The organism is Halobacillus sp. Nhm2S1 (genome assembly GCF_019599545.1).
GTDB lineage: Bacteria > Bacillota > Bacilli > Bacillales > Halobacillaceae > Halobacillus.
Genome location: NZ_JAIEZV010000005.1, coordinates 57,672 through 115,342, shown reverse-complemented (window position 1 = coordinate 115,342; position 57,671 = coordinate 57,672). Strand labels below are relative to the sequence as shown.

Sequence of the window (57,671 nt, the reverse complement as noted above, 5' to 3'; positions counted from 1 at the left end):
AGTGCTTCGAAACAGACTTTGCCTGTTCCTGCGTATAAATAAATGTTCCGTGCCAGTTCAGAAATGGCCGTGGCAATCCTTGCTTGATCGACAGTCCCGAAGCCGATCTTTCTGGATATATCTCGTCCAAGTTGCCTGGCTCCGACGATGTCCCACTCCTTCTTAATATTGACACAGGATTGGAAGTCCATATTCACTCCTCCAATTCCTGGCGAAGTTTGATCAATCCTTGTTCTAGATCTAACGCGGTCGGGACATCTTGCATGTGTATACCTAGGTCAATAAGAGTCATTGCAACTGCCGGCTGGATTCCCGTCAAAACAACTTTGGCCCCCATCAAATCCGACATCGTCACAACGTCTCCCAACACTTTGGCAATGAAAGAATCGATGATATCAACGGATGTTAAATCTATGACGACACCTGTCGCTCCACTTTCATGAATCTTGCTCAAAAGGTCTTCCTGGAACTGGATGGCCGTCTGATCATCCAAATCGATTTGTATGGAAATGAGTAAATAGTTATGAAGCTTTAAAATAGGTATCCTCATGTTTTCACTCCCTATCTAGTGAATCAATTAATTTTTCGATGTCTTCATCGTTGTTCTGGGTTTCTTCAATTCGACGATTGGTTAATTCTAATGCTGTTTGGAACCCTTTACGTAATGAACTCTTCGTAGGGAACTTCCCTAAATCGATTCCAAGGTTCACGATCGTCTGGGCAATTTCAGGGCGAATCCCCACCAAAATGCATCGTGATCCGATCAGTCGCACAGCTTCTGCCGCTTGGATGATGTGATGAGCAACCATCGTATCCACAACCGGAACACCTGTAATATCGATCAAAACAACTTCAGCATTATGCTTGATCACTCCGTCCAACAGGTTCTCCATGATTAACTTGGCCCGCTCCGTGTCGATGGTTCCGATCAGAGGCATGATCGTGATGTTTTCCATTACGGGGATTAAGGGTGCGGAAAGCTCTTGTAAAGCCACCCTTTGCAAGGATACGATGTGCTCCCAGCTTCCTGAATACTCGTTGACGAGACGGTTGATGATCGGGTCAACCCAGCCATCTACTTTCCGAAGGACCTCAGAAAAGTAATCTGAATCGATTTTATCCGATTGTTTGAGAATGAAATCCGTTACTACACGCCGGAACACTTGCATCCCGTCCGTTAAATAACTCAACGGCCAGCCAAGATTGATCAGGCGTTCAGAGAAATCATCCAAGTCCGAAGATAATCCCTGCTTCTCAATGCTTGAGAAAATCACGTTGACAAATTCACGGTTCGTGCTTTCGAACATTTCATCAGAAATCGTCGATGTATACTCATTCTTCTTATGGGTGTTAACTTCCTCCAACCACATTTTGACAATGTCATCACTATGCTCTACCACTACATTTTTCAGTCTTTCGTCCATTATCTAAACCTCCGCCTCATAACCCTCTATGGTTCGTCCTTATACTATTTGAATATAATTTTATCAGAAAAAGAAATTCTTTTACACCATTTGCCCTTGCCCTCATTAATGGAGCCTGCTCCGTCTCACTTACACATGAGTATCTTTCCCATACCCTTTGTAATATTACAATTCTACCTTGCAAAAAAATCGCTGAATAAAAAACACGCCATCATCAATACCCTCTCTAAGCTCATTATAAACTACAAAAGCAAAAAAAAATAAAGTTACCTTGAAAAGGTAACTTTATTTTTCATACACGACGTACATTCCGATTAAAAGTCGATCAAACCGAGGCTGATCTGCAAGGCTTTGTTGACCTGCTGCATCATCGGTTCGTCGAGTTGAGTAATCTTATCGGTCAAACGCTGTTTGTCAATCGTTCTGATTTGTTCCAGTAGGATCACAGAGTTTCGCTCGAACCCGTATTTTTCTGCATTAATTTCGACATGTGTTGGAAGTTTGGCTTTTTGTATTTGCGCTGTAATCGCGGCTACGATCACGGTAGGGCTAAAACGATTACCAATATCATTTTGAAGGACGAGTACAGGACGGACCCCGCCTTGTTCAGATCCCACAACCGGGGACAAATCAGCGAAATAAACGTCACCTCGTTTGACTATCACTGGCTTCACACCCCGCTCACTAGTTGCTCCAGGGTGTGTTCGGCCTCCTCTTCAGCTTGAAACGCTTCTGAAGCGATATTTAAATTGATTTTCGCCATTTCCATGTAGCCTCTACGCATGGATTCTCTAATATGTCGCTGTTTCTTCTCACGCAAATACATTTTCGTTGCTTGACACATGAAATCGCTCCGATCACTGTTATCGAGTTGAATGAAGCCATCCACTTCATTGAGTAGGTTATCCGGAATCCGGATGACAATCTCCTGCATGCTATCGGACAAAACCATACACCTCCACCATCTTCTCTCAAAAGAAACCAGTCAATTAGTCCACTCTAATCTTATCAAACGGGAGTGTCCATTGCAAAGGAGTGTTGGAATTTTTTCGTGAATTATGAAAGCTTTTATCCTAACATCGGGAGAATTGTCCGAAAACGGGAAGCTTACTCACAACAAGGAGTTTCTCACTTCTACCGTTCTCCCATCTTCTTGAAAAACTCTCGGCACCCTTTGGCTGATCATGCAGGGTATCTCATAATTAATTGTTTCGAGATGCTCTGCTATTTCATCGGCTGAAATTTCTTGATCCCCTTGTTTACCAATTAAGGTAACCTTTGTCCCTATAGGATATTCCTGATCCAGCCTAATCATGAATTGATCCATGCAAATTCTTCCGACAATCGGCTGACGTTTCCCGTCGACGAGGACCTCTGCACCCTGAAGTTTACGAATCCAACCATCCGCGTAACCAAGCGGAATGGTGCCGATCCACTCTTCTTTTTCTGTGGTGTAGGTAGCCCCGTAACTGATCGATTCTCCGGCCTTTACTTTTTTGACATGGACCAGACGGCTCGACAAGGAAAAAGCAGGCTTCAAATCGATTGGTGGTTCCTTTTTGACATAAGGAGAAGGATAAAGGCCATACATGCTGATCCCAAATCGGACAAAATGATCCATCCGCTCAGGAACCCTCATACTTGTCGCACTGTTGCTTGTATGAATTTCGACATCTTCTGCCCAAATCCTCTTAAAATAAGAAAACATTTCGTCAAAGCGCTCTTGTTGTTCATTGAAATATTGTGAATCTTCTTCATCGGCTGTAGCAAAATGCGTGAACAAAGCTTTCAAATGAAACTTCGGGGTTTCAGCAAGAACTGCAAGGACCTCCTCTAACTCTGAGACCGTCCGCACCCCAATCCGCCCCATTCCTGTATCTATTTTCAAATGAAGTTTCAGAGGATTAGAACTCAAGAGACCCCCTGCATCCTTAAGCCACTCTTTTTGAAACACCGTTAAAGCGATATCGTTCTCAGCAGCGACTGCAGCATCCTGAGGGCGTGTCCATCCCATGACGAGAATCGGGGCCTCTATCCCTGCCCTTCTCAGTTTCAATGCCTCATCCAGGATGGCTACGGCAAGGCTCTTCGCTCCAGCTTTTAAGGCAGCCCTCGCTACTTGCACATCCCCATGTCCATAGGCATCCGCTTTGACTACCGCGCAAATCTCTGTCTCTTTCTCCAAACGTTGTTTCAATTGCTGTATATTATACTCAATCGCTGTCAGTTCAACCTCTGCAATTGAGTCTCTATAATACGTATCCCATGCCACAATGACCGCTCCTCTCTCTATATCTTTTTATTATTGAATGAGAAGAAGCCGGTGTCAAATTTCATAGAAAAAGCAGGAATATTGGATAGCGTCGGTGACTGACTTTTTAAGAAAGCAAAGACTTTCAGGATCCTGGAGGGTGAAGCATGAGGGCATCTTCTTAAGGGTAGTCCAAAGACAAAAATAAAGCAGACCGTTAAGCCTGCTCCTTCCAATTTTATTTCACCATCGCAGCCGTGTTGATGGAGCTTGCGACAGCGACCATTTCATCTTGCGTCAATTCATTGCTCGCCAGCTGGTATGTCGTGCCGTTATGGTTCCATTCCAGACGGTTGTGTTCAAAGGCTGCAAAAACTCCATCCCAAAGCTGGACAGGCTCACCATTCACCTGAACAGAGTATTGAGCGCTTGCCGCTTGAACTTCTGCTTTTTCCTGGACCAATGTGAAATCTTTGTCCCCTGCATAGGTCATAATGAATCGTTTACCATCTTCTGTCTTCACTTCACGCTCGTCTGCAAGTTCAGCACCGAACGTCTCTTGTGGATACAGCACTTCTTCAAGCTCTTCCCCTTCCATGTTTGCAACAGGGGCTTCTGTAGGCGCCATAGCCATGTTCTTATCGACATCAAAATCTTCCTTCTTCATCGAATCGTCTTTCGAGAAGTTCGCGAATTGAACTTCTACGAGAGAATTCATGTCCTGATCAAACACCTTCACCATTACAGGGTGGTACGTCTTCTTATCAAAATAAATTTCTTGGAACGGCAGGGTCTTGTTATTCTGATAGTTTGTCTTCGTCTTGAACACAAAGTAGTTTTCGGAAGCATTGAACTCTGCATCCGGATCCGCTTTGATATCATTCAGAAGTGAAGCATAAAGATAAGGCTGGCTTGTATTTTGAGGCCACTCGCTCTGGAATTTGAAGCTCTTATTCAAAGCAGGCGTCAAGACATACACGCCACTGTCATTTTTCAAAATGATCTGGCTCCCTTTTTCATCTTGATCATTTTGAAGCTTCACGCGGTAAAAATCATCCTTTTTATGCCATACTTGAATGTTGTATTTCTGTTCTTCTTTCCCTGTACGCATCTTCATATTCGCTTCGGTCTTATATCCAGCCATTTCTTCCGACTGTTTTTCGAGCTTTTTGACGACATCTTCTTTCGACTGTGAGCCACAAGCTGTCAAAGCACCTAAGACGAACAGGCTGAACAACAGGATCAGAAAACGTCTTTGCATAAGACTCAACTCCTTTGTCTCTACTTAAGGACAAAGGGAACGTATGATATGGATCAAGAAGAAAATGTACGGAACGTCCGGGATAAACCTTCAATGACGTCAGAGGCGAGTAGGTCAACCTTCGCATGTCCATCCTGCACAAGTAAATCAGCTGTCGATCCATGAAGGAAACAACCATTACTTAAGGCATTCATTACATCTTTTCCCTGCATCATCATGCTGAGCAGAATACCAGAAAGAACATCACCACTTCCACCTTTAGCGAGGCCTGCATTGCCTGAGATGTCCACCCGCTGTTCCCCATCAGGACCTGTGATAATCGTAGAAGGTCCTTTCAGAACGAGGTACACCCCGTGCTTTTCAGCAAACTCTTTGGAATGGGAAAAAGGAGAATTCAAAATCTCTTTAATGGAAAGGCCCGACAAGTGGGCGAATTCACCTGGATGAGGCGTTAAAACGGTCGGAGCTTCCCTCTTTTCCAACTCTTGAAGGAGACCTTTTATAAGGTACAACCCGTCGGCATCCACCAGTAATGGGGTTTCTTTTTCATGGACCAATTGCTCCAACACCGTTTCCATCACAGAAGTGCGGCCTAACCCCATACCAACAGCAATCCCATCGTACCCCTCCAGAACCGGGACTTGTCCTCCATCTTCCCCTTCTACAAAAGTCGCCTCCTGCACATAGGGAGAAATCGCCGGAATAGCTTCAGGATCCGTGGATACCGCAATCAACCCCGCACCGCTCCGCAAAGCGGCTCTCGCTGTCATAGCGACTGAACCGGGCATTAAGCGGGAACCTCCGATGATTAATCCTTTTCCGTGCGACCCCTTATGGGAATGTGCATCTCGTTCAGGCAAGGTCCTTTTGACATCTGCTTCACCCCAAAGCCGCCTTCGGTGATCCGAAAGTTGCTGGGGTGGAAGTCCGATTTCCACGACCGACCATTCGCCATAGTATGGCTGAGTGCTTTGCAAAAAGACACTCTGCTTCGGAGCATCGATGATTGATGTGTAATGCGCTTGAAATGCCTCAAAATCTTGTTCTCCCTCATCTGCCGGAACACCCGAAGGCAAATCAACCGAAAGCCTTAAGAATGATTTCTCGTTACAGAGACGGACAATCTCTGCGTAGGGCTCTTTCAGCCGCCCTTTCACTCCGATCCCTAGCATCGCATCGATGCATACATCTGCACAACCTAGAGAAGTATTCAAGTCTTCCGAACTCTTCAATAGTCTGTACGGGTGACCAGAAGCTTGGAATATCCTCTTGTGTGCTTCTGCATCTCCAGTGATCTTTGTGTCCGGAACGACTTGCCAAGCCTCCACATCGTACCCAAGGTTCAACAACGTTCTGGCAATGACGAACCCATCGCCGCCATTATTTCCGGAACCTATGAGGACGACAATCGCATGCTCTTTTTGAATGTGGCGGAGCAAGTCATACGTAACTGATCTTCCAGCATTCTCCATGAGCAACATCCCATCTAGTCCAGCAGCTTCCATGGCCACTCGATCCCGTTCGTACATTTCTTGTGCGGTAACAATATCCAATTCGTTCCCTCCTACCCGCATTACAATGTTATGAGACAACCTATGTAATTATGTCTGCTCTCCTATTCCTCCCTAGCACTCTTCCAAAACCACCTGGGCAATCGCATGCTCTGAACTATGACTGATGGACACCCACACGTGATAGCGTTCATAACCTTTCGCTTTCATCACAGGAGCCCCTGTCGTTTCATTTGATAAAATCTCCACGTCATGGAAACCCAGCTTGCCGATTCCCGTCCCCGTTGCTTTAGCAAAAGCTTCTTTGGCTGCAAATCTGCCCGCCAGGTATTCTACTTTTCTTTTTTCATTTAATGTTTCGTAACGGAGATGTTCTCCTTCAGTCAGTATTCGTTGAACAAAGCGTTCTCTTCGCTTTATACTTTGTTTAATACGATCCAATTCAATAATATCCACACCGATGCCTTTAATCACCATTCATCTTCCTTTTCATCAACAATCTATGATCAGTATACCCGATTCTTTTCGAGGTAAAAAAGAATACGAGGGATCGTCACGGATTACATTAGAATAGGAGTTCCATGAACCATATGTACGTTCCCTTAACCAGAAGAGCACATGAGAGTATGTAGTAGAGATGAATGGAGTTCAGGGAGCGACTCACATCCACCTTAATCTTGCACGTAAAAAAGGAGATTAGTCATGTTTGTACGAACGGAGAGTTTCAAAGAATTTATACGGTTTTATCCGATTGTTTCATTTCTCGTCGGTCTTCATTTCGCCTTATGGCTATTGATGGATTTTCTTCAGCTGGGTTTTGCCGTTGACTTAAAGGAATGGGGCATTGGGATGAATGCTCTGATTTTGAACGGCGAATATTGGCGCCTTGTCACTCCGATTTTCTTACACGGAGATTTCACTCACGCCCTGTTCAACTCATTTTCCCTCGTGCTCTTCGGACCGGCCCTTGAGCAGATGTTAGGTAAAGGAAAGTTTGTTGTCATGTATTTATTTGCCGGAATTGCCGGAAACCTCGGCACGTTTATTGTTAATCCGGATGCCTATTATTGGCACCTTGGGGCCTCGGGAGCCATCTTCGGTATTTTTGGTGTCTATCTATTTATGGTCATGAACCGGAAGCATTTAATCGATACAGCCAACTCACAAATCATCCTTGCGATTTTCGCGATCGGCTTATTTATGACGTTCGCACGGCCGAACATCAATATATTCGGTCATTTATTCGGACTGATCGGGGGGTTCGCCATCGCACCCGTCATCCTGAAAAATGCCCGCCGCTTTTCTTTATGGCAAGTCCGCACGCGTCATTCTCGTTCCGACAGTGATGACATTTCTTTCGACCCGAATCGATGGCAGAAAAGAAAATATGGAAGAAAGAACACAGGGAAGTACATTCTCTGGGGAATCATCATTTTCCTAGCTTTGTTCGCCCTCGTAAACCGCATGTAACGACTTCACCCTCAGGGGTGGAGTCTTTTTTCTGCTAGTAAAAACACCACACTCACCGATAAATTCGCTAAACCCACTGATAAAAGTTTGAAAGTCACTGATAAATACTTAATGCCCATCGATAAAAGCGTAAAACCCTCTGATAAATGACCGAGCCGCCGTACACGTCTCTGACCATCCACATGATCAAAAAAAGATCAGCCCTCATACGAGGACTGATCTTTTTCAATAATCTTTTATTAGCTGCGACCTTTGCTTTGGTAATTGCCGCGCTTGCTGCCGCCTTTTCCGCTAAAGTTGCGGTTGCGGGATTTATTCTTGTTATTAAAGTTGCGCTTACCGCCTCCACCTTTGCGGTAGCCACCTTTTTTATTATTCTTGTCACGCTGAGCATTTTTCACGCTGATTGGCTGAACATGAGACAAACGGACAGGCACTTCACTGCGCTCTTTTGTCATCATTTTCAGTGCTGCCGCAACAAGATCTGTAGACTCATACTGTTCAAGCAGTTCATTTGCTGCCTGCTTGTAGTTCTTAAGGTCATTGTTCGTGAGTGTTTCAGCAAGCTTCTCAACTGCTACTTTTTGCTGACCACGTGCTGCCTCTTCAGAAGAAGGAACTTTCAAGCGTTCTACTTTCTTCTTCGTGATTTTCTCGATCAAATGAAGCTGATCTTTTTCACGTGGAGTCACGAAGGAAATGGACTTCCCTTTACGGCCGGCACGTCCTGTACGACCGATTCGGTGTACGTAGCTCTCCGGATCCTGAGGAATATCAAAGTTGTACACGTGAGAAACATCAGAGATATCCAATCCACGTGCCGCAACGTCTGTTGCAACTAGAATTTCAATACGGCCGCGCTTGAATTTGTTCAACGTGGACATACGCTTTCCTTGTGTCAAGTCACCGTGAATTCCTTCTGCACTGAAACCGCGTGCTTGAAGCCCGTCAGCTACTTCATCAACACGACGCTTCGTACGACCGAAAACGATCGCTAGGGCAGGGTCGTGGATATCAAGAAGACGTGTCAGTGTATCGAATTTGTGCTTCTCAGGAATTTCAACGAAGAACTGTTCGATGTTTTCCACCGTCATTTCTTTCGCCTTTACTTTTACTTCTTCCGGGTTGTTCATCAATGTCGTTGCAATGTCGCGGATTTCTTTCGGCATTGTTGCAGAGAAAAGCAACGTTTGGCGCTCTTCCGGCAATGCTTTCAAGATATCACGGATATCATCGATGAAGCCCATGTTCAGCATTTCATCCGCTTCATCAAGGACTGCTGTGTGAACTTCTTCCAACTTGATCGTTTTACGACGGATGTGGTCAAGAAGACGTCCTGGTGTTGCTACGACGATGTGGTTGTTTTTCAGGGCACGGATTTGGCGCTCCATGTTTGATCCACCGTAAATTGGCAGGACACGAATGCCTTTTCCTTTACCTAGACGGTTCAGCTCCTCTGCTACTTGAATAGCCAATTCCCTTGTCGGGGCGATGACAAGTCCTTGAACGGCTTTCACTTGCTTGTTGATTTTTTCGAGCATCGGAATACCGAATGCAGCCGTTTTTCCCGTACCTGTCTGAGCTTGACCAATGACATCTTTCCCTTCTAGTCCTAGAGGGATCGTTTGTTCTTGTATTGGTGTTGTTTCTTCAAAACCCATAACGTCTAATGATTTTAGGATAGGTTTTGATAATCCTAGTGATTGAAATGTTGTCACAGTAATTTCATACTCCTTTATTGTTTAAATCTTCTACCTATATACATGTAAAAAAAGCCTTCTGCCACAGGAAACGGGAGAGGCTTCTCTGGTATCTGCCTGATAGATTCATTCATCATAACACATATAACATAGTTTATTCTACACATTTCGGCTATGCTTTTCAAACGTAATAATGATAAAATGAGGAAAAACTGACGTATACCAGAGGAGGGCTCGCTTGGAAAAGCCTCCAGTTCAACCATATATAATTTTGTTCATTGGCGTCCTTTCCATTTCCACTTCCGCGATTTTCGTCAAGCTCGCAGGAGATATGCCAGCTGCGATGATTGCGTTTTACCGCCTGGCTATTGCAGTTGGAATTATGGCTCCTTATGTATTATGGAAACATTTCGATGAAATAAAACAAACAAATAAGAAAGATTGGGTGCTTGCGATTTTATCGGGTGTCTTCCTTGCCTTACATTTTATTTTGTGGTTTGAGTCATTGGGTTATACGACTGTCGCAAGTTCTGTCGTCCTTGTTGCCCTCCAACCGGTTTTCGCTTTTATAGGGACCTACCTCTTCTTCAAAGAGCGATTCACCATCGGAGCCATTCTAAGCCTTGTCATTACATTGACAGGAAGCGTAATCATCGGGTGGGGGGATTTTCAAATCAGCGGCACAGCTTTATTTGGGGATCTCCTGGCCCTGCTTGGTGCTATGACCGTTACCGGTTATTTTCTGCTTGGTCAGAACTTGCGTAAACGTCAGTCCATCCTGACCTATACATTTATTGCTTATGGATTCGCAGCAGCCACACTTCTTCTCTATAACCTGGCGCTGGGATATCCTTTTACCGGTTACGACAGTGATCAGTGGCTCATATTTCTAGGCCTTGCGATCATCCCGACCTTCTTCGGTCATACGCTGTTCAACTGGACATTGAAGTGGCTCAGCACATCGACCATATCCATGGCTGTACTTGTCGAACCGATCGGGGCTTCTATTTTAGCCTACTGGATTTTGGATGAAGGAATCACTTGGACGCAATGGCTAGGCGGATCCATTGTGATTTTCGGTCTCATGATGTTCATTTTGAGTACGATGAAAAAAGTAAAACCTAAATTCACTCATGAAACAAACCGTCGATAGACCGCTAAGTTTGATATAATACGGAATAAGCAGGGGGAGACCCCATTAGAACGATGAATATAAGAGAGCAGGTGAAGGAATGACGATACAACTGATCATAGATGGAGGCGGAGATCTGCCTCTTGGAATGATGGAAAAACACAGCATCCACTATGTCCCGTTAAATTTACACTTTGGAGACGAACACTATAAGACAGGTGAAACAATTGACTTGCCGACGTTTTATGAAAAATTAAAACAGTCTGAGGAACTCCCTCGTTCTTCTTCTCCAAGCCCGAATGATTTCTATGAAAAATATAAACAGATCGACGCAGACGACGAAATTCTTGTGCTCGCCCTCACTCAAGGGCTGAGCAGCACATACGAGAGTGCTGTCATGGGCAAGGACATGCTCCTTGAGGAGGAACCAAATCGTAAAATCGCTGTCCTCAATACAAAAACAGCTTCCTGTGGCATCGCCTTGCTGGTGCATGAAGCAACGGCACGTATGGAAGAAGGGTACAACTTCGAGCAGCTCGTCTCCCATATGGAAGAGCGAATTGAGAAAACTACGACGCTCTTCATTTTGAAAACGTTAGAAAATGTCATCAAGGGCGGACGACTCGACAAAGTCAAAGGGGCCATCGCCAAGACCTTGAATATCAAACTTCTCATGAAAGCGAGCGATGAGGAAGGCTCCGTAGAAGTAACAGAAAAAGTACGAGGCAACAAGAAATCCCTGCGCCGCTTCGTTGAGCAGATCGGTGAGTATGCATCCAACTTGGAAGACCGCGTCATTGCGATGTCTCACTGCAACGATGAGGAACGGGGAAAGAAAGTACTGCATTCAATTAAAGAACGGTATAACTTTAAAGACTCTCTCTTTATGGAGACAGGACCACTCATTTCCACTTATGCAGGAGAAGGCGGACTCGTCATCGCATTCTTTAAAGACTAAAAAAACGTCAGAGGTTTTTCACCTCTGACGTTTTTCTTATCCGTGATAATCCTCATATTTGGGTTGGGGTGACAATAATGCAAGAATACCTGCGGTTACCGGGAAGAGAATCGTCAGGAGAATGACTTCCTGATACCCCCCCAGCCAGTCAAAAAACAAACCGAACGGCAGCGGGCCAAGAGCTGAACCAACGACCATAACCGTTTGCGCGAGACCTTTGATACTACCAAGATGCTCCCGCCCAAAATAATTGGGCCAGACAATATTCAAAACGATCCGCTCAAAGCCATTAACAAAGCCCCAGAATATACCGAAGGCAACCGCCATCCACCATGAATTGGTGAACAAAAGGATGACAAGGGTAAATATGTGACCAAAAAACGTAATAGCTAAAATATAGTGCACCTTGAAACGGTCAACCAGATAACCACTGACGAAAGTAACCGGAAACCCGACGACGGCCATCAAGGTGAGTACCATCGCTGCTACCCCTGTATCAAGTCCCCTCAGATCCATAATCGACACCATATGGAAGGTAATGGCTGTATTTACGAGGGCCGGGACAATGACACAAAACAAAATAAACCAAAAAGCTCTCGTCGCCATAGCTTCTTTCAATGTCCAACTTTTTTCATTGACCTCAACGTTCGGATTTTTCAGTTCTTCTCCATTGACCGGTTTCGGTGTCCCGTCCGGCGCTTCCCCGATGTGCTCAGGTTTGTTACGGACGAAGAAGAAGGCCGATGGAACAAAAAGAATCAACAGCGCGGCTCCCCACAGCCCCCATGTCATCCTCCAGCCGAACGATTCAATCAACCATGTGTTCAGTGGCGGCAACAGGGCTGAGCTGGCAAACCCACCGATCGCCATAATGCTTAGTGCCCGCCCCCTTTTCCTTATGAACCATTGCGGCACAAGTGTGTTCGGGATCAACGTCATTGACCCCTGCCCAAATAAACGAATCATAAAGAAGCCGAAAAACATCATAATCGGCCCGAGAAGAAACGCATTCCAAAACAAAGCTAAAGCCAAACATGATCCTATAGCAACCATCATCGCCCGTTGTCCGAAACGATCGATGAGGCGTCCCATCATAAACAACGTAATTCCCGCTAACAATGTAGCCGCTGAATAAATACCAGAAACCAACGAACGTGAATACTCAAAATCTTCTATGTAATAATCAATAAAAATTGATATGGAATAGGTTTGACCAGGCCCTGAAAAGAACACGCTCAAACCGGCAATCATCACAACAACCCATCCATAGTAGAAAGGTGTCCGGATGGGTTGTCCACGGTTATTATTCATTGTTTCTCTTCCCCCTATGGTTGACTCACAAAATCCATCACTTTATCAAACAGTTCGTCGCTGTCCTCCCCATGACAGATCAAGTGCTTCGACTTTTTCAAGAAAATAACCTCTTTTTCTTCTGACGGAATTTCTTCTTCCAAATATAATGCCGCTTTTTTTGGCACCATGCCATCCAACTCGCCTTGGATGATCAGTACAGGACAGCGGACCTGATGCAAATAAGGCCTTGTAAATTGCACACACTTCATAAATTCGAATGTAGAAAAAAGATACGTATCCTTCAATTTTTTCTGATACCTGAGGAAAAGCTCATTATCGGCAAGCACACCATTCCATGCATCCGCAACCATTCCAAGAATATCTTTATACATCTGTGGGAGACTGACATACTTCCCAGCTGCCGATAGAAGGACCAAACGACTTAGATGATACTTTGCAGTCAAGTAGGCAGCAATCATCCCCCCCATGGAAAAACCGATGATGTATATGGTATCGTGTCTTTTCATAAGGTCCAGCAAAGCGAGCTCTGCTGTAGCAATCCATTCTTGATAATAGTGCCCTTCAAGATCCAAGGCCTCCCCGTGTCCAGGAAGCGTAGGATTGGCAATTTCCCAATCCGTTCGTGCTTCCAGAAAGTCGACGAGGGGCTGGACTTCATCCGGGCTTCCTGTGTACCCGTGAATACATAAACACCCGATACTCATGTTCCTACGCCTCCACCCGATCATTTATTTCGTTATGCGAAACATTATAACACAATCAATTTCCACTTTTATCCCAGTAAAATTTATCATCTAGACCTAGTATTCTTTTTACACCTATACAGAGAACGCCTCAAAAAAAGAAGATGTTCAAGAATCAAAACAGTATTTCCCATGTCCCCTTTGGTACGCATTCACTCAGGAATAGGAAATCATAGTCTAAAGAAAATGCGCGCTAAATGAATAGCGCGCGGTTTACTTGATTCCTTTAACGAATGTACCAATCCCTTTAACAATTGGACTGACATCCTTTACGGTCTTTACGACTTGACCCGTGGTCGACATCATTTTATCGAAGTCGATCTGGCCGTCTTCTTTTTGGAAATAACTCATGACACCTTTGGACATGTTCCCGACATTGAATGAAGAATTCTGATTCCCGGTCTCAGTATAACCTGTATAGTCGTAACTATTCATATAGGGATTCTGAAAACCATACACCGCTTGATTGTACGGGGAATAACCCCAAACGTTCCCCTGATTATTGGGCATTTGCTGATAATTCATCTGATCGTAAGGAAGACTGGTTGGATAACGGTACCAGCCATTGTTGTAATAATAGTAAGGATTATATGGGTACATGAATGTTCCACCTTTAACATATGATACTTCAGCCTATGAAAAAGCACATGAAAAAGTGAAACGAAAGCGAGGGTTCCCTCACTTATTGATGCTTTTGGACAAAAAAAACAAGTGATGATCATCACTTGTCGAAACCATTTAGGAAAAGTTCATGGAGTCAGTCCTAATATACTGAGGGTTTTCTTTTATTCTCAGCTTTTGTTTCATTTTACGTTCTTGATAACCGAGAATCTTTTCTCCATCTATAAATACAGCGGGTGTACCGTAAATGTTGTTTCTTTGTAGTTCTCTGAAATGGTCACGGTTCTCAGATACATTCCGCTCTTCATAATCAACTTCCCAATCTTCTAATGTTCCTAGTACTTTTTCACAATAGTGACAGTTCCGACTGGTGTACACGATCACTTCCGGGTTACCCAAAGCTCCCCCTCCTTGTGTCTTTTGCAATTCTGCCTAGAAATTTTATACCCGTTTTCATAACAGCTAAACCTATTTTCTCATTAAAATCCGCTCATTTTTCGTCACCGTTCTGTCATTTTCATCACATCCCTTTTACATAAACGCTCCCGCTTTAATAACCGACCAAAAAAGAAGGAGCCCGAGGCTCCTTCTTTTTATAGTTCTTCAATTGGTGTTTCGCCACTGATCAGATCGTAGCTTTGGTGAATGGAATCTTCCACGGAAAGAAGATGAACAAGTGTGGCGGCCACATCTTCTCTCGGAATTTCTCCCTGTTCTGTACGTTCCTGCAGTGTCACCTTGCCTGTGCCTGCATCGTTAGTCAGACTGCCGGGACGGACGATGGTGTAATCCAATCCGGTACTTTTCAAGTATTCATCAGCTCTGCGCTTGGCATAAAGATAAAATTTGAAATCGTCAGGCGCTTCTTCTGCGCGGTCTGCTCCGATGGAACTCAACATCATGTACCGCTGCACCCCATTGGCTTCGGCATGTTCCGCCGCTTTAATCGCCCCTTCCTGGTCGATGACGATCGTCATATCCGCGCCTGTATCAGGGCCGGATCCTGCTGCGAAGATGACGGCATCCATTCCTTTGAAAGCATGTTCAAAGTCTCTCATCAGGTCTGCATGTATGGCTTCTACGCCTTTCTCTTCGAATTGTGGAATTTGATCCTTCTTACGGACCATCGCATAGGGAGTGTGTTCGGTATCTACGAGTTTATCGACAATATGTTTTCCTACTTTTCCATTGGCTCCAATAACAAGAACTTTCATTTAATAACCTCCCAAAATATCTGTGTGACTATTCTTTACTTTCCCCTCCTTTCTTACATTAAACAAGTCGATAGGCAAAAGAAGGAAGTCTAACGAGCAATCACGAAAAGATAAACAAACAGATGACGGAGGCGAATTAGTTATGTCCAACACGTATTTGTTTACTGGTTTTCCAGGTTATTTAGCTACAGCCTTGATCGAAGATCTTTTTAGAAACTGGAACTCCATAGAGAAAATCTATCTCCTTCACCTTCCCTCTATGGAAAAGCAAGCAGCAAAACAGATAGAAACATGGAAAAAAGACCATAAGGTGAATACAGGAAAAATCGAACTTGTCCAAGGGGACATTACTCAGGAAGAATTGGGACTCTCATCCGCGGCATCCCTGCAATTAGCACAAGAGGTAACCCACGTCTTCCACCTTGCTGCTCTTTATGATTTGGCCGTCCCTCTTATGCCTGCATGGAAAGTCAACGTCCAAGGAACAAGAGAAGTGAATCGATGGCTTTCCCAATGCCTTCATTTGGAACGTTATATTTATTTCAGCACCGCCTACGTTTCAGGAAAACGGGAAGGAACCGTTTACGAAACGGACCTCGCCCATGAGAAAGGTTTCAAGAATCATTATGAATACACCAAACATGAGGCAGAAAATCTCGTTCATCGAATGTGTAAAGAGATTCCGACAACCATTATCCGTCCGGGCATCGTGGTCGGTCATACTAAATCGGGGGCAACCGCAAAATTCGACGGTCCTTATTTTATCTTGAATTTAGTGGAGGCCTTAAGAAGGCTTCCGGTTCTTCCTTATTTCGGAAAAGGAATAGCCCGAGTCAACCTGGTGCCTCAGGATTATGTGATCCAAGCGACAAACTACCTTGCCCATCATCCTGCAAGCAGTGGAAAGACGTATCATCTCACAGACCCCAATCCTTACACAGCCAAAGAAATCTATGAGCAGCTCAGTTATGTGTATGCAGACAAACACCCTCGTTTATCCTTACCGCTGGGTCTCGCCAACCAATCCTTGAAGGTTCGTCCATTACGAAAAGTTTTAGGCATTCAAAGGGAAGCTCTTGATTATTTCCTCTGTAGCGCAGACTATGACAACCGTCAGGCAGAAATGGATTTGTCTGCCTCAAACATCTTTTGTCCTGATTTCTTCTCCTACACCGACGCCCTTGTCGACTATTACCGGGAGAAAAGAGACGATCCATCTAAACACGTTTCCATTTTTTGAATGGGTCCATGATCATTCATGCTGATGACAAACAACAAAAAGGGTAGGAAACTTTTATGTTTCCTACCCTTTTCTTAGAGTGTACCGATGATCATTGCGCTTCCATCCAATTTTCATAAAGAGATTCTAAGTTATTTTCCAATTCATCTTTATGATGTTGGAGTTTCATTAACTCTTCTACATCATCACCGTCCTGCATTTTTTGATCGATGGTCGCGATCTCTTGTTCGAGACGAGCGATTTCCCTCTCCCAATCAATGGCCGGTTCTTCTTTCACCGGAGTTTCTGGCATGGCTGTTTTTTCACGTTTTACCACCTGCTCTTCTGCCTGCGTTTCTAAAAGGGCGTGCCAATGTTTTTTCGTTTCTTCATACGTACCGATATACCGGTGAAGTTTTCCATCCACAAGAAAAGCCGTGTGGGTGAAACACTGGTCCAGAAAATGCCGATCGTGGGAAACCCCGATCATCGTTCCTTTAAATTGATTGAGGGCCTCTTCAAGAACTTCCTGCGACTCCACATCGAGATGGTTGGTCGGTTCATCCAGGATCAGGACCTGAATATCCTGATGCATAAAGATGGCCAGCTTCAAACGCATCTGTTCCCCTCCGCTCAAGTGGCGGATTTTCCGGAAGACGTCGTATCCATAAAACATGAAGCCCGCAAGCCTGTGCCGGGCTTCTCCTTCGGTCACCCGGATGTGATCCCGAAAGTGGTCGATCATCCGCTGGTCGCGGTCCGCTCCCTGCAAAGGGTTTTGTGGAAGGTATCCCACTTTAATGGAAGGCGCCCTTTTTATTGTTCCAGCGCTCGGTGTTTCTTTTTCCAATAACATTCTTAAAAGTGTGGATTTCCCACTACCGTTGGCCCCGACAATTGCGATTCGGTCCTGATAACGGACGTGAAGGTCAACACCGTCCAAAACCATTTCACTGCCGTACTGTTTCTCCAGCGATTCAATCGTGTACACATCTTTCCCTGTCCGCCCATCTGCTTCAAGCGATAGATTCATTTTTTTCGGGTCCATTATTGGCTTGTCGATCTTTTCCATCCGTTCTAACGCTTTCTCCATGCTTTTCGCTTTTTTGAAGAGTTTAGGGTTCGGTGGAGTGGCTTCATTCGCCCATTGCCTCAACCGTCTTATGGCCTCTTTCATTTTTTTAATTTTCTTCTGCTGTTCTTCATACTGATGAAATTCAGCGAGCAGTTTCTCTTCTTTTTGTTTTTCAAAAGCGGTGTAGTTGCCTTTGTACATCTCAATTTCTCCGGATTCCAGATCCATAATGTCTGTAACGACGTGATCAAGGAATGCACGGTCATGGGAGATGACACAAATGGTACCGTCGTAGGATTGCAAATAAGCTTCCAGCCATTCGATCGCCTGTAAATCCAAATGGTTCGTCGGTTCATCAAGCAAAAGAACATCAGGGTCTTCCAGCAACAACTTGGCAAGACCAAGTTTTGTTTTTTCCCCACCGCTCAAACTGAAAAATGGCTGGTCCAGTAAGTGATGGATCTTCAACCCGTTCGCCACCTGCTTAATAGAGGCATCCATTTCGTATCCACCACGCTGAGTGAAACGCTCCTGTATCTCTCCATAGGCGGCGATGGCTTTTTCCATCTTTTGAGGATCTATCATATCCTCTTCCAGTTCTTTCATCTGCTCTGCCAAAGAGACGAGCTCGGTAAAGGCAAGCTGTAAGTACGCTCTTCCCGTTCCCGTCCAATCCTCTGGAATCTGCTTCAAATAACCGATGGTGGCTCCCTTTTGAATGAAAAGATCACCACCATCCAACGATTCCTCTTTGGTGATGATTCGGAAAAGGGTCGATTTTCCGCTGCCATTACGACCGACAAGCCCGACACGCTGACCAGATTTGATCTCCATATTCAAAGCTTCAAATAATACTTCGCCACCGACAATTTTATATAGATTCTTTAATGTAATGATCATTGAAAATTCCTCCTAAAGACTTTTTGAAGACACAAAAAAAGCCAGAGGTCCCGTTACCTCTGACTTTATCTGTGAATAATCAGGTATGAGACGCTACATTGTTTCACTATTCAGATGCCATTTTGGACATACGTGTCCCGTTGACAGCTGAATTGTGAATAATCGCACGGCGTACATAGTTGATTTGGTAGTCAAGCACGTGCATCTGCAGCATCTTCATACCCTCCTTTGTCCTTAGAATTATTCCTATTATAACGGATCGTCAGAAAATTGGCTACTCTTTTTTAGAATCGGCAGCCTTCCCAAGTTTCTTCAATAGATCGATCGCATCCTGCTTCTCGTCATCCGTCAGCCCATCCATGATTGATTCAATCTCTTTCCAATGGTCAGGGAAGATGCCGTTCAACAGGTCCCGTCCTTTTTCCGTAATGGACGCAAATGTGATGCGTCGGTCGTTTGGACAAGGCACGCGTTTCAAGTATTCCTTTTTCTCAAGCTTATCCACCACATAAGTGATACTTCCGCTTGCAAGCAGAATTTTCTCGCCGATCTTCTGCAGCGGCTGATCTCCCTGGTGATACAGAAGCTCAAGCACTCCGAATTCTGTCGGGTTCAATTCATATCGTTGGATATCATCCTTCACTAAATCTGCGATGGTGCGCTGAGCTTTGGTCAATACGACAAAAAGCTTCAGCGAAGGATCTTGTTTTTTCTTGCGGTATAGTTCTTGTTCGTTCATCACGTTCGCCCATCCTTTACAAAAGATAAAGATAGTATAAGTTTAACAAATTCTAACTGTCAAACCATCCCTTTTCCGCAAATTCTCGGTTTCCTTAAGGGTTATCCATATTATGCAGCGCGTTCGGTCCTCCACTTAAGAAGGTGAAATGTCCCGGGAGGACTTCCAATTTTTCCGGTGTCTTCCCTTTGATTTCCCCATCCATGTCCACATCCTGCTTAAATTCAACATCGATGTTCACCTTCTCTCCCTGGTAGTGGGACAGCTCCTGGAATTCACTCTGATCCGTCTGCGGTCGTCCCATCGTCATGAGTTCCCTGAATAACGTAAGGTTGGAATTTTTCACAACCAGAATGTCAAACTTCCCATCCTGCAAGTCGATCGTTGGGACAGGAAGGCGTCTTGTACCTATGAATTGGCCATTCATGACAAGAATCATTACCGCCTCTCCATCGACCTCTTCATCATCTACGGTCAGTTTGAACCGGAATGGGGTTGCCTGATTCATCGTTTTCAGTGCACTCATGAAATAGCTGAGTACACCGAACCGGTTTTTTTGATTTTCGTCGATGTTAAAAGAAGTTTGTGTCACTAGTCCGATGCCCCAGAAGTTAATGAAATAATCGTCCTCGGTCCTCCCTGCATCCACAGAAACCTCTTCCCCTTCAATGATGGATGCAGCCGCTTGCCTAAGCCGCTGAGGTGTGTCCAAAACCCGGCTGAAATCATTGCACGTTCCACCTGGCAGCACACCGAGCACCGGACGTTTTTCCATCGGTGCAAGGCAATTGACGACTTCGTGCAAGGTTCCGTCTCCTCCGAAGATGAAAAAGACTTCTACCTCTGGACCGTAATGCCGACAGTTTTCATATAAATCTTCCAATGATAACGTTTGGATGACCTTTAACTCTTTCACTTCTTTACTTAACACCGGCAATACTTGTGAAAGAGCTGTTTCTAACTCTGCTTCGTCCTTTTTTCCATTATATATAAAGATTCCACTATGATAACGAGGCATAGAATCCCTTCCTTCCTCTTATCATAATTGACTAAATGTCCTTCTTTGAAACCAGTCGCTCTTCATTTAATGTTTGTAAAAACCTTTCCGGTTCATCGACAGTCAGGAATATTTTCATCACTTTACGTTTGAAACCAAATAAACGATACCCATCAACCGCTTCGCTCAATCGTATTTCAAATTGCGGAGGTACCTTTTCGAGTCCAGCAAGCGTCATATTGAAGGAGTGACGGTCCTCAGGCAAGACTTCCCCCTCAAACCGACGAATCACCGCTACTTTTTCTAACGGAACAGACATATGGAATCGAAGCCCTTTCTGAAAATGAAGATGGTTATGTTGAATGACGACAGGGCTTTTACGAATGGCCTGATAGTCAGCGACCAGGAAAACGAGAGCATAAAAATCAAAAATGGTCGCCATCCATGCAACCGTGTGGCTGTATTGCATGAGCATGACGTGGACAGCAATGATTTCAATAAGCATCGCATGAACCAGCATCAGGAAAACCCCGAAGTACTCACTATTCTTGTGGTAACTGAAGGTATGATCACCATCCAGCTTATGGTCCAAACGTGGAAGAAAAGCATAGCGGATGGCACAAGCATCTGTGGCTATTACTCCGATCAGCCGTTCCAACTTGGGGTATCCCCCAAATGTCTGCTGATTCGCTGTGAAAATTCTTGAAAGCAAATGCGGAGTTGTGTGAATGGTCGCTTTGAAGTTATGCTTCCACGTTTTCAGATGCTTGATGAGAATAACGAGAAGGAGAAGTTCCAAGAGGATAAAACCAGCCTCAATGAGGATAATGGAAACATTCATGTACTGGAGGTGCTCTTTAGCATAGGTGGGAACAATCCAGTGTACAAAACCAGCACCTAAAAGCCAGATGGGAGCAAGCAAGGACAATGTGGGCATTCTACGGAGTACAAATAAGAATAGAACGACAGGAAGAACGATCAGGATATCAAGGACGGTCGCCAATACCAGAAGCGGCGGTACTTGGCCCGTCACTTCCATTTTCTGAATAAAGAAATTTGAAAGCAGTAGAGCTGCAATGAACAGAACTCCTCCATAGAAAGACTTCGGATGCGTTTTTAGTGTTTGAACCATCACGACCACCCCTTCTTTTCCTTTATTTTACTATGAAGCAGCAGATGGGAGTGAGCTTTGCTGGAAAAAAGTTTGAGGAAACGTCGAAAGTTCATAAGTCTGACATACCTGCCTTGAAGTGAAACACTTTCGTTTACTTCTAAGCGAAGTCGTATTATACTATTATTTGTTTAGGGGGCTAAGTAAATATGGAACGAAGTATAGATCAAAATTTAGGCTACCACATCAATACGGTCGCACATTTTTTACAGAATATATATAACCAGCGATTAGGAGAGTACGGGTTGACCCACTCGCAGGCGAAAGTAATCTACTTCCTGGCCAAAGCGGGCGAGCAATCCCAAACGGAGCTGCAGAAACAGCTGCATATCAAAGCTTCGTCGATGAACGGCTTGATTGAAACACTCCTGAAGCATGAACGCATCAGGAAAAGGTCCTGCCAAAAAGACAAGCGGACAAAGCTCGTAACCCTTACAGATAAAGGCCTGGAGTTGCATGCAACTATACTGGAAATCGTTGCTGATATTGAAGCAGAAGCGAACCAGGGGCTGTCAAAAGAAGAACAGCAAGTCATGATTTCCTGGTTAAAGAAGATGCAGGCCAACTTGAAACCTAAAACATCAAGGAGCGAAGACAAATGAAACAACAAAGTGAGCGGTTAGGGACCCAACCTATCCCGAAATTATTAACGAATTTATCAGTGCCTGCCATGATCGGCATGTTCGTCATGGCTCTGTACAATGTCGTTGATACGCTTTTCATCGCACGTGGTGTTGGGATCTTAGGCGTATCCGGTGTCAGTATCGGCTTTCCGGTGATGATGATTATCATGGCCATTGCCGCAGCCGTCGGTATTGGCGGTGCTTCCGTCATCTCAAGACGTTTAGGGGAAAACAAACAGGAAGAAGCCAACCAAGTTTTCGGAAATATCCTTTTTACGATTGTTGTCGTTTCGAGCTTCGGGTTCATCGGTGCCTTCACCTTTCTCGAGCCTTTGCTGAAGCTGTTTGGAGCAACCGATAACATTATGCCCTATGCCACCGACTATTTGTTCCCGATCATGCTTGGATCGTTCTTCTTCTCTTTTGCTTTTACGACGAACAGCATCATCCGTTCAGAAGGAAACTCCAAGTTTGCAATGATTACGATGATCATCCCAGCTGTTCTGAACATGATCCTTGATCCCATCTTCATCTTCGGTTTGGATATGGGCGTGCAGGGAGCTTCTGTTGCCACTGTCATTTCCCAGGCGACCGTAACGATCGTCGTCCTGAATTACTTTTTGAAAGGGAAATCCTCACTCGTGGTCAAAGCTTCCTACTTGAAACCTCAATGGTCCGTCATCCGTGAAGTGTTAACCATTGGTATGCCGGCTTTCATTCGACAAGTATCCGGAAGTGGGATGATGATCGCCATCAACTTGATGCTCATTAAATTCGGTGGTGAGTTTGAAGTCGGTGTCTTCGGAATTGTCCAGAAACTTGCCATGTTCACCATCATGCCGATGATTGGTGTCCTTCAAGGGATGCAGCCTATCATTGGCTATAATTACGGAGCCAAGAATTACGACCGCTTGAAAGAGACGGTCATGCTTGGTATGAAAGTCGTCACGATCATCTCTGCAGGCATCTTCATTTTGATGATGGCCTTCCCAGAAGGTTTGATGAACATCTTTACAGGAGACGAAGCAACCATTGATACTGGGGCCTATGCCATCCGCATTATGTTCGCTCTTTCCATTCTGATCGGTGCCCAGGTTGTCAGTGGCGGTCTTTATCAAGCATTAGGAATGGCAAAGCCAGCGCTTATTTTGTCAATGGCGCGGCAAGTTCTGTTCTTGATTCCGCTCGTATTGATTTTGCCGAACTTCTTCGGAGTAACAGGCGTATGGCTCGCTTTCCCTCTCTCTGATCTGTTTGCGTTTGTACTATCCATGATCTTCCTTTATAAAGATCGCACACTATTCTTTAAAACGAAAAATCAAGATCCACCTTACCAGGCAGCGCCTTCTCAAGGCTAAGTAAAAAGCACAGTGCAGCAGCACTGTGCTTTCCTACTTCCTTCTTCATAAAAGTCCTCCCCGCTTACTAAGCTTCTTAGGGAGCCTAACTTTTTCCAAATTGTTCGCAAGGTAATTATAGCAACAACTGACAATTTCCGTTAGAATAAGACAGAGAGTTTTATTTTCTATATTAAAGGATGGAACGCATGACATACTCGATTCATTTAATAAAACTATTTACTCAGCGGGAAGACCATTTATTCAAACTCAACGAAGCAGAACGGTTAAAAAACGTTTGGAATCTATTATTCTTTTTATTAGGTTTAACCATTCTTACATATGTGTGGACAGCGTGGCTTGGACTCGGTACGGATGCGATTTCTGCCAACATGTCTGATCTAAACAGAGTCGAATATGAAACTAGGAAAGCCTGGTTCTTAATTGGACGGGCCGGTTTCGCCATCCTTTTATTTTTATTCATACTTTTCATTTCGTCTTTCTTTTTCTGGCTGTTTAACAACGTGTCTTATAAAAAACTTTTCATTCTGCAGATGAATGTATTACTAATTATGCTGATCGAGCGGATCACCTGGATCCCGCTAATGATTTATGCAGGAATTGATTGGTACGTCTCTCCCTTTTCTTTCGGAGTGATTGCCTCTTATTTCACCAGTATGGATTGGGTGATTTACTTGTGCGGGGCCATCTCCCTCTTCCAGCTTTTTATCATTTGGTACCAGGTAAAGTGTATCTCCTGGCTTTCCCAGACGAAAATCGGCTGGATCTGGGTCGGTGTTGTTTTTTGGCACATGTTGTTGTGGGCAGGTACGGCCGCTCTATCTAAATTCGATTTATATCTCCTTTATTTACTCAGATAAGAAAGCAGCAGGTGTAAAGATCTATGAAAAAAATCAATGTTAAAGGCAGAATCCTCGGCATCTTGATTGTCACCTTCATTACGACCAATGCTTTCCTCATCTTCCTTGATGAAGGAGAACAAGTGGATCGCAAGTCTTATATCAATGAATGGTCCAAGACAATCACTTATGATTTGTTTGAAAAATTGGATACGAAAGCTGTATTCGCATCAGAAGAAACAGAGCCGATCTATTTTAATGAAGAGGTTGGGTCGTTCCATGAGTTTCTTGTGGAAGAAGGAGACAGCATCAGTGAGGGAGATGACCTCTACACGTACGACGTGTTGAATTATTTTCAGGAAGAAGCTCGTCTAGAGTCCGAAGTCAGCCGGTTAGAGGAAGAGATTGACGCGATTGAAGATTTTATAGACGAAATTGAGAGCTATCGCGTACCTGACCCTCCCGACACAAACAATAGTTCAAATCCGTTCAACAATAATTCCGATACGAGTGACGCCACTCCTCCTTCTTATGTAGAAACCGAGTATATGAAAGAAGAGAAGATTGCTGAACAAGAAGCCGAACTAGCAAAACAAGAAGCCATGCTTGAAATGGTGGAAGACCAACTGGATCAGCTTCAGGACGAAGGTGATCGAATCACCGTTACAAGCGCTTTTTCAGGAACGGTCAGCGAAGTTTCTAAAGACCTTGAAGCCCCTCTTCTTACATTGGAATCTACCAACCTAGTATTAGAAGGCACCATTCCTGAACAGGAACGGAAGGAAATCGAAGAAGAGATGGTCGTTGAAATTGATGTTCCCGAACTGGAATATGAAACGACAGGGACTTTAACGTCTGTGGACGATTATCCAGAAGAAGTCGAGGTTCATCGCTCCAGCCGCTATCCTTTCACAGTTTCCCTGGAAAACCCTTCAGAGGAATTGCTGGCTGGCTACCATGCGGATTTAAAAATTATTACAGATGAGTCTTTAGGCGTAGTCACCGCTGTTGAGAAAGCATTAGAGACCGAAGAAAACCTTTATGCATGGGTGATGAATACGGAAGGAATTCTAGAGCGCCGTGACATTGAATCGGGTATGGAAGAACAAGGACTCGTGGAGATCCTATCAGGTCTTGAGGATGGTGAATGGCTCGCGGTAGAGCCAAAAGATGAATTCAGAAATGAAGCGGTCTTCTTCACCCCACTACATACCGATGACCTTAGAGTACGCCAGATGTTCAACATGGAACGTCAGTCCATCCTCACCTACGGTTTATTAGGTCTTCTATCCAGATAACTCTAAAGAAAAACCGGCTGTCCCGCCAGACAGCCGGTTTTTCTTTGTTCATCCAGCCAATACCTTTTACGATTTATTAAGGAAAATGGCAGGATTGTTGAAGACTCAGTTTCGAGACTTTTATTGAGTGGATGGGGACTAGTCTTCAAGGAAAGGGAGTTATAGTTAAGGTTTGCATAAAGAAAAGAAGGAAAAGAATTGTTTTACATTTGCATCTATACGTAGCACATGGGACGATAGTAGTTAGATAGAATGATAACGAAAGAAGTAAATGGGGTATGAAAATGAAATTAAGTGTATTGGATCAATCCCCTATCTTAACCGGGACAGACCCAAAAGAAGCCTTACAGCAAACGACAGAACTAGCAAAGTGGACGGATAAGCTGGGATATCACCGTTTCTGGGTCTCAGAACATCATAGTACAAGCAGTCTCGCAGGATCTGCACCTGAGATACTTGCGGCCCATCTGGCTGCACATACAGAAAACATCCGCATAGGTACAGGAGGCGTATTACTTCCCCACTACAGTTCGTATAAAGTAGCAGAAGCGTTCCGGGTTCTCGAAACCCTTCATCCTGATCGCATCGACCTTGGGGTAGGAAGGGCTCCTGGTGGGATGCCGAATGTCAACTTAGCATTGAACCGCGGGAAGCTGCCAAGTATTGAGGACTATCCATCCCAAGTGGAAGAGTTGATGGCTTATTTACATGGTCAGGACCCGCACGGAATGGACATTTATGCAACACCAAAAGGAGAGACAGTACCTCCCGTGTGGATGCTTGGGTCAAGTGGAACAAGTGCCCGTTTAGCTGCAGATTTAGGGGTTTCCTACTCCTTTGCCCACTTTATCAATGGACGTGGAGGAATACGGGCGATGGATCGCTATCAAGATTACTTCACGACCTCTATGCAGCAAAGTAGTCCGAATGGGAACGTCTCTGTATTTGTCGTCTGCGCAGAAACGGATGAGTATGCCGAATACCTTGCTTCGAGCCTCGATCTTGCTCTTTTACAAATTGAACAAGGTGGAAAACGGACTCATTTCCCAACTCCTGACGAAGCGCTCAGCCATAAGTACACCATTTTTGAAGAAGAACGAATCCAGGACAACCGAAACCGGATGATTGTTGGCTCTGTCGAAAAAGTAAAAGAAGAGATTGAACAGCTGGCGGAGAGCTATAATGTAGATGAAGTGATCGTCAACACGATCGTCACTCCATTTGAAGATCGTTTACGCTCCTATGAACTCTTAGCCGATGCTTTTCAATTAAGCCACTCCAAAACCACGATGACCTAAAGTCATCGTGGTTTTTATTTCACCATCATTCAACTACATGTCAGGACGATTAGAGAATGCTCTATAAAACGTTACCAAGTTTATCAGTGGTTTTTAAGCTTTGATCGGTGGGTTGCTGGCATTTATCGGTGACTTTCTCCCTTTTATCAGTGACTTCAATGATTTTATCAGTAGCAGTGTGCCACCTCTAAATGCCGACTGCCTCCCCAGGGAAAGCAAATGATTTTCCTGGCCTCCAAAAGCTGAAAACCATAACGGAGACTTCCCCATGCCTCACAACTAAGTCTTCCTTCCTATTTAAATCGTCCTGGTAGTTTCCGATATTTATAGATGTCAGACATCATAACAAGGAGTGGTGATTTTGGAACGTCTCTACATACCCTTCGTCCTCCTTTCCTTACTTCTAGGAATGGTTGGATGTGCGAACAATGAAACGAAAGCGAATACAGAAGATACGATCAGCGCTGGTCTTATCGTTACAGACAGTGGGCTCGGCGATGATTCCTTCAGTGATTCTGCTTTTCAAGGACTTGAACAAGCACGCGATGAGTTAGGCATCACTTTCGATTATCGCGAACCGTTCGATCAGGACTACGAAAAGAATGCCAAAGAGCTATTGGCCCAAGACCATGATGTCATCATCGGACTTGGATATAATTCTCAGGAAGCCATTGAAAAATTAGCGAAAGAAAACCCCGACCAATCATTTGTGATGATTGATGCTGTTTCTGAACTCGAGAATGTAACGTCTATCACCTTCAAGGAAGATGAAGGTAGTTACTTGATCGGCCTTATCGCTGGGATGAAAACAAAAACAGATACGGTCGGATTTATTGGCGGCGAGAAAATTCCAGTTGTCGAACGTTTTGAGAAAGGATTCAAAGCAGGAGTACAAAAAGCAAATCCAGATGCAACGATCCTTTCTGAATATGCAGGAACGTTTGATGATGATGAACAAGGAGCTTCCATTACAAACGACATGGTGGAAGAAGATGCTGATTTTGTCTTTCCTGCGGCAGGTTTTACAGGGATCGGAGTTTTGAAAGAAGCTCAAAAACAAGGAATCTACGCATTCGGTGTGGATAGTGATCAGTTTTTTGTAGCTGAAGAAGCTGTCGTCTCTTCCATGCTTAAAAATGTCAATGTCGCTCTTTATGATGTGATGAAACTTTTAAATGATGGGCAAAAGCTCGATGGTGGAACACAAACGCTCGGCATTCAAGAAAATGGTGTAGGTCTTGCTCCGATCCGTTTGATCGAAATGACGCCAGAAGAACAAAATATGATCAATGAAGCGACAGGAAAGTAAGGGGGAAACGTGATGACCATCGGAAGAAGATTATATACAATGACGCTCATTCCATTACTTTTATGCCTAGTTCTCATCAGTTTCATAGTATTTCAAATGATGGACGTGCAACGCTCGTCGAATCAAGATGTCCAAATTTTACTGGAAGGCAAAGAACTGCATGGCCAGCTTGTCAGTGTGGAACAGGCATTGACTACTTACGGATATAACCCATCAGAAGCTTCCCGCAGCGAAGCTGAAGTTCTCATTGAACAAACCGGCACCATCTTCACGGATATGGAGCCGCTGATTGCCACGGAATCTCAGGAAAAATGGTATAACCAGGCGCAGACGAAATTTGAAAATTGGACAGGACTTGCCTCAGAAGCACTGGCAAGCAATGATACGAATGAAGTCCAGCGTCAAGCGGCCCGTACCGGCGGAATCATCAACGATATCTATATGCTCCAAAACGAAGCCCAATCCTGGTATGACGCTCAATTGATGGATCAGAGACAGACAATCCAAAATATGATTCTGTTCACGATTGTCGCAGCAGCTGTTCTAGTCGCCTCTACGATTCTATCAACGACAAGATTGAGTAAACATATTGCGATACCGATTCGTGATCTCGCTAATCAAGCATCTCAAGTGGCCAATGGTAATTTGAGAACTACTATTGAAGTGAGCGATAAAGAGAAAGATGAAATTGGTCAATTGAAGCGATCCTTCCGTACAATGATTGATAACTTAGAAGGAACTGTTCGGTCCGTTCATCACATCGGTCAAAATGTACAAGATTTTAGTTCCCGTCTTCACCATGAGATGGGTGGTCTATCTGAAATATCGAGCCAAGTAGCCAATTCAACTGACGAGCTTGCCCAAGGCAGCCAATCCATTTCTGAAGATGTTCAGGATGTAGCCAATCTAATGGATGACCTCCACCAAGGATTTGAAATGAACCGTGAACAGGGCCAATCCTCAATGGAAGCCAGTCAACAAGCCCTCTCTTACGTCGATGAGGGGCAGACGAGCATTACAAACCAACGGGCATTAATGGATCGAAGTGCTGCGTCCATTGCAAACGTAGAAAAATCCGTCAATCAATTTATCCAATATACAGATCAAATCGACTCCACCGTCAAACTCGTCAACGATATTGCTGAACAGACGAATCTTCTCGCTCTGAATGCTGCTATCGAAGCAGCACGAGCTGGTGAACATGGAAAAGGCTTTGCCGTGGTCGCTGAAGAAGTACGTAAACTCGCAGATCAGTCTACTTCAGCGACAGGAAACATTAGTGAAATGGTCATGCAAATTAGAGATGGCGTTCAAATCATTGAACAGGAAATGAAGGAAACCATTCAAATATCGGAGCAGCAAAACCATTCTGTAGATACGTCTAAGACAGCTTTCGAAAAAATAAGCACTCAAGTGAAGTCCATTGACGAACAGCTGGAAGCCCTGGTCAACGGCTTGGATGAGTCTAAAGAGAAAAGCGCGAATGTTTATGTTTCTATTGAGAATGTGAGCAGTATTGTTGAAGAGACAGCGGCAGGTACAGAAGAAATCTCTGCGTCTACCGTCGAGCAGCAAGCGGCCTTCCAACAGATGATCAAAGAAACCGATCGCCTTGAAAATATGGTGGCTGACTTGAACGAGCAGCTGGAGCATTTTGAATGGAATCAACAAGTGGAAGAACAACAAATAGAAAAAGGCCTTGAAGTAGATTTAGAAGATGATGAGGAAGAACCATACACCGCTTCAGCTTAATGAAGCGGTGTTTTCTTACTTCCGTGTCGGTTTTCCAGCCGGGCGTTCGAGGGAACGAAGGTCTTCATCCACGTTCATGACCTTCTGTTCTACCATCTGTCTCGCGTCTGCTACTCCTTTGTTATAAAAGAAGGGACCCATTTCTTCTGCTAACTTATGTACCCATTGTTCAGCAGCAAGGTCACCAATCACCTCTCCTCGTTCTAATTCAAAATATTCTTTGACCTGATCCACCATATACTCTCTTTCTTCTTTTTTTAATTTCATAGGCTTTTCCCCCTTTTTTTCTATCCTACCATACCCTTTTTCATTCCTGTCACACAGACCGCATCGTTTGGTTTTTCTGATTTATAATAGATACATACATGTTGAAACCCTGCTTTTACAAGGAGGTTCTGCAGTTGACCACCCAGTACTTCCGTCGTGTCATTGGTTGCTTCTTCTTCATGTGGAACGATCGTCAGAGCGATTTTTCCCTTTTCACTGAGCAACGTCCGCAAGTGTCTGAGAATTTCTGCAGGCCGCTCCCAAAAGGTGATATTGTTGACGGAGTATATTTTATCCAAAGGTTTGTGAAAATGAAGCAGGTGACAGGCTTCACCATGAAAAATACCAATTTGTTTTGCATTCGGGTGAGCATTTAACTTCTTTAAAACCATTTCAACCATCGCTTCTGACGGATCAATTCCATACAAAGACTCCGGTTCCAAGGTGGCTATTTTTTTCAAAGCTGCTCCTGAACCAAACCCAACCTCTAAAACGCGGTCTTTCTTCCCTACATCCAGAAAAGACAGGGTCCAGTCATTCAACTCCTTGTTTTCTCTTTCCATAAACATTCCGGCAAACTTGCCTGCTACTCCTTCTGGTTTTGCGAATTGATTGTAAAGCATATGTCCGCCCTCCTCTTCACTCCCTTTACCCGGATCTTTTTAAGTTCACGCATTATGAAAGCAGTATTAGTTTTTTTCTGATCGGATTGTTTGTATGATAAATGACAGAGGGATTTATGCAGTACCCATATAATGAGAATCATAGGGGGGATTCGGTTGAAGAAGTTCATACCATTTTTCCTGTTGGCGATCCTGCTTGTGACCGCCTGCAGTGAAACATCCACGAATACTAAAGATTGGACAGAAGCTTCGTGGGATGAGATTGAAGCGGCAGCAGACGGGACAGTAGTCCGCCTGTACATGTGGGGTGGTGATGAAGGAATCAATGACTATATTGACAACTATGTCACACCACAGGTGGAGGACCGATATGGTGTCTCGCTAAAACGGGTGCCTCTCGACACGCCGGAGATACTACAAAAGCTCCAAACGGAAAAACAAGCGAATAAACAAAATGGCTCCATCGATGTGATATGGATCAATGGCGAGAATTTCAAAAACGCGAAAGAAAACGAATTGCTGATAGGGTCTTTTACAGAGGTTCTTCCTAATTTCAATGATTACTACAATACCGAAGATCCAGCTTTCCAAACGGACTTCGGAACAGAAGTGGAAGGAATGGAAGCACCCTGGGGGAAAGTTCAGTTTGTGTTTCATTATGATTCAGAACAAATCAAGAATCCTCCAGCTACCATGGAAGAATTAAAGACGTGGATAACTGAAAACCCTGGCAAATTCACATACCCGAGAGCGGAAGAATTTACAGGCAATGCTTTCTTAAGGCACGTCCTATACGCTCAAGCAGAAAAGCCTCCGGATATTTATGAGCAGCCGTTGGAAGAGAATGACATCACTCCAACGGCCGAACGCACATGGTCCTATCTTAACGAAATAGAAAACGACCTGTGGCGATCAGGCGAGCACTATCCAAACAGCCTGACAGAGTTGGATCGCCTGTACAGTCAAGGCGAAGTATGGATGACTATGGGGTATAACGAATCACGGGCTGAATCATTGATTGAAGAAGGCGTATTCCCTGAATCTACACGCTCGTTCGTCATGGAACCAGGATCCATTGGAAATACGCATTTCCTCTCCATCCCTTTCAACAGCCCAAATCAACCCGGTGCGTTAGCAGCTATCAATTTCATGCTTTCCCCAGAAGCCCAACTGGAAAAATATAAACCAAATGATTGGGGAGAGAATACGCCCATCAGCTTCGAGCAATTGCCTGAAGATATCAAAAAGGAATTTAAAGCTGTTGAACGTGGAGAGAGCGTGTTATCAACAGAAGAACTTGAAGAAAGCTTCTTGCCGGAGTCAGAAGCCGCCTATGTCGACTGGATGAAGGAACAGTGGTTCAATGAAGTTGTTCAAAAATAAAATTTTCCTCCTATTCCTTCCTGCGGCAATTTTTATGATCCTCCCTTTCTATGGGTTCTTTCATGCGCTCACCCAAAGCACAGGAGGAGAGGGTTTAGCTCATTACGAAGAGATCTTATCTTCCGAACGGTTTCTGTCATCGGTCTGGTTTAGCATTCGAACAGCAGGAATAGCCACCATCATTTCCATCATCCTTGGGCTTGTATTCACAAAGTTGTTTCACCCGTTGTTGAACAACACCTTTCCAAGGCTGATGGTTTGGATTCCGATGCTTTTCCCTCATTTCGTCTGGGGGTACATGGTTATTCTCATCTTTTCAGAAACAGGATGGATGGCACAGACATTAGTGGCTGCCGGCTGGCTCGGAGATACTTCGAACTTCCCTGTATGGACCAGGGATCCTGAAGGCATAGGCATCATTGTTACTTATGTATGGAAAGAAGTTCCCCTTGTCATTCTGCTTCTTTTCCCTGTATATGCATCCATACGCCCTGAGTTTTACGCTCTCGTAAACAGCCTTGGAGGAAACGCTTGGCACCGATTGACTACAGTCGATCTGCCACACCTCCTCCCTGTTCTCGTGGAGTCATTTTTGATCATCTTCTCTTTTACTCTGGCCGCCTATGAAGTTCCCGCTCTCATCGGCACCACTTTCCCGGAGATGATTTCTGTGCTCGGGTACGAATGGTTTTATGGAAGTTCGTGGGAAGACCGTCCACTAGCCTTTGCCGCAATGGTCATGACTAGTTTATTTCTCTTGATATTGACTTTGATCGGCTACTTTGGATTAAGCCGGCGCAGATGGAGAGCAATGAGGGGGGATAGAGCATGATTCGCAAGAAAGCGATGTTTCTTAGTTTGACTTTGCTTTTTTTCATCTTTCCACTAACCATCATGCTGTTACAAAGCATAAGTGCCCCCTGGCGCTTCCATACGGGACAAGGTATAGACTGGGGATGGCAAGGGTTTTCCCTCCTTTTTCAGAATCCACAATTGTGGGAAGCTACGTTCACTTCCATCTGGATCGGGTTTGCGGTACTGTTCATCAACATCACCATTGGATTGTTCACAGGAAAAGCTTTAGCCTCTTACACCTCCTATGGAAAACCCTGGCTGGAGGCTCTGCTTTTATCACCGATTTTAATTCCATCCTTGGCCATTGCGATGGGCCTGCATCTATTCATGATTCGGGTCGGTCTCGCAGACACCATTTGGGGCGTCATGCTTATTCATTTAGTACCAACTGTGCCTTACAGCATCAAGATCTTTCATAACAGCTATCAGCAAATGGGAAAAGCGATGATGGAGCAGCCCCACATTCTTGGAGCAGGGTTTTGGACACAGGTATTCACTGTAGAACTCCCGCTACTTAGACCTGCAATCCGGAGCCTTACCTTTTTAACGATTGTAATCAGCTTGAGCCAATATGCCATCACCGCCATTATCGGCGGCGGCCGGGTCTTGACCTTGCCATTGGTCTTTTTTCCATTTCTCGATAATGCAAACACGTCCATTATGGCGGCATTCTCGATCTGGTTCGCACTCATACCTGTTTTTATGTACATCATCATCGAAGCTTTGATGATGTTTCTCCCCTACTCTCGATTGCCATGGAGGAATCATCGATGACACAGACGAAGTTAGAAATGAAAAACGTTACAAAAGCTTTTAACCAAGATATGATTTTGAAGGACCTGACCTTCCATTTGGAGAAAGGCGAAATCATGAGCATCGTCGGACCTTCAGGCAGTGGAAAAACAACCCTGCTCCGTATACTTGCAGGTCTGGAAAAACCGACAGAGGGCGAAATCATCATGAATGGAAAAAACATCACCAAACAAAAAGCGAATCGGCGCAGCATCAGCCTCGTTTTTCAACAGCCCTTGCTTTTCCCACATATGACCGTTGGAGAGAATATCACTTACGGAGCAAAAGTCTCAAAAAAATACAAAGAAGAAAAAATCAAAGCTTTACTGGAGGCCATCGGGATGACGCGTTTCCGTGACCATTACCCTTCCGAGATTTCCGGTGGACAGCAGCAGCGTACAGCCCTCGCCCGTGCGATGGCTACGGAACCTGAAGTGATTTTGTTCGACGAACCTTTCAGTAGCCTGGATCCTTCTTTACGGCAGGACCTCAGGTACTGGGTGCGTGATTTTCTTACCGCGAGAGAAACGACCGCTGTATTCGTCACACACGACATGGAAGAAGCGATGATCATGGGAGATCAGATTGCTGTCTTTGAAGACGGAAACTTTCAGCAGATTGGCACAGCTGAAACGTTGCACAAGCTGCCCGCCAACAGGAGGGTCGCTTCCTTTTTAGGAGGCCATCTCATCTTAAATGATCATGAATTCGCACCCTTGCATGCCGTTCAAGTAGGAATTCAAAAGGGACTGGGACAAGATATCAGCTTCCACGCAACTGTTGAGCATATCACTTACCAACATGGCCGCCCGATTGCACATTTATATATCAAGGACCTTGAAAAGAAAATATCCTTGCCAATCAACGAAGCGCTCCCGAAACGAGAAGTCCAGATAGCGATTCCGTCTCATTCCATCAAGACCTTCAGCGGAGAGATCCTATGAATAAAAAAAGCATATTCCGGACCGTGTTGTTCCTTAGCTTGTTTATTGCTCTTGCCTGGTTTGTTCGCTCTCGATTTGATGTAAGTGCGGATAATATCCGCTCCTATATCCTATCGTTCGGTGCCATAGGACCAATCATCTTTATGGGTCTGTATGCCATAGGACCCATCGTCGTGTTTCCTACCTCCGTGCTTTCACTTGCTGCCGCTTTTGCTTATGGAATCTGGCCCGGCATGCTATATATCGTCATTGGGGCTACAGGAGCCGGTATCACTGGATACATCATGGGGAGGTTTTTCGGGGACTCTGTACTCAAGTTCCACCAGTCGAAATGGGCGGGGAACATATACGAGCGGATGCAGGGACAAGGTTTCCTTTACGTGTTTATCCTGCGTCTGATCCCACTCGTCGGATTTGATATATTAAGCTATCTTGCGGGAATGACGAGGGTAAAGTTTCTCTCTTTCGTACTGGCAACGGTTATCGGGATGCTTCCGGGAACGTTTGCATACAGCCTGGTTGGAACAAGCCTAGCGAGCGGAGACCGTACACTGATTCTCATCGCCTTCAGTGTCTTTACCCTGCTCCTCGTCACCACCTATCTCTTCCGCAACAAAGTTCGAGCCTGGCTAAAACTATAAACGGTTTTCAGCTATATGGCAGGATTATTGAGGACTTAATTTCCAGATGTTTCGGGTTCGTTGCTTAGTTGAGCATCTGGAGTGGCTGGGAAGCTAATCGCTTTCCTATGGGGGAGCACCGAGCTTCCTCCCCCTCTCGAAACGGAGTCTTCCTTAATCGGGAGTTTCAGTAAAAATAGAAAGAGTCTTTGAGAGTGTCCGAGGGGACGCGCTTCAAAGACTCTTTTTTATTTATATTTAGCCATGAATTCACGATCAATTTTGTTTTTTAACTGCCACGCCTTCTTATTATGTGAACTGACCGGCCCATACACAAGAAACCCTTTCTTTCCCCCTGTCGATAATATATAAAGAGCATTTTTTTGTGGAATGAACGTGTCCAATGGTAAACCAGAAAGATAGTTTTTCAGGTTCTGCCAAAGGACCGGTCCTTGTCTTACGGCATACACACCACTTTTCGGGAGGTTCGGATCATCAATCATTGTGACACAATCTCCGGCACCGAAAATATAATCGTAGTCACGGAATTGCAGGGTAGACCGAACAAGTGCGAAAGAACGTTCATCTATGGCGAGTGACGACTTTTCAAAAATCGGATCTCCAATGGCCCCACCCAGCCACAGCACACCTGTGTGGCGGACTCGATTTCCATTGTCCGTTTTGACGAATTCTTCAAAAATCTCTTCGACACGTTCGTCTTCCCAGACACGTACCCCTTTTTTCTCTAAGAGCTTTTTTAATTTTGCTGAGATCCATTTCGATCCATCAGCAAGTATTCGATCAGATGTAATTAAGCGGACTTGACCAGGGATTTTGTGTTTATCTTTATAGGCTTGTATAGACAGTGCGAGCTCCGTTCCAGCCGCACCACCTCCAACAATCAGCGGTTTTGTCGTATTTCTCAAGGTTTTCATCTGTTCTGTAAATTCGTAATTCGGTTTAATTGTCCGGGCAGCTGAATCTTCAAATGATGAGGGTAGACTTTTGGATCCAATATCGAAACTGACAAGATCAAAAGGATAGACGCACCCATCTTCACACACGATCTTTTTTTGTTGCGGTTTTATAGAAGCTGCTTTTTTTGGAATCCAATGAACGTTGGCTGACTTCGCTAACTGACGAACATCCACGCGAATATCCTCTTCAGAATAAAGGCCTTCTGTGTATCCTGAGAACATTCCTGAATAATACTGGTAGGGCGAAGGTGTAATCATACAAACATCGACCTGCCTCCAAACTTCATTCCGCAATTGTCTCAAAATTTCCAGATGGGCATGACCAGCTCCGACGAGCAACAACCTTTTTGACAAAAGAGCACCTCCTTACAGAAAACGCCCACATGGCAGGACCATGTGGACGTGTTTTTTTAAAGACTTGCTTGCAGAAACTCCTCTACTTCTTCTGGAGTTTTTGCATTCGCACTATGAAGATGGGCTTTCTTGTTGCCATCTTTAAAAATAAGGATGCTTGGAATCCCCATTACTTCATACTTTTCTGCAATTTCTGGTAGTTCATCTCTATTGACGTTATACCAATCGTATCCATTGTACTCTTCTAGAATATCTCCGATAAACATATCCATGCGTCGGCAATCCGGGCACCAGTCCGCTTCGAATTTAACGATAACCGGACGGTCACTTGCAATTGTTTCGTTAAACTTTTCCGTTGTATGAATGGCTTCCATCAAACTCAATCTCCTTTATATATATCTACTTCTTATCATACCCAAAATGGATGCATTTGTCTTTCATCAGGCTTACTTATATTCTACCCTGCCCAATAACCATGCAGCAAGCAGACCACCGAGGAATGCAACAATACTAACAAGCATCATCATCCCCGTTCCGGGCACTCCTGGGAAAATAACAAATACAGAGCCGATGACTAGACCGATGATAACCGCGAACGTTCCAGACGTATAATTTTCAAGGAAAAACTTCACAATCTTACTCATCACAACGATGCCACAGACGATCCCTGCACCTACAACGGCGATGATATCAATTCTGAAATCAGAAATCCCTGAAGTTACGGTGGTGTACACCCCGATAATTAATAGAATGAATGACCCACTGATTCCAGGGAGAATCATAGCACTGCTGGCAATCCATCCAGAGAAAAACAAGAGAACATATCCAGTAAACGACAAGTTTTGCATCGGTTCAGACTCAGCTGTTTGGAAAAATGCCATAGAAGCGACTAAAACCGCTCCAACCAGCAGTAATAAAAAGTGTTTTGCTTTAAAATTATGCTTCACATCTGCTTTATGCGTTAAGTAGGGCAACACGCCGATAATCAGGCCAAGAAAGAAAAACTGTGTCGGCCCCGGGTAGTGTTCAAATAACCACTCGATCAAGTTGGCCATTAAACCAATGGCTATGACTACTCCAATTCCAAGTGGTAATAAAAATTTCAAATGCGTTTTCCATTCTTTACTGAAAAAACCATTAATAGCTTCAATCAGGCGGTCGTATATGCCGAGAACGACAGCAATCGTCCCTCCACTTACACCTGGTACGACGTCACTCGCCCCCATCAGCATGCCACGGTAAATATTTCTCCATTCCCACATATCTTTGGCTCCTTTTATATCTAACCCTTTTCCTTTCTATTCTATCAGATTTCTTTAAGTTTTTATGATACATTTTCATGAAAAGTAACACAACAAGAGCCCGGTATATCTATTTCGAATGAAAGAATCTAGCAGTAGTCGGTCCCACTTCCCATGCAAAACTACTTTTCAGAGTTTAATGGAAGAAAGGAACTTCCGCCCCATAAAGCGAAAGTTCCTTCTGAGATTAGGCTGATGTTTTTTCTTCTTTATCCTTCCCGCGATCAAGTGCAATTTTATCTGCCCGAATCGCTTTATATAAGGATACGACCATTAAAATCATGATGAAAGAGAATGGAAAGGCAGCTGATATGAGCGCGTTCTGCAGCGCTTGCAGTCCACCAGAATATAATAATACAGCGGCCATCGATGACTGGACAATTCCCCATACGAACTTAACCATCGTAGGTGGAGTCAGTGATCCGTTTGTCGTCTGCATTCCTAACACAAAGGTTGCTGAGTCTGCAGATGTAATGAAGAATGTTCCAATCAATACCATTGCGATGATTGACAGAATCAATCCTAGTGGGTAATTATCAAATGTTCCAAACATCACTTGTTCTGTAGCTAGGTCAGAAAGTCCACCTTGATCTTGTTGGACTTGGATCGCCGATGAACCGAAAGTGGAGAACCATAGAAAACCTACAGCAGACGGTACAAGTAGCACACCTGATAAAAATTCGCGGATCGTACGTCCTTTGGAAACACGTGCTATAAAGATACCGACAAATGGGGACCATGCAATCCACCATGCCCAGTAGAAGACCGTCCAGTTGTTGATCCATGTACGATTCTCTTCACTGTTCGGTGCAAGACGGAAACTCATGGTCGGCAAGTTTTGTAAATAAGCACCGATCGTGTCTGTGAACATGTTCATAATGAAGAGCGTAGGACCTACAACCAACATGATGGCAAGTAGGGCTATTGCTAAGATCATATTCGTATTACTCAAATAACGGATCCCTTTGCTCAATCCAGAATAAGCCGAAATCATGAATAGAACAGTAACAACACCTATGATGGCTAACTGTACACCAAACGAATCTTCAAGCGGTGTTAAGAACGTCAACCCACCATTGATCTGTGCTGCACCAAATCCGAGAGTCGTCGCTACACCGACAATGGTCGCGAACACGGCGATGATATCAACGACTTTCCCCCAAGGTCCATTCATCTTATCTCCGAATAACGGCTCGAGTGTGGAGCTTATTAAAGCTGGTGCACCTCGACGGAACTTGAAATAAGCAAGAACAAGAGCAACAATTGCGTAAATTCCCCATGCATGAACTCCCCAGTGGAAGTATACGAATCTCATGGATTCATTTAGAGCGGCTGCTGTTCCCGTCTCTGCGGTCGGGGCATTATTGGCATAGAAATAGATCGGTTCTGCTGCTCCCCAGAAGACGAGCCCGATTCCCATCCCAGCACTGAAAAGCATGGCGAACCATGTCGCGTAGTTGTAATCAGGCTTGTCCGTAGGCTTCCCAAGTTTCATTTTTCCATATGGACTGAAAATCATATAAAGACAGAAAATCACAAAACCAGTGACGATCAGTAAGTAATACCATCCAAAGTGAACAGAGATGTAAGATTGGATGCTGCCTGTAATACTTTCAAGATTTTTAGGGGCAACGGAACCCCAGACGACTGAAAATAATGCAATAGCTAATGTAACCCAAAAAACGGAAGTGACTTTTTTCATGATAAACTCCTTTCCAGAACTTGTAAGTATTTTCAATACAGGGGGATGTTCATGCGAGGGGTGTAGCGTCTGATGTATGTTTATCGAATACCCAAACCAAGAAAAAATAAACAATTCGTCGAATTTTTCCTACATAAATATAGCCCAAAAGACAGGTGTCTCCTGGGCTTGATCCATTTCATTTGTTATGTTTCTCGGGTCGCGTTCAGTAGAGTAAATTTTCGAGCCACGGATGTTCAGGCTGGTGATGCATGAGCGACTGTTTTAACCAATCCTTCTGATGTTCATTCAGGAAAGGGAAGACGTTTTGGAAGTCCTCCTCGTCTTTATTTGTCGTATGGGTTGATTTATAGAGAAGGACAATTTCAGGATTCAAATACGGGTGACCGAGTTCTGACTGCAGGTGCATACGACTGATCTCAAATGTAACAGAGGCATCTCTTCTGAAACGCCACCGATGCTTATTTTTTTCATTAAGGAGAACCTCTAATCTCTGACCCTCTGGAGAAAAGGCGTGAATTTCATGGACAGGAGGTGCGAGGACTTCTCCTTCCCAACGCTTAAGTTCCTTCTGTTTGACGGCATACAAATCCCATGATTTTAATGTTTCGTATAATTGGCCCTGGTCTTCACGGAAAGCAGCGACTTCCACATCCTCATGATGCCTCGTTTCTTCGCCGATATGAAGGTCAATGGCCCATCCCCCTGCAAACATCCATTTCCTATTAAATTCATTTAACCATTGGCGGACTTCTGTACATTTTTCAAACATGCGAAACCTCCTCTCCCTCATTTTGTCCGAGTTCAAAATCTCTTAACCTTTCTAAACAGAGGGATGACTCCGAAAAAGTGAATTTTGTGAGTGGCACTTATTATGACACGATCCTTATGGGAATGCATCGATCCGTTTTCAACGCGTAAATGTTTTTCACAGGAAAATGTAGGGAATAAACAAACCGATCATCAAATTCATGTTCATCTATTACCTATGATTCATGAAAGGAGTCCACGATGAAAGATCAAATCAAAAACCCTGTTTTCCTCATTTCCGCAACCGTCATCACTGTCCTCGTCATCGTAGGAGCAATTAATCCTGAAGGCTTTGGTACAGTCGCCGGTACCTTATTTGACTTCACTACCCTTAATTTTGGCTGGTTTTATCTCATTTCCGTTTTCGGCTTCGTCATTTTCCTGGCTGCTCTCGGACTGAGTAAATATGGAAAAATCAAAATCGGGCCTCAAGATTCCAAGCCTGAATTTCCTTTCTTCACGTGGATTGGCATGCTCTTTTCCGCTGGTTTCGGGGTAGGACTCGTATTCTGGGGAGTAGCAGAGCCGATGAGCCACTACTTCGAAACGCCCTTCTCAGATTTGGAAGCGCAGACCGAAGATGCTGCGCGCGTCGCTATGGGTTATTCCTTTTTCCACTGGGGAATCAACCAGTGGTCTGTTTTCGCCATTGTCGGCCTGCTTATAGGTTTTTTGCAATTCAGGAAGGATAAGAACGGTCTCGTGTCTACAGCTCTTGAACCCGTACTCGGGAAGTCAAAGCCGGTGAAGTACACCATCGACTCATTAGCCGTGATCGCTACCGTGATGGGAATCGCCACTTCACTTGGACTTGGAATTCTTCAAATGAACGGTGGATTGAACGCCGTATTCGGCATTCCGAATAGTACATCGATCCAACTTATCATCACAGGCGTACTGCTCGTCTTATACTTAACTTCATCCAGTACTGGATTGGAAAAAGGGATCAAATGGCTCAGTAACTTGAACCTGGCCCTTTGCTTAGTTTTACTTTTATTCGTCTTCTTCGCCGGGCCGACGGTGTTCATTTTAAATAGTTTCACCTTAGGGATCGGAGATTATATTACGAACTTTGTGGGGTACAGTCTTAGGTTGACTCCCTATGAAGGTGGGAGTTGGCTCCGGGATTGGACGATTTTCTATTGGGCATGGGTCATTGCATGGTCACCATTCGTAGGGGCATTCGTTGCCCGCGTTTCCCGTGGTCGAACAATCAGGGAGTTCATATTCGGTGTCCTTGTCGTACCACCGCTGATCGCTTGTTTGTGGATCGCCGTTTTCGGTGGTACAGCCCTGAACAGTGACTTGAACAATGGAACGCAGATTGCTGAAGCCGTCAACAATGATGTGACGGTCGCTCTCTTCAAAGCTTATGAATACCTGCCTCTCACAGGCATTTTATCCTTCTTATCCATTTTGTTGATCGCAACGTTCTTGATCACATCTGCTGACTCAGCCACTTATATTTTGGCAAGTATGACAACGAATGGCAGTCTGACCCCTGCCCTTGCTATTAAAGTAATCTGGGGTGTCCTGATGGCAGCCATTGCCGGCGTGTTGCTGGTCGCCGGTGGCTTGGATGCTTTGCAGACAGCTTCTCTCGTTTCTGCTCTTCCGTTTACAGTGATCATTATTCTCTTCGTTTATGCCTTTACGAAGATGATACGAAAAGAGCCGCTGCCCGAACGACGCAAGAAAAAGCACGAATAGTTGAGCACAAAAAAGGTGTCCTATTCCAATACCGGAAGGACACCTTTTCTATTTTCTATACTTTTAAATTTCTGGATTTTCTATACTCCAATAACCTCCATCAATCGGATCATAGGCAGTCTTACTCTCTCCTATCCCCCATGAGCCTGCAAGCGTCAGTAAAAGAACAACAAACAATCCGGCTAACCTTTTCATAAAAGAAAACCCCCATTTATTTTTATATTCTTTCTAAATACGCTAGTGGTAATTGGGCAAAGAAGTAATCCCCTTGTTCTTGAATAAAACGGTTATAGGAATGCCTCAGCATCTCTCTGTTCCCTGTAGCCAGACCCAAATAACTCTCTTGAAAGGGAGTGAGTGATGGAAAGGAATGCAGGATCTCCTGTGTCTTCTCATAATCTCCCCGCGCTAAAGCAAGGTGAGCCTGCTCTACTGGATCTGTAGTAGATATCCCTTCAGTTCTCTGATGAAAGGAAGATATAAAAGGAAGCGAACGGTTTTTTACCGTTTGTAAAAAACGTAAATGCCTATGTTTTTCAGCAATCTCTATGGATTTTAGTAACGATTCCATAGAAGATTCATAGCCATTAAAAAGCTGACATAATGCCAAATCATGATGCATGCGGCTCTTTCTTCTAGATGAAACTTCTGTGTTGATCATTTTATATGCATAACGGCTCGCAAGGATAGAGTTATTGGTCTTCCAATAATGATAAAAAAGCAGCTCTTGATAACGTTGATTCAAATAATAATACATCAAAGGCTCGTCTACTTGCTGAAGCGCCTGGTCGCATTCGTCCAAGTACTTATCCAATGCTGTAAATACTTTCAAGTCCTGATAAGAATATACCAGGGTGAATAGGTGAAGGCATCGTAACGATGGATGCGTAAAATGGAGACCTTTTAGCTCATCTAAGTAATTTTTGTTTTTATCTCTACCGGTCTGAGACAGGATCACTTGATACAAATGACCCACTTCTTTATTTATGTAAGGGGATTCTGTAATGACAGACAGATCTTCAAAAAAATCATTCATATAAAAAAATTCCATACAGACAATTTGTTCGTCAATTGAGTTCGGGAAATGGGAGAGGATATGGTCTTTTGTTCTTAAGACAGCATCTCTTCTGGGGTATTCCCTTAAATAACCAAGGTACACATCATATAAAGAGGAAGTGCGACTCATTTGAAGCTTTCGCAATGGGCTCGGTTCAATTAGTTGGTAATCTGCCACAACACTCGCCCTCCTTATCTATCTTTCTTCTATTTTATTGAATTTTCGGAAATATGTCTATACAAAACTTAAAGAGACTGAAATACTTATGGATTATATTTCCTTTTAATCACCTCTTCCTGTTCCATAAACGCTCCTGATGGTGGAAGACTCAGTTTCTAGACTGTTGTTGAGTGGATGGGGGCTACGGGAAATGACTCGCTTTCCGCGGGAGCGCGGTGAGCACATACCGCGCTCTCTTAAAGGAAGCCTGGCCTGGTTTTTGTGTAATAAATGGGGATAGAAAAAAGACACTACTAGAATGTAGTGTCAGAAAATGTTTGAGGTGAGGTACCATACGTTCCATAAGAGCAGGGTGTAGACAATGAGACGCTCACTGTTTGACCCTGTTCTGAAGGTGAAGATGAACTGTAAATACTTCTTGGAAAAAGGGTAAGCCAATGGGATGCCTTTTTTCGTTATGTAATCCCCAAACAAATGGGAAACCACTCCTATAATTAATCCCCCGATATACATACGGGGGATGGCGAAGGCTTGTTCAAGGATCGTCCCGTATCCAATAAGTAAAGCCACAAACAACACGGAGTGAGTCATTTTCCTATGTCCACGAATCATAATCAGAATAGGTAAAAGCAGCATGACGAAAATTTTCAGTTGTTCTCGATATGTATCCAAATACTCTGGTACAAACAAATAACAGAGAAAGGCGACGGTAAACACCGTCATAAGTCCCCGCCAAAACTTGTGCCCGAGGGTAGATGTTGGTGTGTCGATATCCGGTAACAGCGAGCCGAAAAGGACGAACACAAAGAATAAAACCGTTTGCAGAGGCTGTTCAGGCATCCACTCGAACGTTGGAAGCAAAGTCATTGCACCCACCCCGAAAGTGAAGCCTACAACCTGGTGTCCTGATGCCATCATGATGTGCAGCGATCCCCTCTTTTCTAGTATGTGCCTTTCAATAGGGAGAGGCCTATATTCGGGTCGTTTTTCGTTCTCCAATAAAAAATACACCCACAAAACTGTGGGCATGGATCTATGTTAACAGTCTTTTTCTGGAAGCCCCAGCATCTGAAACTTCGGACCTTCCATGGTCTGCTTCCCTTCGATTGTCAAGTCTTCCGTCATATGGGCTATTCTACTGTCTATGGCCACGGGAATAGAATTGATGTGATGAAGTTCATCATCCGCTTCCGGTTCCCCAATCGTCATACCGATATCCGGTTCCCCACACCCGTAACCAGCAAAAAACAAGCGCAGACATCCTGCATCTTCATCTTCTAAGATTTGATTTAATAAATCCCTCGCTTGGTCGGTGATTTTCATCGCCTTTCACCCCTTCGACTATAAAATACCATAATTACCAGTACGCCTGGTAGTAATACGAATTGCATGTATATGTTGTAGCTATTCTTCCCTTCCAATAAATAAAAATCCCTGGTGGAATTCCCACCAGGGATGAAGAGCTTATTTTTTATACAGCACTCGCATTGATTTCAACGTCGATGTTTCCACGCGTCGCTTTAGAGTATGGACATACTTTGTGAGCTTCCTCAGCAAGTGATTCTGCTTCTTCCTGAGAAACACCTTTCACTTTTACATTAAGGACAACGCCTACTTTAAAACCATTATCCGATTCATCTTTCATGAGGCTTACGTCAGCAGTGATTTCAGATTCGATATCTTTTTTCTGTTTACTTGCAACCAGGTTCAACGCTCCATCGTAGCAAGCGGAATAACCAGCAGCAAACAATTGCTCTGGGTTCGATCCTTTTTCATCACCTTCACCAGGCATGGAAAGGTTCAAATCAATTAAACCATCGTCTGACTTAACGTGGCCATTTCGTCCACCTTGTGCTGTTGCATGTGCGGTAAACATTACATTACTCATTATCCATCACTCCTTGACTAATTATTGAATCCACAACAGTTACATACCTCATCTTGCCGTTGATTAAACATTTCTATTCATCATAGACGCGGTACTCCTCTTGCAAGTCCGCAGGAGCCATCTTCACCATCCATTGCATAATGTAAGTGAAAACAGCAAGATCATCGACAAGACCGAAAAATACGAGGAAATCCGGGATGATGTCCCATGGGAACAGAAGATAAGCTACTAAGAGTACGACGGAAAACCATTTCTTCCCGTTACTCACATCTTTTGATTTAAAAAATCGCACAAGAAACGGCACAGATTTTCTGACATTAAAAAGAAACTTAATTCTTCGCCATAAACGGATCATCGCCTTCCCTCCTTCCCCTATTATACCCTTCTTATTCCGACATAAAGCAAGCAGAATCCTCACAATTGCTTAAATAAGACGTATACTTTACCATAAAAAGAAAAGAGACTATTTCATATATACCAACCGTCCCGATGACCGATGCCGACTCGTCATGAAAAAGACGGTTAAGCTCCGAGCTGTACCCGCAGAGTAAATTTTCATAAGATAATCGGGCAAGGCCAACACATACTACCATTAGTTACATAGCCCACTTTATGAAGTTCTGCATACGATAACATAGCTCAAAGAAAATTGAAGGGGAGAAAGTTGCCATGAAGATCCTACTATTGAACGGAACGATCGTCGGGAAAAAGACCCGGACGCTCCTTGATGAAATCGAAAAATATATCCAGCAGCTGCCGACGGATCACACCACGAAAATTGTTGACCTCGAGAATTATGAGCTTCAATTCGTAGATGGCCGCCCAGCTGAAGAATATAACGATGATATGAAAAGATTGATCCATGAAATCGAAGAAGCTGATGCTTATGTCATTGCTACTCCCGTTTTCCAAGGATCGATCCCTGGTACTTTGAAAAACGTATTTGATGCCGTATCGCCCCTTGCCATGCGTTATAAACCCGTATCTATTGTAGCCAATGGAGGTACCTTGCAACATCACCTCGTCGTAGAGAACCAATTAAAGCCGATTCTGAATTACTTCCGGTGCATGGTGACACCAAACTACGTGTACACCCACACGAATCACTTTTCCACTCAGGGAGAGCTCATTGACGAAGACGTCCGCAACCGCTTGAAAGAGATGACGGTCGTTTTTGATCAATACATGCAGATGAGCCGGGAGCTTGAACCAGATAAGTAAAGAAATAACATACTGCTAATCATTCCATAAAAAAGCGCGGGTCTTTTATAAGACGTCCGCGCTTCTTTATGCTTTTCCGAGTATTTTAGATATGTAATTTTGAGTCTCTCGAAATGGTGGCACACCGTCATACTTATCTACATTACCAGGACCTGCATTGTAAGCAGCGAGGGCCAATTCGGTATTGCCATCATAACGGTCAAGCATTTGTCTCAAGTACTTTGTCCCGCCCATCAAGTTCTGCTCCGGATCAAATGGATCTGTCACACCAAGCCCCTTTGCTGTTGCGGGCATAAGCTGCATCAAGCCTTGTGCTCCTGCATAACTGACGACACCAGCATCAAAGTTTGATTCAGCCTTCACTACAGATCGCACCAATTTTTCATCAACGCCATAGCGGGCCGATGCTTTTTTTATGAGCTGATCCACATTCGCGTTTCCACTGGTAACATTTGAGATATCATTTACCATTCCCTGACTTTTCTCTACAGACACTGGTACTTGATAAGCCAAAGGGCTTTGCCCTGGGTGGGATAGACGGCTGGGCGAAGAAGGCACGCTCGCACGAAACGACTGTTCCATTGCTTCACGCAGAAGGCTTTGAAATGTCATATCCTGCATCCCATTTGATAAGTTGCTCGAATTTCGGTTTCCTAACATAGACATGGCTTGCATTTGAAACATTAGTTGGATTTTACTGACATCCATGTGCTCCACTCCATATAGTTGATAGTTCAAGTGTACAGGATTCATGCTTTTTCAACAATTATACTTCTGAATATATTTTACAATTTACCAATAGTAGACAAAACTTGAGAAAATTTTTTCATTAAACCTCTATTCAGTTATCACTTTCGCACGTTTTTTTCCCAAAGCAGCAACCCAGGAAAAGGTGATACAATAAGGAATAGCAAAAGAGATACTGAATCGTGCTCGTGCGCTGTCGTGCTGGTTGTCCACGCTTCGCACATGGTTTATTTGTTTATTTGTATTCATTTCTTTCTTGAGTACTCTCTTTTGTCTCTTACGTCGAATCACCCTATTATTTTTCCCCGCCAGGAAAAATAACCTGTAGATTTCATGGTCTGTCTTCCTTCAATGAAAAGACACATACCATCTCCCCCTTTTGCCCATTCAAAAGGGGGCTTTTTTATCCTCTTATATCACTAAATCTCCAAGTGCGTGGTAGATGAGACCCCGCAGAGCGTTAGCTCGAGGAGGCTCATCACTCGCCCACGGAAAGCGAATCTTTTCCTGGAGCCCCTAAGCTCCCATAACAGTCTCGAAACTGAGCCTTCCAAAATCCTGCCAAATCGTTTATTAATGATATAACATTAGACAGCGTCCGTGTTTTGTGTGGACAAGCCGGCAAATTTTTTTTTAAAAGCTAAATATTCCACGTTTGTACATCATATATTGAAAGTACAAAGGAGGTGGAATAAAGATGGATTTCAACAACCGTGTGTTCCTGTTTCTAGCTGCTCTTCTTTCCGGGTATGCGCTTTACAGCATCGGTGTCTCAACTGGTAACTTTTTCGAGCAGTTCTTGTTCTACGCCGGCTACATTGCAATGATACTTTTTTCCTTTGCTATTATTATCGTCGGGCTGGCAAGATTCTTGAATCAGTACAAATAGAAAATGGCCTCTCTAAGTGAGAGGGACGTGTGAAAAAGGGCTGCGGATCATCCGCAGCCCTTTTTTTATTTTGATGGTTTAAAAAGAGACTTGAAGAAGTTTGTCCATCCATTCGCGTCAGATGACTCTCCAACTTCCTCTTGTGCTTTCACCCTTATACGTTCTTTTTCAATCGCGTAATCCAACGTAAGGACAGCTCCGAATTCTGATTGTGTTTCCTGGTTTGAAACAGTGGAATGGTGGATGTTATGCCTCTCGGCTAGATCCATGTAGGGGGATAAAAACCGATAGCTTACCTCTCCGTTCAACAACAGTTTAGCATCTTGATAGCTTTTCATAAGCTCTTCCAGCTCTTCCTGACCCTGCTCCCCCATCACCTGTCCCTTCGTCAGAGCGATCAAGACTCTTTCCCTCAACGTACCTAGGTATTGTTTTCTTTCTCCCGGCTTTGTTTGCCGACTTCCATAAATGCCTTCCTGTAAGTAATCTTCCATATCTGGTTTCTTCATAAGATGCACCTCATTCACTCCTAGTATGGCACAGAAAAAAGGCTGTACACATGACAGCCTTTACCTATTTTACAACCACGGAAATGTGAGAGGGAAGGACCGAAAGCTCCACGGGCAGAGAATCCCCTTCTTCACCATCGACATTTGTGACCAGGTTTTCCTCTGAAATCACACGTATGTGATCCGCTTTGAAGTATTCCACATCCTGCTCATCTTTAAGTCCACCTCTAAGGATGGCTGAAACGATAGATGCAAGACGAATCATATTTACTTTAGGTACGATATACCCGTGAATTTTCCCGTCATTTACTTTCGCTTCCGGAGATAATTTTTCAAATCCTCCTGCTGAATTCGTTAAAGCCGCAAGGAATAGAAAAGATTCCCCTTCCCATGCCTTATCATCGTATTCAATCCGCATTGGATAGCTGCTGTTCTGAGTCAAGGTTTTCATCCCTTCCATCATATAAGCAAGCGGACCAAATTTCGTCTTTTGTTCAGGCGTCACTTCATACGTTGCTTCAGCAAGAGCTCCCGCTGCTACGATATTAACAAAATACTGGTCATTGAACTTCCCGATATCCACAGATTTGCTCTGATCGGATCGGAGAACGTCAACCGCCTCTTCAACCTTCAGTGGAATATCAAGAGCTCTTGCAAAATCATTCACTGTCCCAAGGGGGATAATCCCTAAGCGTGGGCGGTGGCTTTCATCTACCATCCCATTGATTGTCTCATGGAGTGTACCATCTCCTCCCATAGAAACAACGAGATCGAACTCATCTCTACAGGCATTCTGGCAGTACTTCGTGGCATCCAGCTCTTTTTCTGTTTGAGCAACTTCCACTTCGTATCCTTTTTCCGATAAGATGCTCTCGATTTGTTCGACATGATCGACGGCTTCCTCTTTTCCTGAAGAAGGATTGACGATCAACATAGCTTTTTTCATTCTTTATCTCCTCTCTAAAACATCCTTTATCCTTTTGACTGATATTCATAAAGGGTGCTGACAGAAGAAAAACCGATTTTGCGGATGAATTCACTTACCCCGTTCTGATGCGGCCGAAGGCTTACCTGTATGGCTTTTGCTTCCTGCTTATACATCCACTGGATTAGTTCATCACACAGGTCTGTGCCAATGCCTTCCCGCCGGTAAAATTCATCCACAAATACTTCCCTGACATATCCATACACATCCTCTTCCCCATGGGACTCAATAATGCCAAGGACATATCCGATCATTCTTCCATTCATATCAGCAACCAGCAGTTTCTGGTATGGGTTCTTTGCTAGAAATTGATCTGCTGCCCAATACTTACGATTCCTGACTTCTTCATTAGTCAGCCTCTCAAAGCTTGCCACATGAAGAAAATCGATGCTGTACCTCGTAAAGTGCATCAAATCCTTTTCCTCAGGTTCCCTTATTTTCACCATCAGAAACTCCTCCTCTACGCTTTTAACACCACTTGGTATTCCGGTGTATTTTCAATAACTTCCCGGGCGAAGGAGCAGACCGGGTCAATTTTCAATTTATGTTTACGAGCGTAGTTTACAGCATAATCAATCAATTCCCCTCCCAAACCTTGTTCACGTTCAGATGGCGCAACGAAGGTACTTGTAATGACCATTGTATTTTCATCTTCATCAAATAGAAGCTGGGCTTTAGGGTCCTTTTCCTCTCCTATATAAAACGTTCCTTGTTTCTGTTGGATTTCCTGTTCCACGACAATCTCTCCTTTCCCTATAAAGGATACCCTTTCATCTCCAAGAAAAACATAACGGTCTTATACAAGGGGGACGGTGCTGAGTGTCCGTTAGTTAAATTGAGGTATTCGATTAAGATATTTTAGAATTCGACACATTAATTTAAGTATTCGACATAATAAGAGAATTTCTCCCCATATCCCTAAGTGCCAATAGAAAAAAGAGCACCTACTTTTATGAAGTAAGTGCTCCTTAACATCAGGCCGTTTGCTTTAAATCTTCCTCTAATGGAATGTCCTTCTGTAAACCGCGGCGGGCGGCAATGATGAAGGCTGTGACCACTGCAACGGTGCCGATAGCTGCAACGATGTAGGAAACATTCAAGGACAATCCGAATCCGATCGGTGCATTCAGGATATAGGTGAATGTCGCCATCGTCATAAAGGTTGCAGGCACAGCAGCGATGAAGTAGTTTTTACGAGACAGGAACAAATACATTGCTCCTACCCAAAGCGCAATGACGGCTGTCGATTGGTTCGCCCAGGAGAAATATCTCCATAGCAATGTGAAATCGATGCGGGTCAATGCGAAGGAGATGACGAACAATGGAAGAGCAATCCAAACACGGCTCATGACTTTTTTCTGTGGAACTTTAATATAGTCGGCAATAATCATACGAGCACTTCGGAAAGCTGTATCCCCGGAGGTGATAGGCAGGACGATGACACCCAAGACAGCAAGTGTACCTCCGACCGCTCCTAGCATAGCAATGGACACTTCACTAACGACGGCTGCTGGTCCTCCACTCGCAAGGATTTCATTCAATCCTGCAGATCCGTTGAACAAGCTCATAGCTGCAGCTGCCCAAATCATCGCGATGATCCCTTCTGCAATCATCATACCGTAGAAAATACGACGTCCTTGTTTTTCTTTTTGTGTCGTTCTCGAGATGATAGGGGTTTGTGTCGCGTGAAAACCTGACAAAGCACCACAAGAAATCGTTAGGAACAACAGTGGGAAAATCGGTGCGTTATCCGGGTGCATATTGGTAAAAGTCAATTCCGGGATCGGTGCGCCTGTGACAATAAGAGATACTCCGACTCCAATTGCACTGATCAATAGAAGAGCACCGAAAATTGGATAAAAGCGTCCGATGATTTTATCAATTGGTAGCATTGTCGCTAACAAATAGTAAGCAAAAATCACAAGAAGAATGACAGGTAGGGCAAGCCAGCTGCTTGTCATGTTGTGTAAAAGATCTGCAGGTGCTGTAACAAATACAGTTCCTACAAGGACAAGCAAAAGAATCGCAAACGCGTTGACCACGTGCTTCATGACTTTCCCTAAAAACTTCCCTGCAAGCTCAGGCAAATGAGCGCCACGGTTACGGATGGAAATCATCCCCGTCAAATAATCGTGCACAGCTCCAGCAAAGATGGCCCCAAACACAATCCACAGGAAAGCCACAGGTCCATACAGGGCTCCGAGAATCGGACCGAAGATCGGACCTACTCCTGCGATGTTCAAGAGTTGGATCAAAGCATTCTTCTTTTCTCCCATAGGCAGGTAATCGACACCATCACCATGAGAATAAGCAGGAGTTTCACGTCCTGTGTTAACGCCGAACGTTCTTTCAACATATTTACCATACGTAAGATAACCAATAATTAAAAGTGCAATACTCACTAGAAAAGTAATCATCGTTTTTCCTCCTTTTCGCGCTTATCTGTAATCGCTTACAAAGAATATAACAAGATAACGCTTACAAAAGGGAGGTTCTTGATTAACATGTCAGGATTCTTGCCCAAGATGTCGTAAATGACGATTGAAATACAACGAAAATTTACAACTCCAGCTTCTTTCGTAATTCTTTGACATAATTCCTACTGACAGAAAGCTTTTCCTCGGTGCCCTGCAGTTCCAATTGATAGGCTCCATTGAACCACGGGGTTAGTCTATACACGTAATCCAGGTTCACTAGATAACTTTTATGAATTCGGAAGAACGGGAAACCTTGCAGGCGTTCCTCTACATCTTTCAGTGCATCTTTCGTTTCATAAACTTTTTGTTTGCCGACGATTTTTGTAATTCGGTCCTCCCTGTGGACGTACATAATTTCAGATGGATTCAGATATTCAATCGTATCCTCCACTTCAACCGCTAGCTTGGAAGGGGAATTGACAGCCTTCTCTTCAACTGGCTGAAGCTTCTTTTCTATTCTTTCCACGGTTTCATTCAACTGTTCCTCGTCATAAGGTTTGAGTAAATAATCGATTGCCTTTTGCCGAAATGCTTCAACCGCAAAATCTGGATACGCCGTTGCAAAAACGATCTCCGGTACCTTTTTGAGTTCTTGAACTGCTTTCGCTACCGCCATTCCATCCATCTTCGGCATCTCCACATCAAGAAAAAGCACATCCGGCTGAAGCTTTAATGTCTGCATGACCGCTTCATCTCCTGATCCTGCTTCTCCTACAACTTCTATCCTATCGTAAGGTTTTAGCAAGAAGTTCAATTCTTCTCGACTGAAGCGCTCATCATCAACGATGAGCACCGTGATTTTATCACTCATGGTCTATCTCCTTTTCCAGAAGAGGGACAGTAAATGAAATGGTTGTCCCTTGTCCTTGTTCGCTCGTGATTCGTAGCTTCGCACTCTCTCCGTGCATGTATTCTAAACGCTTATTTACATTATATAATCCGAATCCAGTCCCTCTCTCAGACGCAACCGATTGTTCCCCCAAGGTCCTCAACCTCATCGGTTCAATGCCTATTCCGTTGTCCGCAACGCTGATGTGAACGTAATTACCATCTCTATGGATACGAATCGTGATTTCCGCTCCCCCTTCCTGGTCTTTAATTCCATGCTTGATGCTGTTCTCGACCAGGGGCTGCAAAGTTAAAGGAGCAATTCGTGCTGATAAGGCGTCTTCATCAATATCGTAGTGGACATGAAGGCGATCAACGAAACGCGTCTCTTCAATGAGAAGATAAGACTTCACATGTTTCAACTCTTCTTTTAATGAGGTCCAGGTTTTAGTCGTCGCCCCTAGGTTTTGCCTGAAGAACTTGGAAAGCGCTATAAGCAGCGCTCTTGCCCGGTCAGGTTCCGTACGTGTCAGCGAAACGATGACATTTAACGAATTGAACAAAAAGTGCGGGTTAACTTGTGCCTGCAGAGCCTTCACTTCCGCTTCCCGAGCAAGCTCCTGTGCTTCCTCAGCATCAGCAAGCTCCAGCTGCTGACTGAGGAGAGCACTCAATCCCTGGATCAGTTCCAATAAGACATTGGAGATTTCTTTTTGTGACGAAACATAAAACTTCAAGGTTCCAACCACTTCTTGACGTTTTTTCAATGGAACGATAACAGCTGCCCCGAGCGGACAATTCGGCTGTTGGCATTGAATTTCTTCATGCCTGACTACAACACGTTTCCCAGTCTCAATGACTTCACGAGTGGCGTCCGTTTGAATTGGCTCCCCAGCCTTGTGATGGTCATCGGCCTGGCCCACATGAGCCAGGATGCTTTGTTTATCCGTCATGGAGATCGCACTCACTTGAACCTCTTCATAAATGATTCGGCATGCCTTTTCTGCGGAATCCAACGTCAATCCTTTACGCAGATGAGAAACTGTTGATTCTGCCAACTTTAATGCTTTTTGCGCCTGCAAGGCTCCAACTTTCTCTTCTTCATGAAGAACATTACGAATGATTAACAAGAACAATGCAGAACCGACTCCATTTGCTACAATCATAGGCACTCCAATTTCTTGGACGAGGGCCCACGCACGAGGATATGGATCAGAAATAAGGAGAATGATCCCCATCTGTACCGTTTCTGCAAGAGCACCAACAAATAAGGCGGTCTTCAGTTTCAAAGGTTCCTCTTTTTTATGGAAGTAACCTGCAATGATTCCAGCTATGACAGCAGAAATCCCACAAGCGATTCCGGTGAATCCTCCGAGGGAAACACGATGCAAGCCAGCAATGATCCCAGCTCCTATACCAATGCGGTACCCTCCGAAAAGCCCAGCCGCCACGATTCCAATGACTCTTGAGTTTGCCAGTGCTTCCGATTCGACAAGATTGTAAGCCCAGCGTCCATAATCAAATGAACTTGTATCATAGGTGATGCCTGTATATGTACCAATGATTCCGAACAACCCGAAAAAAGCGATAGCCATGTACCGCTGACGCTGGTCGAGCGTTTTTTGATCAATCAACTCCCGAAAGAATCGGAAGCGAGTAATAATGAAAGCGACCGTTACTATAATCCCGAGTCTTTCAAGCATCGGGAGGAACAACTCAAACATCCTCTCACTTCCTTTTTCATACCTCTACTCAGCAACCTTGAAATTCAGTCTTCCACAATCCTGCCATTTAGTTGAATAGCGGTTTATGTTTATTGTAGCATGGGTGGTTTATTTCGATACACAGAATGAAGGCAGGAGATGAAATCTTAGGATCCATCCAGAATTCTCTTCGAAAACGCTAGGGAAACGTCAGAATTTTTTGATACACTAAAAAGAAAATGAGGTGATAGGATGACAACAAAAATAGCAATGATTCAAATGGACATCGCCTTCGGTGATCCTGAAGAAAACCGGAAAAATGCGCAGAAGAAAATAAAAGAAGCCGCTTCACAAGGAAGCGAGGTCATCTTGTTGCCTGAGTTGTGGACGACAGGCTATGATCTTTCCCGTTTTGAAGAAATAGCAGAAACACTTGAGGGTCCGACGCATCAGCTCTTGATTTCTTTAGCACAAGAACTAAAGGTCACTATAGCCGGATCCATCGCTGAAGAAGCAAACGGTAAGTTTTATAATACCTTCGTTGCCTACGATGCTGAAGGTGACCGACTGTTCAACTACCGAAAAGCGCATTTGTTCCGTTTGATGAATGAGGAAAAGTTTTTAGAATCAGGGGATCAAAAAGGAAATTTCCCTCTTGGAAATGTGCCTGTAGCCGGGGTCATTTGTTATGATATCCGTTTCCCTGAATGGATGAGAACACATATGCTGGATGGTTCGCGCGGATTGTTTGTCGTGGCAGAATGGCCAAAACCGCGGGTCGAGCACTGGCGCAACCTACTAATCAGCCGGGCGATTGAAAATCAATGCTTCGTTATTGCCTGCAACCGGGTAGGTTCTGATCAAAACAATGAGTTCGGAGGCCACTCCATCGTTGTGGACCCTTGGGGCAACGTGTTGGCTGAAGGTGGTTTTGGTGAAGAGATCGTTTATGCAGATGTAGACTTCACAGCTGTTGAGGCCATTCGTGAGCAGATTCCTATTTTTCAAGACCGACGTCCGGACTTGTATGAATGAGTTCTTCTTAGACCATCGTTGAACGATCGATATTCGAATAGATATGGATCATCTTTCATTGATAGATTTCATAATTATCCGATACTACCCACATCTAAGACAATGAAAAATCCTTCCGAAACTTCCGAATTAATCGGAAGGATTTTTTTCATAAGCTGGAGTTTGATAGAAATAGTTCGGTGTGTCCATTCGGTTTTCATAGGCCGAATGAAAGATGTGTGTCGTTGCTGGCGAAACAGGCGGAATGAGCCATGTCCAGTCACCTGTCACCTGACGTCCACACGCTTGTTCTTTTTTCTCGAACTGATGGAACTGTTGAGCCGCTGTATGATGATCCACAAGGCTGACCCCATCGGAATGATATGAAAACAGGACAGCCTGATTAAGTTCAATCAAAGCACGGTCCTTCCACAAAGAAGAATTTCGTTTCATATCAAGATCCATGGCTTCCGCTACAACAGGCAGAAGATCATATCGAAATTCATCGGCGAGGTTACGGGCACCGATTTCTGTTTCCATATAAAAACCGTTGAACGGGGCAGCTGTATAATTGACCCCGCCAATTTCAAGACGCATATCAGAAATCACCGGGACGGCATACCAGCGTACACCTAAATTTTCAAACCAAGGATAGTCAGGATGACGAAGCGGTACCTCCAACACCTTACTTGAAGGAATGTCAAACCACATGGGTTCCCGCCCATCCATTTGAACGACAAGGGGTAACACGTCAAAGGACGTACCTTCTCCTCTCCACCCAAGCTTCTCACATTCCTTCGTAAACGCGACAGAAGCTGGATCTCCTGTCACGCCTCCATCCTCTTCATACCCGGCATAACGTATTAACTGATGGTTCCAAACCCGCATTTGCCCTTCCGAGGTTTCAGGTTTGAAAATGGTAATCGTCGAGCGGATGCGCCCACCATTCGTGGCATAATCCAAGTGGTCGAGGAGTGCATCTCGCATGCCCTCTTCTGTATCGACCTGCCTGGCATCAAAGACCTTCAAGCTATTCCAAAAAAGTCGTCCGATGCAGCGGTTGCTGTTTCTCCAAGCGACTTTGGCGCCATATTCAAGCTCATCATTGGTATGCGTGTAGCTTCCCGTTTCACCAATCTCCTGCTCGATTTCATAAAGTCTCTCATTTGTCCCAGCAAGCTGTTGTTCCTGATGGTATTGGCGAATGAATGCTTCCGCCTTCTTATATAAATCTGTGTTCACAGCATGAATCCTCCTGTATGGTGCTTCATTCCTATCCTACCATACATGAAGAACTTCCTACACGAATCAGTCTGCTTTACGGGCAGCCTGCTGCAGGGGATCCCACACGCTGTTATAAGGAGGCGCGTAGGCGAGATCCAAGTCTTCCAATTCATTGATTGACATTTCATGAAATAGAGCCGTAGCAAAGACATCAATTCGTTTGTCAGCTCCTTTACCTCCGATGATTTGAGCCCCGAGCAATTGACCGGTATGTTCATGGTAGATGATCTTCAATGTCATCCGATTTTCTTTGGAATAATAGCCGGCGGCATGTGTCGATTCAATCGTGATTCTCTTGAATGGAATTTTTTCGTTCTCTGCCTCCCGTTCAGAAAGACCAGTCCGGGCAAGGGTTAGACCAAAGAATTTCAAGA

Annotated in this window: 62 protein-coding genes (2 of these 62 cut by a window edge); 20 read left to right on the top strand and 42 right to left on the bottom strand. The window is 44.3% G+C overall.

The features are described from left to right. The 9 genes from K2225_RS18565 to acpS all read right to left on the bottom strand — a co-directional run. Positions 1-191, bottom strand: partial view of an anti-sigma regulatory factor gene (locus K2225_RS18565; protein ID WP_220586124.1) — the beginning only. Its footprint begins 211 nt before the window's first position; 191 of the gene's 402 nt are visible here — the first part of the coding sequence; its start codon is at positions 189-191; its stop codon lies beyond the left edge, outside the window. 2 nt (positions 192-193) lie between these two features. Then, complete coding sequence (locus K2225_RS18560) at positions 194-550, bottom strand: STAS domain-containing protein (protein ID WP_089654561.1); 357 nt, start codon at positions 548-550, stop codon at positions 194-196. Between the two features lie 4 nt (positions 551-554). After that, positions 555-1,424 (bottom strand): RsbT co-antagonist protein RsbRA, encoded by an 870-nt coding sequence (locus K2225_RS18555; RefSeq protein ID WP_146818265.1) that lies wholly within the window; start codon positions 1,422-1,424, stop codon positions 555-557. A gap of 314 nt (positions 1,425-1,738) precedes the next feature. Then, a complete protein-coding gene (locus tag K2225_RS18550; RefSeq protein ID WP_035511328.1) occupies positions 1,739-2,089 on the bottom strand; it encodes a type II toxin-antitoxin system PemK/MazF family toxin in 351 nt (116 codons plus the stop codon). Between the two features lie 5 nt (positions 2,090-2,094). After that, the gene (locus K2225_RS18545) at positions 2,095-2,376 is read right to left on the bottom strand and encodes a CopG family ribbon-helix-helix protein (protein ID WP_027956786.1); all 282 of its coding nucleotides are present in this window, start codon (positions 2,374-2,376) and stop codon (positions 2,095-2,097) included. Between the two features lie 159 nt (positions 2,377-2,535). Next, a complete protein-coding gene (gene alr / locus K2225_RS18540; protein ID WP_220586123.1) occupies positions 2,536-3,696 on the bottom strand; it encodes an alanine racemase in 1,161 nt (386 codons plus the stop codon). A gap of 217 nt (positions 3,697-3,913) precedes the next feature. Next, positions 3,914-4,936: a LolA family protein gene (locus tag K2225_RS18535; RefSeq protein WP_146818269.1), complete on the bottom strand. Its 1,023-nt coding sequence runs from the start codon at positions 4,934-4,936 to the stop codon at positions 3,914-3,916. A gap of 53 nt (positions 4,937-4,989) precedes the next feature. Beyond that, the gene (locus K2225_RS18530) at positions 4,990-6,489 is read right to left on the bottom strand and encodes an NAD(P)H-hydrate dehydratase (RefSeq protein WP_220586122.1); all 1,500 of its coding nucleotides are present in this window, start codon (positions 6,487-6,489) and stop codon (positions 4,990-4,992) included. A 72-nt stretch (positions 6,490-6,561) separates the two neighbouring features. Beyond that, positions 6,562-6,921: a holo-ACP synthase gene (acpS, locus tag K2225_RS18525; protein WP_220586121.1), complete on the bottom strand. Its 360-nt coding sequence runs from the start codon at positions 6,919-6,921 to the stop codon at positions 6,562-6,564. A gap of 228 nt (positions 6,922-7,149) precedes the next feature. Here acpS and K2225_RS18520 point away from each other — a divergent pair, with 228 nt between their 5' ends. Then, a complete protein-coding gene (locus K2225_RS18520) occupies positions 7,150-7,917 on the top strand; it encodes a rhomboid family intramembrane serine protease (RefSeq protein ID WP_220586120.1) in 768 nt (255 codons plus the stop codon). A 239-nt stretch (positions 7,918-8,156) separates the two neighbouring features. Here the strand turns inward: K2225_RS18520 and cshA are convergent, their stop codons facing one another. After that, entirely contained in the window at positions 8,157-9,635 is a 1,479-nt protein-coding gene (gene cshA / locus K2225_RS18515) for a degradosome RNA helicase CshA (protein WP_220586119.1), read from the bottom strand. Positions 9,636-9,855: 220 nt separating this feature from the next. Between cshA and K2225_RS18510 the strand changes: the two genes are divergently transcribed. Both K2225_RS18510 and K2225_RS18505 read left to right on the top strand, forming a co-directional pair. Next, positions 9,856-10,770, top strand: coding sequence for a DMT family transporter (locus tag K2225_RS18510; protein WP_220586118.1), 915 nt, complete (start codon positions 9,856-9,858; stop codon positions 10,768-10,770). Positions 10,771-10,849: 79 nt separating this feature from the next. Further along, positions 10,850-11,707 carry a DegV family protein gene (locus tag K2225_RS18505; protein ID WP_220586117.1) on the top strand — a complete coding sequence of 286 codons (858 nt, stop codon included), beginning with the start codon at positions 10,850-10,852 and terminating at the stop codon, positions 11,705-11,707. A 36-nt stretch (positions 11,708-11,743) separates the two neighbouring features. On the opposite strand, the gene K2225_RS18500 is transcribed toward K2225_RS18505, so the two are convergent. The 5 genes from K2225_RS18500 to K2225_RS18480 all read right to left on the bottom strand — a co-directional run bounded on the left by K2225_RS18500 (position 11,744) and on the right by K2225_RS18480 (position 15,599). Continuing rightward, positions 11,744-13,018, bottom strand: a complete 1,275-nt coding sequence (locus K2225_RS18500; RefSeq protein ID WP_220586116.1) for an MFS transporter — start codon at positions 13,016-13,018, stop codon at positions 11,744-11,746. Between the two features lie 14 nt (positions 13,019-13,032). After that, entirely contained in the window at positions 13,033-13,725 is a 693-nt protein-coding gene (locus tag K2225_RS18495) for an alpha/beta hydrolase (RefSeq protein WP_220586115.1), read from the bottom strand. A 252-nt stretch (positions 13,726-13,977) separates the two neighbouring features. After that, positions 13,978-14,364 carry a YppG family protein gene (locus K2225_RS18490; RefSeq protein WP_220586114.1) on the bottom strand — a complete coding sequence of 129 codons (387 nt, stop codon included), beginning with the start codon at positions 14,362-14,364 and terminating at the stop codon, positions 13,978-13,980. A 138-nt stretch (positions 14,365-14,502) separates the two neighbouring features. Beyond that, complete coding sequence (locus K2225_RS18485; RefSeq protein WP_146818289.1) at positions 14,503-14,784, bottom strand: glutaredoxin family protein; 282 nt, start codon at positions 14,782-14,784, stop codon at positions 14,503-14,505. Positions 14,785-14,978: 194 nt separating this feature from the next. Further along, positions 14,979-15,599 carry an SDR family oxidoreductase gene (locus K2225_RS18480; protein WP_220586113.1) on the bottom strand — a complete coding sequence of 207 codons (621 nt, stop codon included), beginning with the start codon at positions 15,597-15,599 and terminating at the stop codon, positions 14,979-14,981. A gap of 142 nt (positions 15,600-15,741) precedes the next feature. On the opposite strand from K2225_RS18480, the gene K2225_RS18475 reads away from it, so the two are divergent. Then, positions 15,742-16,839, top strand: a complete 1,098-nt coding sequence (locus K2225_RS18475; RefSeq protein WP_220586112.1) for an SDR family oxidoreductase — start codon at positions 15,742-15,744, stop codon at positions 16,837-16,839. 91 nt (positions 16,840-16,930) lie between these two features. Here K2225_RS18475 and abc-f read toward each other — a convergent pair whose 3' ends face one another. From abc-f to K2225_RS18455, 4 genes are all read right to left on the bottom strand, one after another. Further along, the gene (gene abc-f / locus K2225_RS18470; RefSeq protein WP_220586111.1) at positions 16,931-18,793 is read right to left on the bottom strand and encodes a ribosomal protection-like ABC-F family protein; all 1,863 of its coding nucleotides are present in this window, start codon (positions 18,791-18,793) and stop codon (positions 16,931-16,933) included. 274 nt (positions 18,794-19,067) lie between these two features. Beyond that, on the bottom strand, positions 19,068-19,532 hold the full coding sequence (locus K2225_RS18465) for a MarR family winged helix-turn-helix transcriptional regulator (protein WP_146818311.1): 465 nt from the start codon (positions 19,530-19,532) through the stop codon (positions 19,068-19,070). A 94-nt stretch (positions 19,533-19,626) separates the two neighbouring features. Next, positions 19,627-20,550: a YegS/Rv2252/BmrU family lipid kinase gene (locus K2225_RS18460; protein ID WP_220586110.1), complete on the bottom strand. Its 924-nt coding sequence runs from the start codon at positions 20,548-20,550 to the stop codon at positions 19,627-19,629. 31 nt (positions 20,551-20,581) lie between these two features. Continuing rightward, positions 20,582-21,661, bottom strand: a complete 1,080-nt coding sequence (locus tag K2225_RS18455) for a hypothetical protein (protein ID WP_220586109.1) — start codon at positions 21,659-21,661, stop codon at positions 20,582-20,584. 188 nt (positions 21,662-21,849) lie between these two features. On the opposite strand from K2225_RS18455, the gene K2225_RS18450 reads away from it, so the two are divergent. From K2225_RS18450 to K2225_RS18420, 7 genes are all read left to right on the top strand, one after another. Beyond that, on the top strand, positions 21,850-22,302 hold the full coding sequence (locus K2225_RS18450; RefSeq protein ID WP_220586108.1) for a MarR family winged helix-turn-helix transcriptional regulator: 453 nt from the start codon (positions 21,850-21,852) through the stop codon (positions 22,300-22,302). Continuing rightward, the gene (locus K2225_RS18445) at positions 22,299-23,681 is read left to right on the top strand and encodes an MATE family efflux transporter (RefSeq protein WP_220586107.1); all 1,383 of its coding nucleotides are present in this window, start codon (positions 22,299-22,301) and stop codon (positions 23,679-23,681) included. Before K2225_RS18450 ends, K2225_RS18445 begins: the two co-directional genes overlap by 4 nt. A gap of 188 nt (positions 23,682-23,869) precedes the next feature. Then, positions 23,870-24,541 (top strand): hypothetical protein, encoded by a 672-nt coding sequence (locus K2225_RS18440; RefSeq protein ID WP_220586106.1) that lies wholly within the window; start codon positions 23,870-23,872, stop codon positions 24,539-24,541. Between the two features lie 23 nt (positions 24,542-24,564). Next, a complete protein-coding gene (locus K2225_RS18435; RefSeq protein ID WP_220586105.1) occupies positions 24,565-25,818 on the top strand; it encodes an efflux RND transporter periplasmic adaptor subunit in 1,254 nt (417 codons plus the stop codon). Between the two features lie 284 nt (positions 25,819-26,102). Next, positions 26,103-27,116: an LLM class flavin-dependent oxidoreductase gene (locus K2225_RS18430; protein ID WP_220586104.1), complete on the top strand. Its 1,014-nt coding sequence runs from the start codon at positions 26,103-26,105 to the stop codon at positions 27,114-27,116. A 355-nt stretch (positions 27,117-27,471) separates the two neighbouring features. Further along, positions 27,472-28,425 carry a BMP family lipoprotein gene (locus K2225_RS18425; protein WP_370632783.1) on the top strand — a complete coding sequence of 318 codons (954 nt, stop codon included), beginning with the start codon at positions 27,472-27,474 and terminating at the stop codon, positions 28,423-28,425. A 12-nt stretch (positions 28,426-28,437) separates the two neighbouring features. Beyond that, a complete protein-coding gene (locus tag K2225_RS18420) occupies positions 28,438-30,177 on the top strand; it encodes a methyl-accepting chemotaxis protein (RefSeq protein ID WP_220586102.1) in 1,740 nt (579 codons plus the stop codon). 15 nt (positions 30,178-30,192) lie between these two features. Here the strand turns inward: K2225_RS18420 and K2225_RS18415 are convergent, their stop codons facing one another. Continuing rightward, positions 30,193-30,444, bottom strand: a complete 252-nt coding sequence (locus K2225_RS18415) for a DUF2164 domain-containing protein (RefSeq protein ID WP_220586101.1) — start codon at positions 30,442-30,444, stop codon at positions 30,193-30,195. A 20-nt stretch (positions 30,445-30,464) separates the two neighbouring features. After that, the gene (locus K2225_RS18410; RefSeq protein ID WP_220586100.1) at positions 30,465-31,067 is read right to left on the bottom strand and encodes a class I SAM-dependent methyltransferase; all 603 of its coding nucleotides are present in this window, start codon (positions 31,065-31,067) and stop codon (positions 30,465-30,467) included. Between the two features lie 156 nt (positions 31,068-31,223). Between K2225_RS18410 and K2225_RS18405 the strand changes: the two genes are divergently transcribed. The 5 genes from K2225_RS18405 to K2225_RS18385 are packed head-to-tail and all read left to right on the top strand — an operon-like array spanning position 31,224 to position 35,682. Then, positions 31,224-32,450 (top strand): ABC transporter substrate-binding protein, encoded by a 1,227-nt coding sequence (locus K2225_RS18405; protein WP_255574697.1) that lies wholly within the window; start codon positions 31,224-31,226, stop codon positions 32,448-32,450. Then, complete coding sequence (locus K2225_RS18400) at positions 32,431-33,282, top strand: ABC transporter permease subunit (protein ID WP_220586098.1); 852 nt, start codon at positions 32,431-32,433, stop codon at positions 33,280-33,282. The genes K2225_RS18405 and K2225_RS18400 overlap by 20 nt, the downstream gene beginning before the upstream one ends. Continuing rightward, a complete protein-coding gene (locus tag K2225_RS18395) occupies positions 33,279-34,079 on the top strand; it encodes an ABC transporter permease (RefSeq protein ID WP_220586097.1) in 801 nt (266 codons plus the stop codon). The genes K2225_RS18400 and K2225_RS18395 overlap by 4 nt, the downstream gene beginning before the upstream one ends. After that, positions 34,076-35,041 (top strand): heme ABC exporter ATP-binding protein CcmA, encoded by a 966-nt coding sequence (gene ccmA / locus K2225_RS18390; protein ID WP_220586096.1) that lies wholly within the window; start codon positions 34,076-34,078, stop codon positions 35,039-35,041. The genes K2225_RS18395 and ccmA overlap by 4 nt, the downstream gene beginning before the upstream one ends. Further along, positions 35,038-35,682, top strand: coding sequence for a TVP38/TMEM64 family protein (locus tag K2225_RS18385; protein ID WP_146818329.1), 645 nt, complete (start codon positions 35,038-35,040; stop codon positions 35,680-35,682). Before ccmA ends, K2225_RS18385 begins: the two co-directional genes overlap by 4 nt. Positions 35,683-35,909: 227 nt before the next feature. Here K2225_RS18385 and K2225_RS18380 read toward each other — a convergent pair whose 3' ends face one another. The 5 genes from K2225_RS18380 to K2225_RS18360 form a co-directional block, all read right to left on the bottom strand. Further along, positions 35,910-36,992, bottom strand: a complete 1,083-nt coding sequence (locus K2225_RS18380; protein WP_220586095.1) for an FAD-dependent oxidoreductase — start codon at positions 36,990-36,992, stop codon at positions 35,910-35,912. A gap of 56 nt (positions 36,993-37,048) precedes the next feature. Further along, positions 37,049-37,366: a thioredoxin family protein gene (locus K2225_RS18375; protein WP_146818333.1), complete on the bottom strand. Its 318-nt coding sequence runs from the start codon at positions 37,364-37,366 to the stop codon at positions 37,049-37,051. A 72-nt stretch (positions 37,367-37,438) separates the two neighbouring features. Beyond that, positions 37,439-38,254: a DUF368 domain-containing protein gene (locus tag K2225_RS18370; RefSeq protein WP_220586094.1), complete on the bottom strand. Its 816-nt coding sequence runs from the start codon at positions 38,252-38,254 to the stop codon at positions 37,439-37,441. A gap of 226 nt (positions 38,255-38,480) precedes the next feature. After that, the gene (locus K2225_RS18365; RefSeq protein WP_220586093.1) at positions 38,481-39,995 is read right to left on the bottom strand and encodes a glycine betaine uptake BCCT transporter; all 1,515 of its coding nucleotides are present in this window, start codon (positions 39,993-39,995) and stop codon (positions 38,481-38,483) included. 205 nt (positions 39,996-40,200) lie between these two features. Next, the gene (locus K2225_RS18360; RefSeq protein WP_220586092.1) at positions 40,201-40,767 is read right to left on the bottom strand and encodes a nucleotidyltransferase domain-containing protein; all 567 of its coding nucleotides are present in this window, start codon (positions 40,765-40,767) and stop codon (positions 40,201-40,203) included. A gap of 239 nt (positions 40,768-41,006) precedes the next feature. On the opposite strand from K2225_RS18360, the gene K2225_RS18355 reads away from it, so the two are divergent. Continuing rightward, entirely contained in the window at positions 41,007-42,515 is a 1,509-nt protein-coding gene (locus K2225_RS18355) for a BCCT family transporter (RefSeq protein ID WP_220586091.1), read from the top strand. 63 nt (positions 42,516-42,578) lie between these two features. Here the strand turns inward: K2225_RS18355 and K2225_RS20125 are convergent, their stop codons facing one another. From K2225_RS20125 to K2225_RS18330, 6 genes are all read right to left on the bottom strand, one after another. After that, positions 42,579-42,710: a hypothetical protein gene (locus K2225_RS20125; RefSeq protein ID WP_255574695.1), complete on the bottom strand. Its 132-nt coding sequence runs from the start codon at positions 42,708-42,710 to the stop codon at positions 42,579-42,581. Between the two features lie 22 nt (positions 42,711-42,732). Further along, positions 42,733-43,749 carry an AimR family lysis-lysogeny pheromone receptor gene (locus tag K2225_RS18350; protein WP_220586090.1) on the bottom strand — a complete coding sequence of 339 codons (1,017 nt, stop codon included), beginning with the start codon at positions 43,747-43,749 and terminating at the stop codon, positions 42,733-42,735. A 309-nt stretch (positions 43,750-44,058) separates the two neighbouring features. Further along, positions 44,059-44,670 carry a metal-dependent hydrolase gene (locus K2225_RS18345; protein ID WP_220586089.1) on the bottom strand — a complete coding sequence of 204 codons (612 nt, stop codon included), beginning with the start codon at positions 44,668-44,670 and terminating at the stop codon, positions 44,059-44,061. Positions 44,671-44,790: 120 nt separating this feature from the next. Next, entirely contained in the window at positions 44,791-45,075 is a 285-nt protein-coding gene (locus K2225_RS18340; RefSeq protein WP_220586088.1) for an iron-sulfur cluster assembly accessory protein, read from the bottom strand. A gap of 148 nt (positions 45,076-45,223) precedes the next feature. Beyond that, positions 45,224-45,640 carry an organic hydroperoxide resistance protein gene (locus K2225_RS18335; protein ID WP_220586087.1) on the bottom strand — a complete coding sequence of 139 codons (417 nt, stop codon included), beginning with the start codon at positions 45,638-45,640 and terminating at the stop codon, positions 45,224-45,226. A 73-nt stretch (positions 45,641-45,713) separates the two neighbouring features. After that, entirely contained in the window at positions 45,714-45,995 is a 282-nt protein-coding gene (locus K2225_RS18330; RefSeq protein ID WP_220586086.1) for a YkvA family protein, read from the bottom strand. A gap of 314 nt (positions 45,996-46,309) precedes the next feature. Here K2225_RS18330 and K2225_RS18325 point away from each other — a divergent pair, with 314 nt between their 5' ends. Continuing rightward, the gene (locus K2225_RS18325; RefSeq protein ID WP_146818355.1) at positions 46,310-46,861 is read left to right on the top strand and encodes an NADPH-dependent FMN reductase; all 552 of its coding nucleotides are present in this window, start codon (positions 46,310-46,312) and stop codon (positions 46,859-46,861) included. 66 nt (positions 46,862-46,927) lie between these two features. Here the strand turns inward: K2225_RS18325 and K2225_RS18320 are convergent, their stop codons facing one another. Next, complete coding sequence (locus tag K2225_RS18320) at positions 46,928-47,569, bottom strand: lytic transglycosylase domain-containing protein (RefSeq protein ID WP_220586085.1); 642 nt, start codon at positions 47,567-47,569, stop codon at positions 46,928-46,930. A 736-nt stretch (positions 47,570-48,305) separates the two neighbouring features. On the opposite strand from K2225_RS18320, the gene K2225_RS18315 reads away from it, so the two are divergent. Further along, complete coding sequence (locus tag K2225_RS18315; RefSeq protein ID WP_220586084.1) at positions 48,306-48,497, top strand: hypothetical protein; 192 nt, start codon at positions 48,306-48,308, stop codon at positions 48,495-48,497. Positions 48,498-48,562: 65 nt separating this feature from the next. Here the strand turns inward: K2225_RS18315 and K2225_RS18310 are convergent, their stop codons facing one another. The 7 genes from K2225_RS18310 to K2225_RS18280 all read right to left on the bottom strand — a co-directional run bounded on the left by K2225_RS18310 (position 48,563) and on the right by K2225_RS18280 (position 55,020). Continuing rightward, positions 48,563-49,006: a YueI family protein gene (locus K2225_RS18310; RefSeq protein ID WP_220586083.1), complete on the bottom strand. Its 444-nt coding sequence runs from the start codon at positions 49,004-49,006 to the stop codon at positions 48,563-48,565. A 64-nt stretch (positions 49,007-49,070) separates the two neighbouring features. Continuing rightward, the gene (locus tag K2225_RS18305; protein WP_220586082.1) at positions 49,071-49,952 is read right to left on the bottom strand and encodes a diacylglycerol/lipid kinase family protein; all 882 of its coding nucleotides are present in this window, start codon (positions 49,950-49,952) and stop codon (positions 49,071-49,073) included. Between the two features lie 26 nt (positions 49,953-49,978). Continuing rightward, positions 49,979-50,437 carry a GNAT family N-acetyltransferase gene (locus tag K2225_RS18300; RefSeq protein ID WP_220586081.1) on the bottom strand — a complete coding sequence of 153 codons (459 nt, stop codon included), beginning with the start codon at positions 50,435-50,437 and terminating at the stop codon, positions 49,979-49,981. Between the two features lie 14 nt (positions 50,438-50,451). Further along, positions 50,452-50,727, bottom strand: coding sequence for a GNAT family N-acetyltransferase (locus K2225_RS18295; RefSeq protein WP_146818368.1), 276 nt, complete (start codon positions 50,725-50,727; stop codon positions 50,452-50,454). A 238-nt stretch (positions 50,728-50,965) separates the two neighbouring features. Continuing rightward, positions 50,966-52,408 (bottom strand): carbon starvation CstA family protein, encoded by a 1,443-nt coding sequence (locus tag K2225_RS18290; RefSeq protein ID WP_220586080.1) that lies wholly within the window; start codon positions 52,406-52,408, stop codon positions 50,966-50,968. 142 nt (positions 52,409-52,550) lie between these two features. Continuing rightward, on the bottom strand, positions 52,551-53,279 hold the full coding sequence (locus K2225_RS18285; protein ID WP_220586079.1) for a LytR/AlgR family response regulator transcription factor: 729 nt from the start codon (positions 53,277-53,279) through the stop codon (positions 52,551-52,553). Then, complete coding sequence (locus tag K2225_RS18280; RefSeq protein ID WP_220586078.1) at positions 53,272-55,020, bottom strand: sensor histidine kinase; 1,749 nt, start codon at positions 55,018-55,020, stop codon at positions 53,272-53,274. Before K2225_RS18280 ends, K2225_RS18285 begins: the two co-directional genes overlap by 8 nt. A 231-nt stretch (positions 55,021-55,251) precedes the next feature. Here K2225_RS18280 and K2225_RS18275 point away from each other — a divergent pair, with 231 nt between their 5' ends. Further along, on the top strand, positions 55,252-56,034 hold the full coding sequence (locus K2225_RS18275; protein WP_220586077.1) for a carbon-nitrogen family hydrolase: 783 nt from the start codon (positions 55,252-55,254) through the stop codon (positions 56,032-56,034). Between the two features lie 129 nt (positions 56,035-56,163). Here K2225_RS18275 and K2225_RS18270 read toward each other — a convergent pair whose 3' ends face one another. Both K2225_RS18270 and K2225_RS18265 read right to left on the bottom strand, forming a co-directional pair. After that, a complete protein-coding gene (locus tag K2225_RS18270; protein WP_220586076.1) occupies positions 56,164-57,255 on the bottom strand; it encodes a nitric oxide synthase oxygenase in 1,092 nt (363 codons plus the stop codon). 66 nt (positions 57,256-57,321) lie between these two features. After that, a protein-coding gene (locus K2225_RS18265) for an FAD-dependent oxidoreductase (RefSeq protein WP_220586075.1) crosses the window boundary here: on the bottom strand, positions 57,322-57,671 show its 3' portion. The gene runs 979 nt beyond the window's last position; 350 of the gene's 1,329 nt are visible here — the last part of the coding sequence; its start codon lies off the right edge, out of view — the gene reads right to left on this strand; it ends in the stop codon at positions 57,322-57,324.

Coding starts and splice junctions, on each gene's coding strand:
- K2225_RS18520 (WP_220586120.1), top strand. CDS start 7,150: ATGTTTGTACGAACGGAGAGTTTCAAAGAATTTATACGGTTTTATCCG.
- K2225_RS18335 (WP_220586087.1), bottom strand. CDS start 45,640: ATGAGTAATGTAATGTTTACCGCACATGCAACAGCACAAGGTGGACGA.
- K2225_RS18360 (WP_220586092.1), bottom strand. CDS start 40,767: ATGTTTGAAAAATGTACAGAAGTCCGCCAATGGTTAAATGAATTTAAT.
- K2225_RS18300 (WP_220586081.1), bottom strand. CDS start 50,437: ATGGTGAAAATAAGGGAACCTGAGGAAAAGGATTTGATGCACTTTACG.
- K2225_RS18415 (WP_220586101.1), bottom strand. CDS start 30,444: ATGAAATTAAAAAAAGAAGAAAGAGAGTATATGGTGGATCAGGTCAAA.
- K2225_RS18460 (WP_220586110.1), bottom strand. CDS start 20,550: ATGCCTCGTTATCATAGTGGAATCTTTATATATAATGGAAAAAAGGAC.
- K2225_RS18445 (WP_220586107.1), top strand. CDS start 22,299: ATGAAACAACAAAGTGAGCGGTTAGGGACCCAACCTATCCCGAAATTA.
- K2225_RS18395 (WP_220586097.1), top strand. CDS start 33,279: ATGATTCGCAAGAAAGCGATGTTTCTTAGTTTGACTTTGCTTTTTTTC.
- K2225_RS18495 (WP_220586115.1), bottom strand. CDS start 13,725: ATGAGTATCGGGTGTTTATGTATTCACGGGTACACAGGAAGCCCGGAT.
- K2225_RS18410 (WP_220586100.1), bottom strand. CDS start 31,067: ATGCTTTACAATCAATTCGCAAAACCAGAAGGAGTAGCAGGCAAGTTT.
- K2225_RS18385 (WP_146818329.1), top strand. CDS start 35,038: ATGAATAAAAAAAGCATATTCCGGACCGTGTTGTTCCTTAGCTTGTTT.
- K2225_RS18555 (WP_146818265.1), bottom strand. CDS start 1,424: ATGGACGAAAGACTGAAAAATGTAGTGGTAGAGCATAGTGATGACATT.
- K2225_RS18340 (WP_220586088.1), bottom strand. CDS start 45,075: ATGAAAATCACCGACCAAGCGAGGGATTTATTAAATCAAATCTTAGAA.
- K2225_RS18450 (WP_220586108.1), top strand. CDS start 21,850: ATGGAACGAAGTATAGATCAAAATTTAGGCTACCACATCAATACGGTC.
- K2225_RS18285 (WP_220586079.1), bottom strand. CDS start 53,279: ATGAGTGATAAAATCACGGTGCTCATCGTTGATGATGAGCGCTTCAGT.
- K2225_RS18315 (WP_220586084.1), top strand. CDS start 48,306: ATGGATTTCAACAACCGTGTGTTCCTGTTTCTAGCTGCTCTTCTTTCC.
- K2225_RS18370 (WP_220586094.1), bottom strand. CDS start 38,254: ATGTGGGAATGGAGAAATATTTACCGTGGCATGCTGATGGGGGCGAGT.
- K2225_RS18430 (WP_220586104.1), top strand. CDS start 26,103: ATGAAATTAAGTGTATTGGATCAATCCCCTATCTTAACCGGGACAGAC.
- K2225_RS18355 (WP_220586091.1), top strand. CDS start 41,007: ATGAAAGATCAAATCAAAAACCCTGTTTTCCTCATTTCCGCAACCGTC.
- K2225_RS18465 (WP_146818311.1), bottom strand. CDS start 19,532: ATGAACGAACAAGAACTATACCGCAAGAAAAAACAAGATCCTTCGCTG.
- K2225_RS18305 (WP_220586082.1), bottom strand. CDS start 49,952: ATGAAAAAAGCTATGTTGATCGTCAATCCTTCTTCAGGAAAAGAGGAA.
- K2225_RS18500 (WP_220586116.1), bottom strand. CDS start 13,018: ATGAATAATAACCGTGGACAACCCATCCGGACACCTTTCTACTATGGA.
- K2225_RS18275 (WP_220586077.1), top strand. CDS start 55,252: ATGACAACAAAAATAGCAATGATTCAAATGGACATCGCCTTCGGTGAT.
- K2225_RS18420 (WP_220586102.1), top strand. CDS start 28,438: ATGACCATCGGAAGAAGATTATATACAATGACGCTCATTCCATTACTT.
- K2225_RS18480 (WP_220586113.1), bottom strand. CDS start 15,599: ATGAAAGTTCTTGTTATTGGAGCCAATGGAAAAGTAGGAAAACATATT.
- ccmA (WP_220586096.1), top strand. CDS start 34,076: ATGACACAGACGAAGTTAGAAATGAAAAACGTTACAAAAGCTTTTAAC.
- K2225_RS18440 (WP_220586106.1), top strand. CDS start 23,870: ATGACATACTCGATTCATTTAATAAAACTATTTACTCAGCGGGAAGAC.
- K2225_RS18280 (WP_220586078.1), bottom strand. CDS start 55,020: ATGTTTGAGTTGTTCCTCCCGATGCTTGAAAGACTCGGGATTATAGTA.
- K2225_RS18490 (WP_220586114.1), bottom strand. CDS start 14,364: ATGTACCCATATAATCCTTACTATTATTACAACAATGGCTGGTACCGT.
- K2225_RS18505 (WP_220586117.1), top strand. CDS start 10,850: ATGACGATACAACTGATCATAGATGGAGGCGGAGATCTGCCTCTTGGA.
- K2225_RS18545 (WP_027956786.1), bottom strand. CDS start 2,376: ATGGTTTTGTCCGATAGCATGCAGGAGATTGTCATCCGGATTCCGGAT.
- K2225_RS18400 (WP_220586098.1), top strand. CDS start 32,431: ATGAAGTTGTTCAAAAATAAAATTTTCCTCCTATTCCTTCCTGCGGCA.
- K2225_RS18325 (WP_146818355.1), top strand. CDS start 46,310: ATGAAGATCCTACTATTGAACGGAACGATCGTCGGGAAAAAGACCCGG.
- K2225_RS18455 (WP_220586109.1), bottom strand. CDS start 21,661: ATGGTTCAAACACTAAAAACGCATCCGAAGTCTTTCTATGGAGGAGTT.
- K2225_RS18435 (WP_220586105.1), top strand. CDS start 24,565: ATGAAAAAAATCAATGTTAAAGGCAGAATCCTCGGCATCTTGATTGTC.
- K2225_RS18330 (WP_220586086.1), bottom strand. CDS start 45,995: ATGATCCGTTTATGGCGAAGAATTAAGTTTCTTTTTAATGTCAGAAAA.
- K2225_RS18290 (WP_220586080.1), bottom strand. CDS start 52,408: ATGATTACTTTTCTAGTGAGTATTGCACTTTTAATTATTGGTTATCTT.
- K2225_RS18535 (WP_146818269.1), bottom strand. CDS start 4,936: ATGCAAAGACGTTTTCTGATCCTGTTGTTCAGCCTGTTCGTCTTAGGT.
- K2225_RS18560 (WP_089654561.1), bottom strand. CDS start 550: ATGAGGATACCTATTTTAAAGCTTCATAACTATTTACTCATTTCCATA.
- K2225_RS18375 (WP_146818333.1), bottom strand. CDS start 37,366: ATGGAAGCCATTCATACAACGGAAAAGTTTAACGAAACAATTGCAAGT.
- K2225_RS20125 (WP_255574695.1), bottom strand. CDS start 42,710: ATGAAAAGGTTAGCCGGATTGTTTGTTGTTCTTTTACTGACGCTTGCA.
- K2225_RS18345 (WP_220586089.1), bottom strand. CDS start 44,670: ATGATGGCATCAGGACACCAGGTTGTAGGCTTCACTTTCGGGGTGGGT.
- K2225_RS18320 (WP_220586085.1), bottom strand. CDS start 47,569: ATGGATGTCAGTAAAATCCAACTAATGTTTCAAATGCAAGCCATGTCT.
- K2225_RS18310 (WP_220586083.1), bottom strand. CDS start 49,006: ATGAAGAAACCAGATATGGAAGATTACTTACAGGAAGGCATTTATGGA.
- K2225_RS18475 (WP_220586112.1), top strand. CDS start 15,742: ATGTCCAACACGTATTTGTTTACTGGTTTTCCAGGTTATTTAGCTACA.
- abc-f (WP_220586111.1), bottom strand. CDS start 18,793: ATGATCATTACATTAAAGAATCTATATAAAATTGTCGGTGGCGAAGTA.
- K2225_RS18365 (WP_220586093.1), bottom strand. CDS start 39,995: ATGAAAAAAGTCACTTCCGTTTTTTGGGTTACATTAGCTATTGCATTA.